This is a genomic window from Streptomyces sp. NPDC048257 (genome assembly GCF_043201855.1).
In the GTDB taxonomy this organism is placed as follows: Bacteria; Actinomycetota; Actinomycetes; order Streptomycetales; family Streptomycetaceae; genus Streptomyces.
On record NZ_JBICZI010000040.1, the window covers coordinates 1 to 41,197 of the forward strand.

General features: G+C 70.0%; 39 protein-coding genes and 5 pseudogenes. 20 read left to right on the forward strand and 24 right to left on the reverse strand.

Annotation, left to right across the window (positions count from 1 at the left end; translation table 11 throughout):
- A pseudogene (locus ACGFZK_RS36425) lies at positions 1 to 348 on the forward strand (hypothetical protein); the annotation flags it as partial.
- A gap of 81 nt (positions 349 to 429) precedes the next feature.
- On the opposite strand, the gene ACGFZK_RS36430 reads toward ACGFZK_RS36425, so the two are convergent.
- Positions 430 to 963, reverse strand: coding sequence for a hypothetical protein (locus ACGFZK_RS36430; RefSeq protein WP_393853124.1), 534 nt, complete (start codon positions 961 to 963; stop codon positions 430 to 432).
- 381 nt (positions 964 to 1,344) lie between these two features.
- On the opposite strand from ACGFZK_RS36430, the gene ACGFZK_RS36435 reads away from it, so the two are divergent.
- The 5 genes and pseudogenes from ACGFZK_RS36435 to ACGFZK_RS36455 all read left to right on the forward strand — a co-directional run bounded on the left by ACGFZK_RS36435 (position 1,345) and on the right by ACGFZK_RS36455 (position 6,257).
- Entirely contained in the window at positions 1,345 to 1,533 is a 189-nt protein-coding gene (locus ACGFZK_RS36435) for an MbtH family protein (RefSeq protein ID WP_393853161.1), read from the forward strand.
- 528 nt (positions 1,534 to 2,061) lie between these two features.
- Complete coding sequence (locus tag ACGFZK_RS36440; RefSeq protein WP_393853125.1) at positions 2,062 to 3,663, forward strand: alpha/beta hydrolase; 1,602 nt, start codon at positions 2,062 to 2,064, stop codon at positions 3,661 to 3,663.
- A gap of 760 nt (positions 3,664 to 4,423) precedes the next feature.
- Positions 4,424 to 4,744, forward strand: a pseudogene (locus ACGFZK_RS36445) (S9 family peptidase); the annotation flags it as partial.
- A 104-nt stretch (positions 4,745 to 4,848) separates the two neighbouring features.
- Positions 4,849 to 5,415 (forward strand): DPP IV N-terminal domain-containing protein, encoded by a 567-nt coding sequence (locus tag ACGFZK_RS36450; protein WP_393853126.1) that lies wholly within the window; start codon positions 4,849 to 4,851, stop codon positions 5,413 to 5,415.
- Between the two features lie 188 nt (positions 5,416 to 5,603).
- The gene (locus ACGFZK_RS36455; RefSeq protein WP_393853127.1) at positions 5,604 to 6,257 is read left to right on the forward strand and encodes a TetR/AcrR family transcriptional regulator; all 654 of its coding nucleotides are present in this window, start codon (positions 5,604 to 5,606) and stop codon (positions 6,255 to 6,257) included.
- Between the two features lie 248 nt (positions 6,258 to 6,505).
- On the opposite strand, the gene ACGFZK_RS36460 is transcribed toward ACGFZK_RS36455, so the two are convergent.
- A complete protein-coding gene (locus ACGFZK_RS36460; protein ID WP_393853128.1) occupies positions 6,506 to 7,621 on the reverse strand; it encodes a hypothetical protein in 1,116 nt (371 codons plus the stop codon).
- A gap of 248 nt (positions 7,622 to 7,869) precedes the next feature.
- Between ACGFZK_RS36460 and ACGFZK_RS36465 the strand changes: the two genes are divergently transcribed.
- The 4 genes from ACGFZK_RS36465 to ACGFZK_RS36480 all read left to right on the forward strand — a co-directional run bounded on the left by ACGFZK_RS36465 (position 7,870) and on the right by ACGFZK_RS36480 (position 12,190).
- Positions 7,870 to 8,523, forward strand: coding sequence for a hypothetical protein (locus ACGFZK_RS36465; RefSeq protein WP_393853129.1), 654 nt, complete (start codon positions 7,870 to 7,872; stop codon positions 8,521 to 8,523).
- 302 nt (positions 8,524 to 8,825) lie between these two features.
- Positions 8,826 to 10,445 carry a serine/threonine-protein kinase gene (locus tag ACGFZK_RS36470; RefSeq protein WP_393853130.1) on the forward strand — a complete coding sequence of 540 codons (1,620 nt, stop codon included), beginning with the start codon at positions 8,826 to 8,828 and terminating at the stop codon, positions 10,443 to 10,445.
- A gap of 99 nt (positions 10,446 to 10,544) precedes the next feature.
- The gene (locus tag ACGFZK_RS36475) at positions 10,545 to 11,117 is read left to right on the forward strand and encodes an NADPH-dependent FMN reductase (RefSeq protein ID WP_393853131.1); all 573 of its coding nucleotides are present in this window, start codon (positions 10,545 to 10,547) and stop codon (positions 11,115 to 11,117) included.
- Positions 11,118 to 11,413: 296 nt separating this feature from the next.
- The gene (locus ACGFZK_RS36480; RefSeq protein ID WP_393853132.1) at positions 11,414 to 12,190 is read left to right on the forward strand and encodes a hypothetical protein; all 777 of its coding nucleotides are present in this window, start codon (positions 11,414 to 11,416) and stop codon (positions 12,188 to 12,190) included.
- A gap of 424 nt (positions 12,191 to 12,614) precedes the next feature.
- Here the strand turns inward: ACGFZK_RS36480 and ACGFZK_RS36485 are convergent, their stop codons facing one another.
- From ACGFZK_RS36485 to ACGFZK_RS36495, 3 genes are all read right to left on the reverse strand, one after another.
- A complete protein-coding gene (locus ACGFZK_RS36485) occupies positions 12,615 to 12,872 on the reverse strand; it encodes a hypothetical protein (RefSeq protein WP_393853133.1) in 258 nt (85 codons plus the stop codon).
- Entirely contained in the window at positions 12,862 to 13,089 is a 228-nt protein-coding gene (locus ACGFZK_RS36490) for a hypothetical protein (protein WP_393853134.1), read from the reverse strand. The genes ACGFZK_RS36485 and ACGFZK_RS36490 overlap by 11 nt, the downstream gene beginning before the upstream one ends.
- Positions 13,090 to 13,205: 116 nt before the next feature.
- On the reverse strand, positions 13,206 to 13,454 hold the full coding sequence (locus tag ACGFZK_RS36495) for a hypothetical protein (protein ID WP_393853135.1): 249 nt from the start codon (positions 13,452 to 13,454) through the stop codon (positions 13,206 to 13,208).
- Between the two features lie 387 nt (positions 13,455 to 13,841).
- Here ACGFZK_RS36495 and ACGFZK_RS36500 point away from each other — a divergent pair, with 387 nt between their 5' ends.
- Positions 13,842 to 14,444 carry a DUF6529 family protein gene (locus ACGFZK_RS36500; protein ID WP_393853136.1) on the forward strand — a complete coding sequence of 201 codons (603 nt, stop codon included), beginning with the start codon at positions 13,842 to 13,844 and terminating at the stop codon, positions 14,442 to 14,444.
- A 398-nt stretch (positions 14,445 to 14,842) separates the two neighbouring features.
- Positions 14,843 to 15,214, forward strand: a complete 372-nt coding sequence (locus tag ACGFZK_RS36505) for a hypothetical protein (protein ID WP_393853137.1) — start codon at positions 14,843 to 14,845, stop codon at positions 15,212 to 15,214.
- A gap of 457 nt (positions 15,215 to 15,671) precedes the next feature.
- On the opposite strand, the gene ACGFZK_RS36510 is transcribed toward ACGFZK_RS36505, so the two are convergent.
- From ACGFZK_RS36510 to ACGFZK_RS36525, 4 genes are all read right to left on the reverse strand, one after another.
- Positions 15,672 to 16,118 (reverse strand): ATP-binding protein, encoded by a 447-nt coding sequence (locus ACGFZK_RS36510; RefSeq protein WP_393853138.1) that lies wholly within the window; start codon positions 16,116 to 16,118, stop codon positions 15,672 to 15,674.
- Between the two features lie 78 nt (positions 16,119 to 16,196).
- Positions 16,197 to 16,526: a putative quinol monooxygenase gene (locus ACGFZK_RS36515; protein WP_393853139.1), complete on the reverse strand. Its 330-nt coding sequence runs from the start codon at positions 16,524 to 16,526 to the stop codon at positions 16,197 to 16,199.
- A 61-nt stretch (positions 16,527 to 16,587) separates the two neighbouring features.
- Positions 16,588 to 17,625 carry a zinc-binding alcohol dehydrogenase family protein gene (locus ACGFZK_RS36520; RefSeq protein WP_393853140.1) on the reverse strand — a complete coding sequence of 346 codons (1,038 nt, stop codon included), beginning with the start codon at positions 17,623 to 17,625 and terminating at the stop codon, positions 16,588 to 16,590.
- 53 nt (positions 17,626 to 17,678) lie between these two features.
- Entirely contained in the window at positions 17,679 to 18,383 is a 705-nt protein-coding gene (locus ACGFZK_RS36525; protein WP_393853141.1) for a type 1 glutamine amidotransferase domain-containing protein, read from the reverse strand.
- Between the two features lie 173 nt (positions 18,384 to 18,556).
- Between ACGFZK_RS36525 and ACGFZK_RS36530 the strand changes: the two genes are divergently transcribed.
- Positions 18,557 to 18,937: a winged helix-turn-helix transcriptional regulator gene (locus ACGFZK_RS36530; RefSeq protein ID WP_393853142.1), complete on the forward strand. Its 381-nt coding sequence runs from the start codon at positions 18,557 to 18,559 to the stop codon at positions 18,935 to 18,937.
- 69 nt (positions 18,938 to 19,006) lie between these two features.
- Here ACGFZK_RS36530 and ACGFZK_RS36535 read toward each other — a convergent pair whose 3' ends face one another.
- From ACGFZK_RS36535 to ACGFZK_RS36545, 3 genes and pseudogenes are all read right to left on the reverse strand, one after another.
- A complete protein-coding gene (locus ACGFZK_RS36535; protein WP_393853143.1) occupies positions 19,007 to 19,459 on the reverse strand; it encodes a DUF5959 family protein in 453 nt (150 codons plus the stop codon).
- Between the two features lie 201 nt (positions 19,460 to 19,660).
- Positions 19,661 to 19,967 (reverse strand): annotated as a pseudogene (locus ACGFZK_RS36540) (transposase); the annotation flags it as partial.
- Between the two features lie 98 nt (positions 19,968 to 20,065).
- On the reverse strand, positions 20,066 to 21,415 hold the full coding sequence (locus tag ACGFZK_RS36545; RefSeq protein ID WP_393853144.1) for a hypothetical protein: 1,350 nt from the start codon (positions 21,413 to 21,415) through the stop codon (positions 20,066 to 20,068).
- A gap of 418 nt (positions 21,416 to 21,833) precedes the next feature.
- Between ACGFZK_RS36545 and ACGFZK_RS36550 the strand changes: the two genes are divergently transcribed.
- Together ACGFZK_RS36550 and ACGFZK_RS36555 are read left to right on the forward strand one after the other, a co-directional pair.
- Positions 21,834 to 22,553, forward strand: coding sequence for a 4'-phosphopantetheinyl transferase family protein (locus tag ACGFZK_RS36550; protein ID WP_393853145.1), 720 nt, complete (start codon positions 21,834 to 21,836; stop codon positions 22,551 to 22,553).
- Positions 22,554 to 22,635: 82 nt separating this feature from the next.
- On the forward strand, positions 22,636 to 23,265 hold the full coding sequence (locus ACGFZK_RS36555; RefSeq protein WP_393853146.1) for an HAD family hydrolase: 630 nt from the start codon (positions 22,636 to 22,638) through the stop codon (positions 23,263 to 23,265).
- A 421-nt stretch (positions 23,266 to 23,686) separates the two neighbouring features.
- On the opposite strand, the gene ACGFZK_RS36560 is transcribed toward ACGFZK_RS36555, so the two are convergent.
- The 3 genes from ACGFZK_RS36560 to ACGFZK_RS36570 form a co-directional block, all read right to left on the reverse strand.
- Complete coding sequence (locus ACGFZK_RS36560; protein ID WP_393853147.1) at positions 23,687 to 25,063, reverse strand: AMP-binding protein; 1,377 nt, start codon at positions 25,061 to 25,063, stop codon at positions 23,687 to 23,689.
- Between the two features lie 783 nt (positions 25,064 to 25,846).
- Positions 25,847 to 26,584 carry a class F sortase gene (locus tag ACGFZK_RS36565; protein WP_393853148.1) on the reverse strand — a complete coding sequence of 246 codons (738 nt, stop codon included), beginning with the start codon at positions 26,582 to 26,584 and terminating at the stop codon, positions 25,847 to 25,849.
- Positions 26,581 to 27,405, reverse strand: coding sequence for a hypothetical protein (locus ACGFZK_RS36570; RefSeq protein WP_393853149.1), 825 nt, complete (start codon positions 27,403 to 27,405; stop codon positions 26,581 to 26,583). The genes ACGFZK_RS36565 and ACGFZK_RS36570 overlap by 4 nt, the downstream gene beginning before the upstream one ends.
- A gap of 1,296 nt (positions 27,406 to 28,701) precedes the next feature.
- Here ACGFZK_RS36570 and ACGFZK_RS36575 point away from each other — a divergent pair.
- The 3 genes from ACGFZK_RS36575 to ACGFZK_RS36585 all read left to right on the forward strand — a co-directional run bounded on the left by ACGFZK_RS36575 (position 28,702) and on the right by ACGFZK_RS36585 (position 31,967).
- On the forward strand, positions 28,702 to 29,862 hold the full coding sequence (locus ACGFZK_RS36575; protein ID WP_393853150.1) for a sensor histidine kinase: 1,161 nt from the start codon (positions 28,702 to 28,704) through the stop codon (positions 29,860 to 29,862).
- On the forward strand, positions 29,859 to 30,533 hold the full coding sequence (locus ACGFZK_RS36580) for a response regulator (RefSeq protein WP_393853151.1): 675 nt from the start codon (positions 29,859 to 29,861) through the stop codon (positions 30,531 to 30,533). The genes ACGFZK_RS36575 and ACGFZK_RS36580 overlap by 4 nt, the downstream gene beginning before the upstream one ends.
- Before the next feature lie 234 nt (positions 30,534 to 30,767).
- The gene (locus ACGFZK_RS36585) at positions 30,768 to 31,967 is read left to right on the forward strand and encodes an alpha/beta hydrolase (protein WP_393853152.1); all 1,200 of its coding nucleotides are present in this window, start codon (positions 30,768 to 30,770) and stop codon (positions 31,965 to 31,967) included.
- Positions 31,968 to 32,041: 74 nt separating this feature from the next.
- Here the strand turns inward: ACGFZK_RS36585 and ACGFZK_RS36590 are convergent, their stop codons facing one another.
- The 3 genes from ACGFZK_RS36590 to ACGFZK_RS36600 all read right to left on the reverse strand — a co-directional run bounded on the left by ACGFZK_RS36590 (position 32,042) and on the right by ACGFZK_RS36600 (position 35,622).
- Complete coding sequence (locus tag ACGFZK_RS36590) at positions 32,042 to 33,553, reverse strand: glutamate synthase subunit beta (protein ID WP_393853153.1); 1,512 nt, start codon at positions 33,551 to 33,553, stop codon at positions 32,042 to 32,044.
- A gap of 251 nt (positions 33,554 to 33,804) precedes the next feature.
- Entirely contained in the window at positions 33,805 to 34,329 is a 525-nt protein-coding gene (locus tag ACGFZK_RS36595; RefSeq protein ID WP_393853154.1) for a hypothetical protein, read from the reverse strand.
- 147 nt (positions 34,330 to 34,476) lie between these two features.
- Complete coding sequence (locus ACGFZK_RS36600) at positions 34,477 to 35,622, reverse strand: glycoside hydrolase family 64 protein (RefSeq protein WP_393853162.1); 1,146 nt, start codon at positions 35,620 to 35,622, stop codon at positions 34,477 to 34,479.
- 291 nt (positions 35,623 to 35,913) lie between these two features.
- Here ACGFZK_RS36600 and ACGFZK_RS36605 point away from each other — a divergent pair, with 291 nt between their 5' ends.
- Complete coding sequence (locus tag ACGFZK_RS36605; RefSeq protein WP_393853155.1) at positions 35,914 to 36,858, forward strand: 5'-nucleotidase; 945 nt, start codon at positions 35,914 to 35,916, stop codon at positions 36,856 to 36,858.
- A gap of 42 nt (positions 36,859 to 36,900) precedes the next feature.
- On the opposite strand, the gene ACGFZK_RS36610 is transcribed toward ACGFZK_RS36605, so the two are convergent.
- Both ACGFZK_RS36610 and ACGFZK_RS36615 read right to left on the reverse strand, forming a co-directional pair.
- Complete coding sequence (locus tag ACGFZK_RS36610; RefSeq protein WP_393853156.1) at positions 36,901 to 37,959, reverse strand: VWA domain-containing protein; 1,059 nt, start codon at positions 37,957 to 37,959, stop codon at positions 36,901 to 36,903.
- 114 nt (positions 37,960 to 38,073) lie between these two features.
- Positions 38,074 to 38,616: a GNAT family N-acetyltransferase gene (locus ACGFZK_RS36615; protein ID WP_393853157.1), complete on the reverse strand. Its 543-nt coding sequence runs from the start codon at positions 38,614 to 38,616 to the stop codon at positions 38,074 to 38,076.
- Between the two features lie 316 nt (positions 38,617 to 38,932).
- On the opposite strand from ACGFZK_RS36615, the pseudogene ACGFZK_RS36620 reads away from it, so the two are divergent.
- Positions 38,933 to 39,197, forward strand: a pseudogene (locus tag ACGFZK_RS36620) (hypothetical protein); the annotation flags it as partial.
- Here ACGFZK_RS36620 and ACGFZK_RS36625 read toward each other — a convergent pair.
- The 4 genes and pseudogenes from ACGFZK_RS36625 to ACGFZK_RS36640 all read right to left on the reverse strand — a co-directional run.
- Positions 39,152 to 39,523, reverse strand: a complete 372-nt coding sequence (locus ACGFZK_RS36625) for a hypothetical protein (protein WP_393853158.1) — start codon at positions 39,521 to 39,523, stop codon at positions 39,152 to 39,154. The pseudogene ACGFZK_RS36620 and the gene ACGFZK_RS36625 overlap by 46 nt on opposite strands.
- A 149-nt stretch (positions 39,524 to 39,672) precedes the next feature.
- Positions 39,673 to 40,011: a MerR family transcriptional regulator gene (locus tag ACGFZK_RS36630; RefSeq protein WP_393853159.1), complete on the reverse strand. Its 339-nt coding sequence runs from the start codon at positions 40,009 to 40,011 to the stop codon at positions 39,673 to 39,675.
- A 449-nt stretch (positions 40,012 to 40,460) separates the two neighbouring features.
- Complete coding sequence (locus ACGFZK_RS36635; protein ID WP_393853160.1) at positions 40,461 to 40,793, reverse strand: SCO5918 family protein; 333 nt, start codon at positions 40,791 to 40,793, stop codon at positions 40,461 to 40,463.
- 38 nt (positions 40,794 to 40,831) lie between these two features.
- Positions 40,832 to 41,197, reverse strand: a pseudogene (locus ACGFZK_RS36640) (ATP-dependent helicase); the annotation flags it as partial.

Below are 41,197 nucleotides of genomic sequence, written 5' to 3' on the forward strand. Positions count from 1 at the left end.
CGGCAGTGGAGACCAACCCGCCACCGACGCCCAGGACCGCGGGAGGCACGCTGGCCCCTCCCCCTGCCGCCGCCTCCCACCGGTCAACCACCACCAGGAGGACCAGTCACCGACCGGATCCCCGCCCAGGCCGACTCGCCGGACCTGCCCGAGCAGCCGGACTACCCCCGCATCGTCGCCGTATTCAACGAGGCCACCGGCCCCCTCCGGGCCCGCGATGTCTGGCGAGCCCTCGACCACGAACTGCGGCCGAAGAACATCGAGGGCACCCACGCCAAGCTGAAACGCCTGGTCAAGCTCGACAGCCTCGCCGAGGTCGACGCCGGCAGCTTCATTGGGAAGCAGTAGCCGACCGAGCACCGCTACCAGCGGCCCTGCCCCAGCCTCACCCGGAAATCGACATGCACGAACCGCCCTGTGAAGTGGTTGTTACGTCTGGACGCGCCGGCGTCGGTAGTAGGAGATTGCGACCGCTGCCACCAACGGGCCCCAGGCCAACAGCGGTGCGTAGCAGACAGCCAGCAACCAGTCCTTCGCTGGCGAACCCATGGAGGGATTGGAGCCGAAGATGGCAACGAGTCCGCCGTAGGTCGTGATTGCGATCAAGGCTGCCGCACCGAGCAGCGCCGGTATGACAGCTGCCAAAGGGGCGATCCGCCGTCCGCCCAGCAGCGGGATCCAGCGGGGCACGGTCTCGCCCCACGGCTGGATGAGACCGAGGGTCAGCAGCGCGATGCCTTCAGAGACGAGGGTCAGCGCGGTGATGTACACCGGTTCCCACCAGAGAAGGGGGCCGTTGCTGTCCACGGGGAGCCCCGCGACCAGAGCGATCCGCCACAGCCCGGAAGGCAGTGTGATGACGGGCACAAGATGGGCCGAAATTCGCGCCCACCGGGGCACACTTGGCAACGTTCTGGTAAGCACTCGTCTCCGCTCCCGGATTTCGGGGCCCTGCTTCAGCATGCGACGTCCTTCGCCTTCCTGGGAATTGCGCTGTCATCCAGGGACAAAGACGCCAGCGAGCCTGCACTGCCGCCAACGGTCGGAGAAGTCCCGTATGTGGACACAAATTCATACTGTCTGAAGCCTCGTAGCGCAGCATCATCAATGAGAACGATGCAGGTCCACCTCAGGGGTGACGTTCCGTGGTCCAAGTCGTCCCGGTTTCAGGGCAGTCGGCGGCGCCGCCAGGGATGGCAGGTTGCTGCAGGGCGCTTGCCGGAGTGCCGGTGAAAAAGGGTGGAAATGGGTTCATGAAACCCGACTCCGGGAGCTACGTTGGCCGACCGACTGCCGTCGGGCCCTAGGTTTCTACGAGAAGAGGAATCCCATACATGGCTATCAATTCCTTTCGGAGGCGAGAGTGCCAGCTACTCCGTCCTGGTAAACGGCGAGAATCAGCACTCTCTTTGGTCCTCGTTCGCAGAGGTGCCGGCCGGGTGGACTGTCGCGTTCGCCAAGGACAGCCGTCAGGTCTGCCTGGAATACGTCAAAGAGGGGGCGGTTCGCGATTTGATGTCCATTTCCGGGTGAGGCTGGCCATGGCCTCCGAGTCGAGGGGGCGGTCCGCGAGCTCCCCCGCGATCTGGGCACCGATGGCCAGCATCACCGTCAGCACCAGGGCTCCGGTGAGGATCAGTGCCGTTCCGGCCGCCGGCCGCCACCAGCCGCGCCGCCCGGTGGCCGGCGTTGCCAGCCGGTGGTATTGCGGCGGGTGGGCTGCACGGGGTGGGCAGGGAACGCCGGTGGCGGGCAGGGGGCCGTCGTCTCGCTCGTCATGGCACCAGGGTTCGTCATGGCACCGGGAATCGCGCAGCCCGCCCCGGGACGGGCGAGGCCGGGGAACGGCTGGGGAAGGGCTGGGGAACGGCTGGGGAACGGCTGGGGAAGGGCTGGGGAAGGGCTGGGGGTGCCTGCGTACCACGCTGGTTGCAGGGGGGCGCTTCCGCTGGTGGTAGGGGGGAATCAACTCCTGGTGGGCCGACAGGGGCCGTGGCAGGCGGCTACGTTGTCGCCCGTTGCGCTCTACCCGTGACGGAGGAACGCCATATGCTGATCCGTTTGACAGATGTCCCGCGCAGGCGAGTGGCGTGGGGGATATCCCTGGTCCTGATCGCGGTCACCGCGCTCCTGGGCGGCGCACCCGCAGCCACCGGGGCCGCCCGGGCCGCAGCCGCCGCGCCGCCCGTGCCGGTGTTGTCCTGGGGGCCGTGCGGTGGGGCGGGGGACGGCTTCGAGTGTGCGACCGCCCGGGTGCCGCTGGACTACCGCCGGCCCACCGGGCCCACGCTCGCGCTCGCGGTCACTCGTCGGCTCGCGGCCGACCGGGCGCACCGCACCGGTGTGCTGGTGCTGCATCCCGGGGGACCCGGCAACTCCGGGGTGAGTTTCGCCCGCAGCAGCTACGAGGCGCTGCCCGCCTCGCTGCGCGATGCCTTCGATGTCGTGGGGTACGACATGCGCGGCGTGGCGGGCAGCGGGCAGGTGGAGTGCTGGAACGACCAGGAGTATGCGGCGGCCGTCGACGGGGCGCGCGGTGCGCCCGGTCCGGGGGCGCTCAGGGAGGCGGTGCGTCAGGGCGCCGACTTCGCGCAGGCGTGTCAGGAACGTTCCGGGGATCTGCTGCCGTTCATCGGTACCGGGTCGAACGCGCGGGACATCGACCTGCTGCGGCAGGCCCTCGGTGAGCAGACGCTGTCCTTCTACGGCCGTTCCTTCGGCAGTTACGTCGGCACGGTGTACGCGGCGCAGTTCCCGCGGCGGGTGCGGGCGATGGTCCTGGACGGGGCCTACGATCCGCGGCGTTACACGCAGGTGCCGTACGCCTACGACGCGGGGCAGTTCGCCGCGCTGGACGCGGCGGTGGGCCGGTTCCTGGACTGGTGCGGGCGCAACTCGACCGCCTGCGGGTTCGGTGAGGGCCGGCCGCGGGAGGCTTTCGAGAAGCTGAAGCGGGATCTGGACGCCGAACCGGTCGTCACCGCGAGCGGGCGTCCGGCGACCGGCTACACCCTCGCATACCGGCTGATGTTCAACATCAACTCGGGCCAGGAGATCTGGCCCTACCTGGGGCAGGCGCTGCGGGCGGCGCAGGCGCGGCAGGCCTCGTTCCTGCTGTCGCCGCCCTCGCCGGCGTCGTTCGACTTCCTCAACGTCAACATGGCCGTCGAGTGCGCCGACCGCGTCTATCCGGGCAGTCGGCTGCTGTTGGGGGCGATGGTGGGCGCCGAGACGGCCGCGGCCCCGCTGCTGGGGCCTGCGATCGGGCTGGGGCCGCCGACGTACGACCACAACCACGCGCCGACCTGTGTGCAGTGGCCGGCGGAGCGGCCGAGCCGGTTCGACGGCTCCTACCGGGCGGCCGGTTCCGCCCCGATCCTGGTCCTGGGAACGACCGGGGATCCGGACACCCCGTACCAGGACGCGGTGGCCCTCGCCGGAACGCTGGAGGGCGGGCGGCTGCTGACGTTCGCCGGTGAGGGGCACACCGCCTACAACCGCAGTGCGTGTGTCAGCGCGCTGGTCAACGACTACCTGGCCACGTTGGCGCTGCCCGCGCGGGGCACCGTCTGCGCGGACGAGACCCCTGCGCGGTCGCTGGGGCGCCGGGCGCCGGGTGTGGAGGTGGACGAGACGCGGGATGTGATTCCGGTCCTGCGCTGAGTGCGGGCATTCCGTGGGCGGGGCCGTAGCCGATTGCCGGCTGCGGCCCCGCCCGCAGGTGCGCACGCGGCCGTCGGGCCTGGCCGCGGCCGGTGCGCCCGGCGCGACCGCCACGCCCCTCCCCGATTGAGGGAGCAAACCACCATGAGCACGAGCACCACCGAGGACTACCAGGCCGCGGAGCGGCTCCTGCGCCGGCCCGCCCGCCCCGGCGAGCTCGTCACCGGCGACAAGGTCAGGCCGCAGTGGACCGACGGCGGCGCCCGCTTCTGGTACGCGGTCTCCAACGGCGCCGGCAGCCGGTTCGTCATGGTCGACCCGGTGGCGGGCACGGCCGGTCCGGCCTTCGACCACGCCCGGCTCGCCGCCGCGCTGGCCGCCGCGTCCGGGGAGCGGACCGGCGCCGGCGCGCTGCCGTTCACGGCCATCCAACCGGTCCCCGGCGCGGTCGAGTTCGCCGCGATCGGCGCGTACTGGAGCTGCCGCCTGGACGACTACACCTGCGAGCCCGCCGAGTTCACCCCGCCCGCCAGCCCGCTGGAAGTGCCCTCGCCCGACGGAAAGAGCGCGGTGTACCGGCAGGGGCACGACCTGTGGGCGCGCTCACGGTCCGACGGCCGCGCCTGGGCGGTGACCGCCGACGGCGCACCCGACCACGCGTACGGCACCGGCCCCGACTCCACGGCCAACGCCACCCTGCCGGGCAAGATCGGTCTGCCGTACCTGCCGCCCGCGCTGGTCCTCCCCCGACTCGGCGAAGATGCTGACGCACCGGACCGACGAGCGCAGTGTGCGCCGTACCCATCTCGTGCAGGCCGCGCCCGCCGGCGGCGGCGCGCCCGTGCTGCACACCCAGCGGTACGCCTACGCCGGGGACGGGCACCTGCCGCAGGCCGAACCGGTCGTCGTGGACCTCGCCACCGGCGCGGTGGTCCGTGCGCAGGCCGAGCCGCTGCTCATGCCGGTGATGTCGCCGGTCACCGGCCGGTGGGCGTGGTGGGCCGAAGACGGTTCGGCCGTGTACTACCTCGCCCGGCCCCGCGACCTGCGCACGCTGAGCCTGTACCGGATGGACCCGGTCACCGGCGAGGTCACCACGGTGCTCAGCGAGAGCGGGCGGACGCGTGTGGAACCCAACCAGTGGATGCTGAAGCCGCCGATCGTCTCGGTGCTGGCCGATGAGGTGTGTGGTACTCCCAGCGCGACGGCTGGGGCCATCTGTACCGCTACGACCTGCACACCGGTGATCTTCTCGGGCAGGTCACCTCCGGGCCGTGGGCCGTGCGGCAGATCCTGCGCGTCGACCAGGCGCAGCGGGTGGTGTACTTCACCGCCTCCGGGCTGGTGGAGGAGGATCCCTGCCGGCGCACCGTGTGCCGGATCGGCCTGGACGGCTCCGGCTTCGCGAAGGTCACCGACGACGGGCTGGACCACGTCGTCACCCTGGCCCCCGGCGCGGACGCTGCGGGCGCCGCGCCGTACTTCCTCGACTCCGCGTCCAGCGTCGACACCCCGACCGGCGGTACCCGGTGGTGGACACCCTCTACCCCGGCCCGCAGGTCAACCGGGTCGCCCCGTGCTTCGACGCCGGCGGGATGGGCATGGACGCCGAGCCCCTGGCGGCGCTGGGCGAGCTGCTCGGCGAGCTGTTCGCCTGACTGCCGGCGTGCGTGGGAGCGCGGGCACGGGCACGGTCGCCTTGATGCCGAGCTCGGCGACCTCCTGGGCGAGGCTGTCGTTCAGGGCCTATAGCGCCCACTTGGAGGCCTGGTGGGCGGCGCCGCATGGCATGGCGATGAGCCCGGCCCTTTTGCTCGTGGTGACACTCCATCAGCAAAGTGACAACGGTGCATCCATTGCACTGTCATGCAAGAACTGCACCTAGGTATACTCGTGCGGTGAGCGACCGTCAAGATCAATCCGAGGAATGACAGGCCACCATGAGCAGTGCCGACCCAGCCCCCCGCGCCGGACGCGAAGCTCAGCGCCGCCGCACCCGTAAAGCGATCGTCGAAGCGGCGATGCGGCTGAGCGTCGGCGGAGCGACGCCGTCCATCGACGAGATCGCGGCCGCCGCGGACGTCTCGCGCCGCACGGTCTACGTGTACTTCCCGACCCTCGACCACCTGCTGATCGATGCCACCGTCGGCGCGCTGAACGAACCACCGGTCGAGGAGGCGCTGAACCACCCCGCGCTCGGCGGCGACGCCGCGGGCCGCATCGATGCCCTGATAAGGACCCTGTTGGAGTACTCGCCGCAGTCACTGCCCCTGGGCCGCCGCCTGATCCGCCTGACCGTCGCCCCCCCCGGGGCCGGGCCTGAGGTCGGGGCCGAGGCCGGGGCCGGGGAGCCGGCCGCCGCACCGCGCCGTACCCAGCGCCGCATCATGTGGCTGGAGCAGGCCCTGGAACCACTGCGCGAGACCCTGAGCGACCATGCGTACCAGCGGCTGGTGTCGGCCCTGACCATCGTGGTCGGCTGGGAGGCGCAGATCGCCCTGCGCGACGTACGCGGCCTGGACCCGCAGGCCGAACAGGAGGCCATCACCTGGGCCGCACGCGCCCTGGTGGAGGCAGCGGTCAGGGAAGCCTGAGCGCGCCCCGCCGGCCGGGCACGCCGCAGGTCACCGGGCGGCAACCGTCGTGGCTGTGGCGGCGGGTGCGGTCAGCAGGAACGCGCCTGCGGCACGTATCCCGAGCACTCGTACAGGCCGCCGCCCCGGGGACACGGTCGAGTACACCGGCGGTCGGAAGGGCGAACGCCTCGTCCGCGAGGACGAGTTCGTGGCCGGCGTCGATGACGACCGCCGCGATAGGACGCCGGCCGGCTGTCGGGCCGGAGTCAGTAACCGTCCGCGGCCAGCCGGCCCGCCTCCTGCCAGGACATCAGCTCCCGTACGCCAGTGAAGTACGGTGCCGCGTCGGCCGGCTCGAGGACCTCCTCGATCACGAGACGGCCCGGCACGCGCGGCAGGAACCGTACGGCCTGGTAGTGGTGGCGGAAGACCGGCGGGTCCAGGACCAGGCGGCGCACACCGTCGACCACGGGAATGCGGTCGGGGGTGGTCGCACTCCATATCCAGCGCCCCGAGGGCTCCGCGAAGTTGAACCACTCGAGTGCGCCGGGCAGTGCGTCCAGGCGGTCCATGTCGATCGGGGCGTCGGTGCTCAGCGCGAGCGCCTCGGCACTCGGGCCGTCCCCGGGCAGGTGCCCGCCGCCGATCAGGACCCCCGCCAGGAGTGTCTGCAGTTGGTAGTTGTCGGCGATCCCGTCCATCCGCAGACGGAAGGCCCGCCCGGACGCCCGGTCCAACGCCAGCAGCGGCTCGTCGTCCAGGAGCAGCAGCGAGCGCTGGACGCACTGCAGGTCCCCGATGTGTGGCTCCAGGCGCCCGGTCAGCTCCACCAGTGCGTCGCGGTCGGCGAGCGGCTCCGGCGCAGCGTGCTGCAGGCCGGCCCGTACGCGGGGATCGGCGAGGACGGCGACGGCCGCCTTCTCCCACTGGTGCACGGTGAGCCAGCCGAAGTAGGGGGCGTGCCACACCTGGTCGTAGTCCGCGCCGAAAGCCTTCTGCTGCTCGGGGCTCGGCATCCCCGACGGGTGGGGCGGCTCCCGGTCCTCGCCGTAGTGCTCCTGCCAGAGCCCGGCGAACTCCAGCGCCTGCTCCAGGCTCTCCCGCAGCCCCGCCAGGACCGGGCGCGCGCACACGACTGCGTCTGCGTCCCACTCCACCAGGGCGCCCACGAACACCGCGTAGACGGCCGCGTGCCACTGCGGCATCTCGCCGAGCTGCACGGCCAGATGCGGGCCCAGCTCGCGGGCGTGCTCGGCCGAAGTGGGCTGGGGAAGGCCGGCCAGACTCCGGTAGGCCTCCTCCAGCAGCGGAACGCTCCGCTGGGCGATCGCGGCGTCGAAGGACTGGGCGGCCGAGCGGACGGCGGCATCGGAAGTGATCACCGCCGCAGTCTAGGAGCCACCCCCTACACCGCCACCGCCGGGCCCGCCCGCACCAGGGACTGTCCGTTGGCTGCGGCGCACACCGTGCACAGGCAGGTCCGGGCGGGGTTGACACCCCCTACGCTGTGACTGCAGGCCCCGAAAGTTTCCCCCGCCCCGGGCCCGGTACATGATCCGGTGTCACGGGTACACGTAGTGCGTAGCATCCGCGTCCCGGTATCCCTCTCACGACAGACATCGAGGAACCCATGACCACAACCACCAACGTCACACGCGTCGAGGACGATTACGCCCAGCAGATCGCCGGTGACCTCGCCGCCAACCAGAGCGCGCAGGAACAGAAGCGAGACGAACTCCAGCAACTGCAACAGGAAATCGGTGAACTCGAGGAGAGCGAGAAGGTCCTGCTGAGGATGCAGGACGCGCTCGGCGTCCAGGCCAAGACCGCCACCCCCCAGCCCGCCAAACGCGGCGCGAAGCGGGCCTCAGTACCCTCCGCACGCAGCGCGTCAGCGACCACCAAGAAGCCCGCCAAGACCGAACCCGCCAAGGCCACAGCCCCGTCCGTGAAGGCCCCGCGCACCCGCAAGACCACCAACAGCAACCCCAGCAGCAGTGATGGTGGTGTGAAGGAGGAGACGGGCAGCCCGTCCTGGCTCGAACTCGTCACGGCCGCCCTGGCCGGAGGAACCGAGCCGAGGTCGGCGGCCGAAGTCACCGAAACCGTCGGCGCCGCCCACCCCGAACGCAAGATCCAGGCAGCGGTCATCCGCAACACCCTCGAACAGGGAGTCGCCCGCGGTCTGCTGGAACGATCCAAGCAGGGCCGCTCCGTCTACTACAGCCCGACCACCCCCGCCTCCGCCTCCGCAGAGCCGGACACCGTCCGACCCCAGCCGTAACCACCCCATCCCCCACCCCGCCACACACGAGCGGTCGGGGCATCTGCCGGGCGATGAGCACACCACTGCCCATCGCCCGGCCGGACGGGCTCAGCGGTGAACGCCATCGCCTCTCGTCCCGCACGACGCCGGCTGCCCGGCCGGCCGAGGAAGCCAACGTGCACATGGCAGGGCTGCGACACCTGAGGCAGAAACCGGCCGTGTTGCGGCCCGGGGCCGTCCTCTAGGGTCCATCACGAACGCCCGCGGGGCGGGCCCGTACGGTGCGGGCCGGCAGACGGCGGTGGGGGCAGGGAGAGTTGATGGAGACTTTGCGGCCCGGTGACCCGCTGGAGATCGGCGGGTACCGCCTGCTGGCACGGCTCGGCTCCGGCGGCATGGGCGAGGTGTTCCTGGCCCGGACCCCATCCGGGCGGGCGCTGGCGCTCAAGACCGTGCACCGCGAGCTGAGCCTGGAGGCGGACTTCGCCCAGCGCTTCGACCGCGAGATACGCACCAGCGACCGCATCCGCAGCCCGTGGACGGTGTCGGTGGTCGACTTCAGCGCACCGGGCGCCGCACCGCAGTGGCTGGCGACCGAATACGTCCCCGCCCCGTCACTGGGCGACTGGGTCCGCAGCTCCGGGCCCCTCCACGAGCCGGCCGTGTGGCAGCTGGGCCGGGAACTGTCAGCCGCACTGGTCAGCGTACGGGCGGCCGGCGTGGTCCACCGTGACATCAAACCCGCGAACATACTCCTGGGCCCCGAGCGGCCCTTCCTCATCGACTTCGGTATCGCCCGCATCGTGCGCGATCCCCGGCACACCCGCACCGGCACCGTCATCGGCACACCCGGCTTCCTCGCACCCGAACAGGCCACCGGCACACCCGCCGGCGCCCCGGCCGACGTGTTCTCCCTCGCGGCGGTCCTCACCTACGCCGCGACCGGCCGCAGTCCGTTCCTCGCTGACGGCGAAGAGGTGGACCTGCCTGCCCTGCTGTACCGGATCGTCCACGACCAGCCACACCTCGACGGCGTCCCCCCGGCCCTCCTCCCCCTGCTGCAGGAATGCCTCGCCAAGGACCCGCACCACCGCCCCACCGCCGACGAGATCGCCGCCCGCCTCGGCAACCGGCACCAGAAGGAGGACTGGAACCACACCGTCCCCCACACCCTGATTGCCGAAACCCAACGCCGGCACGACGAACTCCGCCACCTCCTCACCCCGCCACCGGCCAACACCCCCATACCCAACCTCCCACCCCCACCTGTGGAGATGGCGGTGGGACCGGGGGCGAGGACGGGGGCCGGGGCGGGCAGACCGGGATCCTCGACTGAGACACCCCCTTCCCCCGCCACCCCCAGGACCAGCGGCGGACGGGCGGTCCTGCAGTCCCGGCCGGCCGGCGCCGCCGCGGGCGCGGCAGTCCTCGCCGTCGCCGTCGCACTCGCGGTATGGCTCCCCGGACGCGACCACGACGGCGCCGCTCCCCCGTCCTCGCCCAGGCCCTCCGCATCCACCCCGCCGACGGCCACGGCGGGGACACTGCCCCCCGCATGGACCGGCACATGGTCCGGTACCGGACCCGGAACCCCCGAGGCCGATGGCATCACCCGCGCCCGCACAGGCGAGTTCACCGTGACCGTCACGTTGAACGGCGCAGCAGTCGGCGAACTCGTCGGGCGGCAGGTCAGCAACCTCAAGGAGATGGCGACCGGGCGGAACCTCGGATGTACCGAAGCCCTCCAGCTACGCCAGGTCCGCGCCGACAGCGCCGTCTTCGAAGCGGTCACCAGCCATCCCACCGACCGCACGGCCGTCCTCGACTGCCCCCGCGGGAACCTGTACGTACTGACCATGACCGAGCCTGACCGGCTGACCCTGGAATCCGAGGGAGCACAATCCGCCGGAGCGCCCACCACCCTGACCCGCCGCCCCTGACCCGCCACCCCTGACCCGCCCACCCCTGACACCCGAAACACCCGGTACCCCACACAAGGTTTTGACCTCAAGTGGACTTGATGTTCTAAACCTGTGGTCATGACCTCACCACTGCGTATCGCACTCATCGTCGCCAGCACCCGCGAAGGCCGCTTCGGCCCCACCGTGGCCCGCTGGTTCGAAACCGTCACCGGCGCCCGCACCGACATCGAACTCACCACCGCCGACCTCGCTGACGCCGACCTCCCCGCACACTGGACCCCCGACCTGTCACCCCGTGGGCGTGCCTTCATCGAAGGCCTCGCCGAAGCCGATGCCTACGTGATCCTCACCCCCGAGTACAACCACTCCTTCCCTGCCTCCCTCAAGCAGGCGATCGACATCGCCGGACACATCTGGCGACGCAAGCCCGTCGGCTTCGTCTCCTACGGCGGCCTGTCAGGCGGTCTGCGCGCCGTCGAACAGCTCCGCCCGGTCCTCGCTGAACTCCACGCCGCCACCCTCCGCGAAACCGTCAGCTTCCACCAGTTCCCCTTCGACGAAACCGGCCACCCCCACGACACCCAAGGCGCCGAACGCGCGGCAACCGTCCTCCTCGACGACCTCCTCTGGTGGGGCAACGCCCTACGCACCGCACGCCAGCACGACCAAACCTGGACCGAAGCCGCCTGAAACAAGCACGAAAAGACACCCACCACCCCCGGACAGCGGGGCCCCCTACAGGGGCCCCCTGCCCCCGCCGGGACAGATCCCGAACCCCGTGGAAACCACGCGTCCTGACCCACGGGTGGGGGCGCAGCGCGCCTGGCCGGCTCCTGCGTCGGCCGTACGGGGCGGCCTCGGTCATCCTGCGTCCCGTAGCCGGTGCTGGGGCCGTACCGCACACTCAGTTCGGCCGGGCCGGCATGAGCCCGACTCGTCTCGAAATCGCGGCTCACCATATTTCGATCACACGTACGATATCGGACATGATCGTCGCTTCCATCGACCCCACCTCTCAGGCCTTCGCCATCGGCGAGGTCATCGGAGTCATGTCCGCCGCCGCCACGGCCATCGCGGCACTCTGGTGGCTGACCCGCTCCTGGCGCACGCAGTCAACCCCGCCCGGCGGCGACCCTGTACGGGCTCTGCAGGAGAAGAGGAAGCGGAACGGTTTCATCGCGGGCGTGACCGTGCTGATCGTGGCCGCCGCGAGCGTGGAGGCCGCCGCCTCCTACGATCCCGACCCCCGCGCCTCCAAACCCCGCGCCTCCGAGGCCCTCGCCGCGGACGGCAGCGAAGAGTCCCTCGTCATCGTCCTCCCGATGGCTTTCGGGGACTTCCGGCTGATGACGGGCGCGGCCGCCACGCGCGCCGAGACCGAGGTGCTGGCCGGCCGGGAACTCCCGCACAGCATGAGGACCGGCTACTACGACCAGGACGCGGACGAGTCCTTCGACCTTTTCGTCCTGGTCAACAGCGCCGATTGGGACCCCAAGGTGGCCGAGGACAAGGCGACCAAGTCGATCTCGCAGGAGTTCCACAACTACTTCACCGCCACGAAGGCCCGCGACGTGGCCCGCTTCGACGCCGGCGAGCACGGCGGCGGCCTCGCCTGCGGCTTCGTGGCGGGCCCCGACCGCGACCAGGTGCTCTGCGCGTGGAGCGATGCCACCAACTTCGTCGGGGTACGACTGGTCCGGGAGACCGACCTCGCAGGCGCCGCCCGTACCACCCTCGCGCTCCGCAACGCCGCCACCCGCTGACGTACGTGCTGCCGATCCTCCGACCCCGCCGGGTACCTCGCTGGGATGTCGGTCCGCTGGGTCGTGATCGGCTCCGATCGGACTCGACGGTGGGGTGGTGTGACGTGGGCGATTGGCGGGCCGATCCGACGTTCAGGAGGTGCAGTGTGTTGGTGGACGGGGCGGAACTGTCCTCGTGCGCGGGCGGGCCGTACGACGTGCGGGCCGTGGTGGCCGGCATCCGGCCCGAGGGCAAGGACGGATTCCTGCCCGCGGGTGGCGTGTCAGGGAGTCCGTGCACCTGCTGCACGCCGGCAACTCGCTCGTTCGCGCGCCGGAACGGGCGTGGTGAGCGCCATGTGCGCCAACGACATGCGGGCCGCAGCGGTGCCCGACACAGCAGCGCCCCGGACCCAAGCGGATCCGGGGCGCTACTGCTCGCTGCTCAGGCTTCGACGTACGCCACGATCGTGATCGTCCGCAGGGCGGTCACGTAGTAGATGACGCGTACCCCGTCGACTTCGTCCGCGTAGTCGCGCAGCAGGGTTCCGGGGACTTCGGTGCCGAGTTGCGGGTTGACGCTGATGGCGACGATCGCGCGGTCCAAGCGGTGCGTCTCGTTCGCGGTGAGCTTGCCGAGCTGGGTGAGGGCGGGCTCGACCATGACGACGCGCGAGCGGCGCGCGGAGGGTTCAGGCGACACGAAGCTGCCCGTCGGCGAGGCGGGCATCGCGGGCCGTCTCCCACAGCATGCCGGTCTCCGGTGCCGGGTAGCCGTTCGCGGCGATGTCCTCCAGCACCGAGGCGAGGACGTCGACCTTCGCCCGCTGTTCGGCCGCGTACGCGAGCACGGAGGCAGCGGCGCGCTCGTCGAGGGGCTGACGTTCGGGTACGGGCGCGGTGGCCGGCCGCTGGCTCATCCGGGGCTCCTGGATTGTCATCTGGCGTGGTGTCACCACGGTATCGCCCAGCCCTCGGACCGGGATCCGCTCCGGCCAAACCGAAACCAACAAGGCGGACGCCGTGGTGCGTGCCGTTACCTGTCCTGCACGGTCAGGAGCACGATCTGGGCCTTGGAGCGGGTGGTGCCGAGCGCGATGGCCACCGCTTCGGCGGACAGGCCGGAGTCGCACACCATCCCGGCGGTCTCCCGGCCCACCCCGGCGGCGATCCGCTCCAGCACACCGGCGGCCCGCAGCGCGGCCGGCGGCGCATCCGCGGCCGTGGCGGTCAGCGGCCCGGCCGTCTCGACCAGCAGGGCGGCCAGTGGCGCGGGCAGCGGCACGACCGCTTCGCAGACGACTGACCGGTGCGCGGTCCAGTCGGCCGGCGGTCCCGTGAGGTCGACGTCCGCTTCGTACGGGAACAGCAGGGGCGGCAGGCGTCGTACCGATCTCCATGGATTCCATGGAGCGCCGGCCCTGGTGGCTGAGCGTGGCGTTCTGCCTCGTCCTCGGCGTTGCAGGAGCCGGCGTGCCCGACAGGAGCACCGCACCCAGGCGTGGCCGGCCAACCAGCGTTCGGCGGGATCGACGCCGCCAACGCCGCATGCTTCGGTCGCGCCAACGAGGAGTCGAGGTCGCTACGGCCGCGTCGGCCGCCATCTGCCGCACCGGGCGAGTACAAGGGATGGCAAACCGCCAACCCTCAGCGTTCCAAGACGAGGAGCACCATGTCGCCCGCCCGGCCCGCTCTGCGCCGCCCGGAAGCCAGGCTCGCTCTCGCACTGGCGTTCGCGATTGCCGCCGCGGTCTTCGTCGCCGTCTTCCTGTTCGGCCGTGCGAACACGCCGGACTACACCGCGACACTGTTCGGCCAGGCGGACACCGATGCCGTGCGTCTCAAGGCACAGCTCGCCACCGGCGTCCTGGGACTGGCCGCTCTCCAGCTGCTGCTGGCGCTGTGGATGTACCGCCGGCTGCCCGGGGTGCGCCGGGTGCCGGGCCCGGTGCCACTGACCCACCGGATCGTCGGTGTGGTCCTGTTCGCCCTCACTGTCCCCATCACGGTGCACTGCGTCCGGGCGTATGGCGTACAGCTGACCGGCTCGCGTGTGGCCGTGCACTCGGTCGCGGGCTGCTTCTTCTACGGGGCGTTCGCCGCCAAGGTCCTGCTGGTGCGGAGCCGACGCCTGCCGGGCTGGGCCCTGCCGCTGGCGGGGGGCGCGCTGGTGGTCGTGGTGGTGGTCCTCTGGTACACGAGTGCGCTGTGGCACTTCAACGGAGACAGCCTGCCGGTGCTGTCGCTCGGACACCACTACCTGCCACCGGGGTAGATGTGAAGATCGTGCGGACGGACCGCGTCCTGGGTCGCCGGAGGCTGCCGTCGGCTCCCCCACCGCTACGAACGCGACGCCGAACACGTTCTGCCCTTCAGGACACCTGCGAGGACGACGCAGCACCCACCTCCTCGCACCACCGGCACCACCGCGCACCGGCTCGACCTCGCCGGCCCAGCGCGACCGCCTGGGCCGCCCCGTCGAGCAGGGCCTGAACATTTCCCTCGTGGCAGGGTTGTCCGCGGACAACGGGGTTGTCCGCGGCTCCGGAAGGCCTGACCAGCGAGATCGTGATCGGTGGCTTGCGGCCAATTCCCAGCCCCCGAAAGCTTCTCGGCGGGACAGGGCGCGGAATGAGCGCCCCGTCTACGTCCATCACCAACAGAGGGGCTGTCATGCGCACAATCCAGAAGCTTGCCGTCTTGGGCGCCTCCGTCGGGGCTTTCGCACTTCCCACGAGTTTGTCTCCCGCCGTCGCGGCCACGCTCTCGGGCCCGTCGGTGGCGACATGCGAGGGGGCCTGGACCTTCAGTGAGCGCGAGGGCCGCGGCAGCGGCTGCTTCCACAACAACGGCACCTACGTCTCCGGCACGGTCTACGACACCAAGTCGGACGGCCGCTGCCCCTTCATCCGGGCCGTCTTCGACAGCGGCACCTGGCGTGACAGCAACTGGGCGACCGGCAACGGCACGCACGCCAACGTGTCGATCAATACTCCGGACGGGTCCCGGGTCAACCACGTGGAGTGGCACTACATCTACTGCTGAGGCGAACCAGACACGGTAACGAACCCCGCGGACACGGCCGTTGCCTGGTTCTCCGAGTTCCGCTGGACGGTCCCGGCCGGTCGGGAATGGCCGGGACCTTGTCGGTCTCCCGCGACCACCAGCCACCGGCGCCTCGGTCGCTTCGGCCGCCGCCGCAGGCATTGACGACCGGCGGTCAGCCGACCGCGTACGCGGTGAGCCTGGGCAGCGAACGGCGCCAGCGACAGCTTCAGGTCCCGGAGCAGCCGTGCCTGGTAAGGGGAGGGTGTCGGGCGCGGCGGCGCTCGGGTCATGCCGTGCGCGCTCCGCGCCCCATCCCCCCGGCCCCGCAGCGGCATCCCTTCCAGTGCGTCGTGGCGGGCGTAGAACAGGGCGAGGGACCGTCTTCGCGGTAGCGGATTCCTCAGGCCGCCTGAGGGCCGGCGCGGAGCTCGCCCACGCCGGGAATTGCGGACACTCAGGCCGACAACTCTGCCCAGACCAGCTGGCCGGTGACCGTCGGCCGGGCACCCCAGGCGCTGCTCAGTGTGTCCACCAGCAACAGGCCGCGGCCCGTGCAGCTCTCGACGCGGACCGGGTGGGTACGGGAGCGGGGGTCGAAGCCCGGTCCGGAGTCCTCGACTTCCAGCCGTACCACCCGCGGGCCGGTACCGGGATTCCGCAGGGCCAGGGTGATCCGGGCCGGGGTGCCGCCGTGGCGCACGGCGTTGGTGGCCAGTTCGGTCGCGATCAGGGTGAGGTCGTCACTCAGTCCGTGCAGGTGCCATCCCGCGAGCCGGGCCGTGATCCAGGTACGCAGCAGGCGCGGGGCCCTGATGTCGGCGGCGAGCTCGTAGAGGTGGGAGCACGCGGTCACCCCGCAGGCGCGGAGGGCGGCTGGGGTGGTGGGGACGATGCGAGGCATGAGATCTCCTCGGCTTAAGGGGTTGAGGGAGCACGCCTGCGAGAGGCGGGCAGCAAGGGGCTGGGGCCGGGTCGGCCGTCAGGCCGGATCCGCCGTGGTGGTGACGGGGACCTCGCGCAGCGGGATCAGCTTGATCGGTTCCGCCAGGAGGTCGGCGAAGCGGGCCGCGAAGGCCTCGAAGTGGGGCGTGGCCATATGGAAGTCGAGGGCTTCCTGGTCGGCCCAGGTCTCACGTACGTAGAAGGTGCCGGGCTCCTCCAGCAGTTCGAACAGCGTGTAGTCGAAGCACCCCGTCTCGGCGCGGGACGGTTCGACCAATGCGGTCAGGGCGTCCTGCAGTGCTTCGCGCCGCGTCGGCTTCGCGCGCACGCGTGCGAGGGCGACGAGCGGGTGGGAACGGGGGGACATGGCCTTCTCCTTGGGTCGGACGGCGCCGGGCGGCGCGGTGGGTGGCATCTGCTCCGCCGGCTCAGAAGCCGGTGAGGGTGATCTTGCCGATGGCGCTGCCGGATTCCAGGATCCTGTGGGCCTCGCGCAGGTGGGCCGCGTTGACCGTGCCGAGGTGCGTGGTGGCGGTCGTCGCGAGGGCTCCGCGGTCCACGAGCCCGGCGACGCGGGTGAGGATGTGGTGCTGCCGTGCCCTGTCCGGGGTCTGGTACAGCGACCGGGTGAACATCAGTTCCCAGTGGAAGGAGATGCTCTTGGACTTCAGCAGCCCGATCTCCACGGGCCCGAAGTCGTCGATGGCAACGATCTCGCCGAAGGGCTTGAGCATGTCCGCGTAGGCGGCGAGGTTGCGGTCCGTGCCGGCCGTGCTGAAGACGTGGTCCAGGCCTCCTGGTGCGACCTCGGCCACCTGCGGCGGCAGTGGTCGGTGGTGGTCGACGGTGTGCGTGACGCCCATCCGGCGCGCGAACTCGACGCTCTCCGGTCGCGAGGCGGTTCCGATCACCGTCAGGTCGGTGAGGGCGCGTGCCAGCTGCACCACCATGGCCCCGACGCCGCCGGCGGCCGCGGTCACCAGCAGCGTGCCGGTCTCCCGCCCTGCTTCTCCCTCGCTGAGGCCGAGCCGTTCGAACAGGCCCTCCCAGGCGGTGAGGGAGGTCAGTGGCAGGGCCGCGGCGTCGGTGAAGGAAAGGGTGGCCGGCTTGGGCCCGACGATGCTCTCGTCGACGACGTGGTACTGGGCGTTGGTGCCGGGGCGGTCGATCGCGCCGGCGTAGTAGACCTCGTCGCCGACCGCGAACAGCTCGACCCGGTCGCCGACCGCGACGACGGTGCCGGCCGCGTCCCAGCCCAGCACCTTGAACCGGCCGCCCGGGTCGCTGGTGCGGCGCACCTTGTAGTCGACCGGGTTGACCGCAACGGCCTCCACCCGGACGAGAAGGTCGTGCGGGCCCGGCCGCGGCACGGACAGCTCGACGTCCACCAGGCTCTCTTCGTCCTCGACCGGCAGGTTCGTGCGGTAGGCGACCGCGCGCATCGTGTCGTTCGGCATCTCGTTCATCCTTCTTCTCCTCATGGTGGTCTTCTCCTCCGGGTCGGCCGCCCGGCGTCGGGTCAGTGCCGTCCGGCGACGGTGGCGACGGCCTGCTCGGCGACGTTGGCGGCGCTGGCCGGGTTCTGCCCGGTGATCAGCCGGCCGTCGGTGACGACCTGGTACTCCCAGGGGTCGGCGGTGACGACCTCGGCCCCGAGCCGCTCCAGCCGGGACTGCAGCAGGAAGGGAACGACGGAGTCCAGGCCCATGGCGCGCTCCTCGCTGTCCGTGAACGCCGCGATCTGCCGGTTCGCGATGAGCAGCGATCCGTCGGACAACTGCAGCGAGGTCAGCGCGGACGCCGCGTGGCAGACCGACGCCACCACGCCGCCCCGCTCGTACACGTGGGCGGCCGGCCTGGACAGCTGCGCGCTGCCGGGGAAGTAGTCCCACATCGTGCCGTGGCCACCGACGAAGTAGACGACGTCGTAGCCGGCAGGGTCGGTGTCGTGGACGGCGGGCGCGGAGTCCAGCTTCGCCTGGACGACCGGGTCGGCCGCCCACGCCGCGTGTCCGGGCCGGGAGGGGTCGCCGAACTCGTCCTCCGGGGGACGACCGCCACGCACGGTCGTGATGTCCGTCTGCCATCCCGCGACGGCGAAGACGCGCCATGCGTCGGCGGCCTCGGAGACCGTGTAGCCGGTGGCTCGGCCCGAGTCACCCAGCCGCGCATGGCTGGTGATCACCAGCAGGGCCCGGTGCCGGGGGGTGTTCGTGCTGCTCATCATGTCCTTCTTCCGATGGTCCCAGCTCCTGACCGGGGTCCGGGAGGGGTACCGACGGGGAGCCGGCGACCCGTTCAGGACGCTACCCCTGGAGGTGTAGTAACCTGCAAGGGAGACTACTTCCCAATGGGAAGTATCCAGGTGGAAGACGTATCGGAGAAGGAGTGAGGGCCATGGCCATGGGCTGCACGTCGGAGCGGCACGACCAGCACGACGTCTACGCGGCGCAGTGCCCGTGCCGCGAGGTGCTCGACCTCCTGGCCAACAAGTGGTCCGCGCTGGCCATCGGGGCCATGGGGGACGGGCCTCAGCGCTTCGGCGCCCTGGCGCGCCGACTCGAGGGCGTGAGCCCGAAGGTACTGACCAACACGCTGCGCCGCCTGGAGGAGAAGGGGTTCGTCGACCGCACCGTGTACCCGGCAGTGCCACTGCATGTCGAGTACGCACTCACGACCCTCGGCCACAGCGTGGCGGAACCCTTGGCGCAGCTGCGGAACTGGGTCGAGAACCACCTCGACGACATCCAGGGCCTCGAGACCGCCTCATCCAAGTGAGCATTTTGGCCCCGGCGGGGGTGTTTGAGAAACGGTCGGGGTAACTGGCGTGGGGGTATGCGCCGTGGCTCAGGCCCTGCGGTTGGAGTTCCACTCGTAGGTCGTGGGCCCCGTTCCCACGACTTCGCTCGGCCAGGTCTCTCGAACCTGGTCAAGTCGCTGGTGGTGATCCTGGATCCAGGTCTCCTGTGGTGCGATCCCCAGTGCGAGGCTCATGCGGTCGGGGTCCTGGACCATCAACGCCAACGTGCGGTTCTCGTGCATGAAGAAGTCGAGACTGAGCCCGCGGTCGCCACCGATGGTTGCGCCTTTGCCCGGTGCGAGCCGAGTCAGGTCGTGCTGCCAGGTGTCGAGGTCCTGTCGAAGTATGTAGAGCTCAAGTCTGGCATCGACAAAACTCGCGGAGACCAGGACATCGGCGTGCAGAATGTCGTGGCCCGCCGGCACTCCGGGCTGATAGCGGCCGGTCACGCGGACGACGCAGCGGTTGCCGTCCGCGTCTCCCAAATCGATCAGGTTCACGGGGGCTGGTTCAGTCACTGCTGGTCTCGCTCTCTTGTGAGTCATGGGCATGTCGTTCCACTGCCTCCAGAATGGTCACACCTACGACGAAGCCATCGCCTTCCCCGCAGCCCTCAACCGAACCTGTCACAGCGCCGGCTTGACGCCTATGCGCGTGGGACATCTTGTCGACCAGGACCGCAACCGGTGTCTTTCCACGAACTCGCCTCGGGCGCCGAGCTCGTCCAAGACCGGGCGGTGGCACCTGCCTGCCCCACACCCGGGCACGGCTCCACGGCGTGAACCGCCGGTTGCGCGGTCGGCTCGGACGGGCCAAAGAGGCCGTCGGCCGTTGGCGTCACGTACAGCCTGTTGTGGCCACGAATACGATGGACGCCAGTACCTGCCGGTCTCCGTACCGGCGTCGGCCACCACCCTGCGGCCGTACCGGAGCAGCCAGAACCACCCGCTGGAACAACTCCCCCAACCCGTCCGGCACCGGACGTTCCGTCATCGCCACCACGGCCATCACGGCCATCACGGCCATCAGCCCAGCGTTCAAGCCAGTTGAGACGATCGCTTCAGCGGGAGGCCGCGCCGAACACAGGAACACCGCCCGAGGCTCGGCTACGCACCGGCCGGGACACCCGGCACCCCACCCAGCACCTCCAGCCGCACCCGCGTCAACTCCAAAAAACGGGGGTCCAGACCCGGCAACACCCCCAGCACACCCACCAGCGCAGGCCCCACCTCGACCGCCGCAGCCCGGTCCTGAAGCTGCGTCCAGCAGTACAGGGCACCTGCCGCCGCGGCGTGCACCCCTGGAGCGGCCGCACCCTCACAAGTCAGCCGCGCCCGGCAAGCCCCGATCCACAACCCCGTGGCCAACCCGAAATCGCCCGCCATCCGCGCCAGATCAGCCCGGATCTCCACCCACTCCACCACCTGGAGGGAAGAAACTCCGAACACCCCCCGGACATGCTCCTCCCACGCCCGGGCAAGAGCCGCCGCCTCCCCATGACGACCCCCCGACGCCAACGCATGAATATGCGGCCGCGGATCCCCACCCGACACCCCACCCGCAAGCAAACCCACACCCGCCACCGCCACCGGCACCGGCACCGGCACCGGCACCGGCACCGGAGCGGACGTACCATCCGGCCCGTGCTCCCCCTCCCGGCGGCCCGCCCCCCACCCCAACGGCTCCCCCCGCTGCTCCCCCGGCAGCGACAGCCCGTGTAGATCCTCCTGCAGCAATTGCGGTGGTTGCTGCTGCGGTGCCGGTGACGGGGTGTGACGCATGCCCAGCTCGCGGGCCGTCGGCACCACCAACGCCCCCGGCGGCAACCCCGCAGCCCCCGCGGCCCACGCATGCAGCTGAACATCAGCCGGCCTCACCGGAGTCCGCCGCAACTGCTCGATCCACCCCCGCGTATAACCGCTCACGCCACCGCCACCCGCACCAGAACCCGGCGGACACACCACACCGAACACCCCAGCACCCGGCACAGGGGGCAAACTCCCGTACTCCTGCAGCAGCGGCCACGCCAGCCGGTCCGCAACAAGATCAACCACCACCGTCGTCAACCCCGCCGGCCGCCCCCGCAACTCACCACCCAGCCACTCCCACGGCAACGCCGTATACCTGACAGCCGACCCAGACGTCCCCGCCAATGCCACGTACAGACCACGACCCCGGCGATCCGCAGTCAACCGCCCCGACACATACACCACCAACGGACCCGGAGCCGCAGCAGCCACCCGCAAACGCGCCATCACCGTATTCGGATCCCCCACCCCGTCCAGACACACCATGTCCGCCGGAACCTCACTGCCCAACAACACCGAAACCGGCACCATCGACAACGCGGCAACATTCACACTCGGCGCCAAATGCACCACCCCACGGCGCACAGCAACACCCCCACCAACCAGCAGAACATGCCCCCGCTGCCGCCCCACCCCATCAACACCCATGAACAGACCGTACCCACCCCCCACCCCACCACCAACACCCCGCACCCGGCAGCCAGCACCGGTAACCCGGCGACCAGCAACAGCGGGCAGCCGCTACCCGACGGCACCCGACCGGCAACCGGCGTGACGTTGACGGGGACGCCCCAAATCGACTGCGGCGCACACTTCGCCACAGTGAAGGACGATCCGCGCGATCAAATCCTCACGAACATGAGCCCGTCACGAGGGCACGGGTGACGGCCCTCGGCGACCTGCAGAACAAGGCAACCGGCATCACCACCGGATCCCCGCACACGGCACCACACCGCAGCAACCCGGAACCCGGAACCCACACAGGAGACATGCCTCGAACCGGCGAACCACCGCAGACGCAGACAGGGCAGGCCGTTCACCGACCGCCTGGTCTACCCTCGGTCGGATGATCGAGCACGTAAACCAACTCGGCGCCGACGCCCCTCACACCGGCCCCGCCCCCACCGGCACAACCGCCGCCGTCTGGTCCATCAACACCGCCGCCCACACCATCGGCGGCCACCACGTCAACGACGCCCACACCATCCTCGACACCAACGAACGCGACAAGGCCGCACGCCTGCTCCGCCCCGGCGACCGCCACCGCTACGTCGCCTCACACCTCGCCCTCCACATCCTCATTGGCGCCTACCTCAACCTCCCCCCACACACCATCCCCTTCACCCGCGAAACCTGCCCCTGCTGCGGAGGCCCCCACGGCCGCCCCGCCCTCACCGGACACAACCTCCACTTCTCCCTCTCGCACAGCGGCGACCTCGCCTACCTCGCCCTCGCCGCCCACCCCGTCGGCATCGACATCGAACAAACACCCACCCCCACCGCCGTCAACGACATCCTCCACTCCCTCCACCCCACGGAAACCCAGGAACTCACCAACCTCCCACCCACACAACAACCCGAAGCCCTCGCCCGCATCTGGACCCGCAAAGAAGCCATCCTCAAAGCCACCGGCACCGGACTCGCCCAAGGCCTCACCCACCCCTACGTCGGCACCCACCCCACCCCACCCACCATCCCCGGCTGGATCCTCACCGACCTCCCGACCCCCCGCCACTACACCGCCGCCCTCGCCACCACCAGCCCCGACAACCGCCACGAGAAATAGCTGGGCTCCCACCACATGTGGCGCCCGAACCCGGGCTGTTCCAGAGCCGCAACCGCCCATACGGCCTGACAGAATGGGGACCATGAGCGATTCGCCCTTCGACGCCGTGCTCTGCGACTTCGACGGCGTCCTGCGCCTATGGGGTCCGGACGCAATGACCGCCCTTGACCGCAAGGCCGGAGTGGCCGACGGCACTCTCGCGGCCGCCGCATTTCGTCCCGGGCTCTTGGACGCAGCCGTCACCGGCCGAATCAGCGACGCACAGTGGCGCCAACGTGTCGCGGAAGACCTCGCCGAGGTCTGCGGATCGCCGGCCAGCGCCCAGGATCTCGTCAGCGGCTGGACAGCCTTGACGGGCCGCGTCGACACCGCCGTCCTGAAACTCCTGACCTCACTCCGCAGTCGGGTGCCGGTAGTTCTGGTATCCAACGCCACCACCCGACTCGAGGCCGACCTCACCACGCTCGGCCTGGCAGACGCGTTCGACGCGGTCGTCAACACCGCCCGCATCGGCGTCGCCAAACCCGATCACCGGGTCTTTCGCGCCGCCGCAGAAGCAGTGGGAACCGAACTCCACCGGTGTCTGTTCATCGACGACACCCCGGGCCACGTCACCGCCGCACAGACAGCCGGCCTGACCGGAATCCACTACCAGCACATCGATCAGATACGGACCGCCACTGCACCGCTCTGGGCAGGACCGGATCGGTGATGCCCCGGCAACTACGCTTCATCATCAGGAACTTCGCTTCCTGACCGCTCGCCGGGACCGAGGACGACGGACCCCCTGTTGAACGCCGCGTCGATCCGTCGGTCCCCGGCCCCCTGCTCCCCTCGTCGCCGGGCCGAAACCGGACCCGTCGCTGACATCCGTGACAAGAGTCCTGAAGGGCTCCGGGAGGCAGACCCCGTTCTCGGTCTCCCACGCTACGAGGGCTTCACCGCTGAGCGCAGGTTCGCCAGCACCTCAGCGCGCATACGGAACGCAGAAGGGCCACGACGGCCTCGGAAGCGCGCGGCCAACGCAGTTCCGGCAGGGCGCATGCCGGCCCACCTACGGCCCGCACAGCCCCACGGCCCCACGCTCACGCCAGCCCACACACCTAACCCCAACCGCCCCGCGCCCGCACGCGTCAGACCGGTCCTGCGCCCTCCCCCTCCAGCAGGAGCCGCTTCTGCGGCTTGCCCATCGCGTTGCGCGGGACCGCGGCGATGAAACGGACCTCCCGCGGACGCTTGTGCACCGACAGGTACGTGGCAACGAAATCGGTGAGCTCAGTGCCCGTGACCCCCTCGGCGACCACGAAGGCGACGATCCGCTGCCCCAGGTCGGCATCCGGGACACCGACCACCGCCGCCTCCCTCACCTGAGGATGGTCCAGGAGCGCGTTCTCGATCTCCCCCGCCCCGATCCGGTACCCGCCCGACTTGATCATGTCGGTCGAGGCCCGTCCCACGATCCGGTGCACACCGTCCCCGTCGACGGCCGCGATATCACCCGTACGGAACCAACCGTCCTCCGTATAGGCAGCCGCCGTCGCCTCCGGCCGGCCCAGATAGCCGGAGAACAGAGTCGGCCCGGTGAGCTGGAGTTCACCGATCTCTGCGCCCGGCTCCGCGGCGATGCGCGTGGTGATGCCCGCGAGCGGGGTACCGACCGTACCGGGGCGGACCTCACCGCCCGCCCGGCCGCTGACGGTGATCAGGCTCTCCGTCATCCCGTACCGCTCCACCGGCCGGTGCCCCGTCAACCGCTCCAGATCACGGAAGACCGGGGCGGGCAAGGCCGCACTCCCCGACACCAGCAGCCGGGCCCCCGCCAGAGCGGCCGCCGACTCCGGAGCCGCCGCGATACGCGACCACACCGTCGGCACGCCGAAGTACAGACTCCCCCCTGCCGCCGCGGCCTCGGCGTACGCCTCCGGCGTCGGCCGGCCCGTGTGCACCAGACGGCTTCCGGTACGCAAGGCCCCCAACACGCCCAGGACCAGCCCGTGGACGTGGAACAACGGCAGCCCGTGAACCAGCGTGTCCTGCGCACTCCACTCCCAGGCGTCGGCGAGCGCGTCGAGATCGGCGGTGATGGCAGCACCGCTGAGGACCACGCCCTTGGGAGCGCCCGTGGTCCCCGACGTGTAGAGAATCAACGCCGGATCACCCAACGCGGACCCCACCGCCGACACCGCGCGGCGGGCGGCGGGCACGCGACGGGTGAAGTCCACCTCGATGAGGCGGGCGCCGGAGTCACGCAGAATGTGTTCACGTTCCGCCGGGCCCGCGTCAGGAGGCAGCGGCACACACGGCACACCCGCAAGAAGCCCGCCGACCACCGCGGCAACCGTCTCCAGGGAAGCCGTCGCGGTCACCGCGAAGGCCGGCACCGATGCCTCGGCAAGATCGGCGGCCACGGCCTGGGCAGCGCCCAGAAGTTCCTCGTAGGAGGCACAACGGCCCGCGACCGTAACAGCATCCGCGCGGTCCCCGAAAACACCGGTCAGGGCGGTCAACATGACAGCGACTCCGTTCAACAGCGGGCACAAACGACCTGGCCAGCCTATGCCGCCGAGGCCATGGCGGCGTTCGCGCCGGCCTCACGTCCTACCCGCCGGAGTACGGCTCGGCGCCTGGACGAGTTCGTACCGGAAATCGGGCCGAGCCGGATCGCGACACGGGGAGTGGTCGACCGTAGCGGGGTGTCGCCATGCACGAACAAGAGCGCCGTACCTCGGGCGGGTATCCGGCCTGGACAAGGCCTCGATGCGCTGGTTCGGCGCCGTGGCCGCGAGACCTGGCTGCGTCCCGGACCGTTGGGCGGCAGACCGGTACCACGCCGTTGCGCGGCTTCTGCGGATCACCGGGTTTTCCGGTGCCGGGCTCCGGGCACCCGCCGGTTGGGAGGGGATTCCACGCACAGGAAGGACCTGCCATGGAAGACCAAGGAGGCGCCGGCGGCGCCCCGCTTCACGACCACGACGACGAGCAACGACGGCGCAGGACACCCCACGTCACACGGCGCCCCGCGACCTCTCCGAAGGACGAACCGACGGTACGAGCGGCGGACACGGACGAGGCCAGCCGCTTGGACCGGCCGGGCGAGGGCGACCAGCCCCCACACGAAAAGAGCTGATCAAGACCCCCGCGGAGAGCGTGACCGAAAAGGCCGGCGCCGGCATGCCGCAGACAGGCTGCCGGCTGAGGGGAGCGAGTGCGCCCCCGCCCCGCGGCGGCGTGGCCCGTCGGTCGCAGTGGGGGCTCTGCGGCCGACGGGCGTGCTCCCGGCCCCGGCGTCCCGGCTACGCGGCGCCCGTCATGCGGGCGAACACCACGACGTTGCTGTCGTAGTAGTGCTTCTTGGGGTCGAAGCTGCCGCCACAGGTGACCAGGCGAAGGCCGGCGTGGTCGAGGTTCTTGTAGACCTCCAGCGTGGGGAACTCGGCCTTCGGGTACTCGGTCACCCGCTCCACCGTGAACGTGACCGTCTTGCCGTCCCGCCGGGTCACCTTGATGGTGTCACCGCCCTTCATCGTCTTCAGCTTCTCGAACACGGCGGATGCTCCGTTCCACGTGACGTGCCCCGCGATCACGGCCGGTCCCTGGGAGCCGGGGGTCGGCCCCGGCTCGTACCAGCCTGCGAGCGCGGGGTCCTTCGGGGTCTGCATGGTGCCGTCCGGGTTCTGCCGCAGCGTCTCCAGGGAGCTGGACACGTTGAGGGAGGGGATGGTGATCTTCTGCGGCTCGGACCGGGCCAGGGCGGGCCCGCCCGCGCCCGTGCCCGTACCGCTCTGCGATCCGTCTGCGGGTGACGCGGGGTCCCCGGCGGCGGGCGCCTTTCCTGTCGGGGCGGGGGCGCCCGCGGCGGCCGGTGCCCCGCCCTGGAGCTGCTCTGAGGCGGGGGGCTTCGCCGCGTTCTGGCCGCCGCACCCGGCGAGGAGGAGCGCGGCAAGGGCTGCGGCCGCCAGAGGGCCTGCGGTGCGACGGTGGCGCCGCGGTGTCGAGGGGGCGGTTGTGTGGAGCGCGGGGGCGGGCTTCACGCGCCGCCTCCGGTGCTCTCCCTGCGGACGGGGACGGCAACAGCCCGCTTGCGCCCGATGGCCACCGCACCGGCCACCACCGCGAGCACGGTGATCGCCACACCGTCGCGCACCGTCACCGGAACGGCCGTACCCTGCGGCTCGCCGCCTCCGGTCTCGATGCCGCCGACGGGAATGGACCCCACGGCCGCGCCCTTGACCTCTCCGCAGTTGGTCGGGGCCGTGGCCTCCTGGGGCAGCTTCGGGTCGAGCTCGCTCTTGCCGGCCCCCTCGAAGTCGTACTTCTTGTTCTTGTTGCGGTCGATGCCGTGCTGGACGACGTGCAGGTCCTTGATGTGGTCGACCACGTCCTGGCCGACGGTGATCGTCCGCTTGTAGGCGATCTTCCCCTCCTTGTCGGCGACGGGCATGCGGTCCACGGCGAGACCGCTGGTGGCCTTGGTGTCGCCGGCCGTGGTGAGCGAGATGTTGATGTCGCCGTAGTCGTGCGTGGCCTCGGTGTTGCTGAGGACCCCGTCGCCGTCGGTGTCGTCGGTGGCATCCGGGCAGTGGAAGTCGTGCCCCTTCGTCGAGCCGTGCAGATGCTGGGCCGACGGCTGTCCGGGCACCATGCCCTCGGACTGGATTTGTACGGTGAGTTGGTTGCCCTTGAGGCCGAGCATGACCGTGCCGCGGGAGCCCGATTGGTTCAGCTGCGCCAGGTCGATCTGGTATGCCTTTCCACCCTCCGCGAGAGCTGGTCCGGAAAGGCCGAGGGTCAGGAACACGGCGGCGGGTGTGGCGGCGAGAACCACGAGGCGACCGGCTCGCTTGACTATCACATTCGCTCCTGTTCCTTGGATCCCCAGGACGGGAATCGCAGATCGTACGGGATGAAAAGGAGGCCCCTGGAGAGGCTCTCGCTCCTCCTTCGGCGCCCCAACGCCTGCGGATTGGTGTCTATGTGAAAAATTTCAGGCGACTGTCGAGAGGGCTGCGACCGACGGCCGTCCGCCGCGACAGTCATCCGGATGTGTGACGGCGCGTGGGTAATCCCATCAAAATGGGCAACCTCGCAGAGCCCTTCGGCGACGGCTGCATTCCCAAACGCGGCGCACTTCGGACCGCGGTCACGCGGCAACGAGATCATCGCGTGGTGCGGGATGCGACCTCACGGGAGATCGAAGAATGCCGCACCACAGCGACTTTGCCCAGATCGGGGCGGCTCCGCCGAACGGGAGGTCTCCCGTTCGGCGGATTCGCCGTCGTGCGACCGAGTCCCGCATGTGGCGGACGTACGTTCGGGTGTTGCCCACCCGGAATCCGACCACGCGAAGGTCGGCAGGCCGCCGGCGGAGCTCTATATGGACTTCACACGGAATTCGATGGAGAGTTCGACGCGGAGTTCGACGAACAGACCTCGCCGCCGAATACACAGGCGGAGGTCAGGGAATGCCGGCTCCTCTCCGTATCCGGACCCTGCAGAGAAGGCGTCGCGGTGCTTCCGCCCTCGACCGGATGGCCGACGTCACGACCCGACAGCCGCCCATCGATACGTACACCGGGATAAACATCACAGACCCCGGCTTGGCCGCCGACATCAGGTGAAGGAGTCGGGGCTCGGACTCTTCGGAAGTAATCTGAGCGCAACCACAACGAGTCTGCCGCATCCACGCACGCACACCACCGCCTTCGGGATCAATGTGATCGCCGACGGGGGCATCACCCCCGTCGCCGGTTCCGGTTCGGTCCCGACCTTTGTAGTCGTCCTGGAGGCGAGCGGGCGAATAGTTGGCCTCTGATGCTAAGAAATGCGGCTGCGAGCGCAGCGTGCGTCCGGAACAGCGCCGTTGAGGGTGAGTGCGTCGAGTGCACGGAGTTCGGTTTCGGACCCGGTGCCGGGTCGTGTTGGAGAACCGGTGCATGGCCTCGGCCGCGCCGATGACCTGCTGGTGCGGCTCCCGGCCCTGCTCCCGGCGGGCTGTCCCGCAGCCTTCCGCGGATGATCCCGCCGCCGGGCCACTCGCCCACTGGACAATACTGACTGTATGTACAGTGCTCAGAAAGGGGCGGGGCGCCGGGCGTTGAACACCATCCGGAAGGATCTGTTCACGTGGGCCCCGCAGCCGGTGCCGCCCATGCGCGGACCACGACTGCTGCGATGGCTGCCTCAGCTTGCCGTAACGGCGCTGGCGGTCTTTGCTGCGAGCTCGGGCACCGAGGACAGCGCGGTGCGGCCCGTCGGGATGGCGCACGCGGCGCTGCTCGTGGTGGCGCTGCGATGGCCGCTGCCGGCGTTCTGGGTCTCACTGGTGACCTTGCCGGCGCTCTCCCTCCACCCGCCCTTCGGCCCGTACCAGGGATGGGCCTGGGCGGTGCACGCGGGGCTGCTGTTCCTGATTGCGCTGTACAACCGGCCGCGGGTGATGGTCGAGACCGTGTTGCTGAGCACCGTGCTGCTGCTGGGGCTGCAACTGTTCGACAGCGAGAACATGCCCCGGCGGTTCATCGTGATCATGCTCGGGCTGTTCGCTCTCGTCATGGCCGCCGCAACCGCCGTACGCAGGACCAGGGAGGTCCGCGCCCGGTTCGCGGAGCAGGAATCGGCCCTCGCGCGGGAGCAGGCGCATCGCACCCTCCTGGAGGAACGCGCCCGGATAGCACGCGAGTTGCACGACGTGGTCGCCCACCACATGTCCGTCATCTCCATCCAGGCCGATGCCGCTCCGTACCGCGTCGCCGACCCGCCCCAGGAGTTGGTCACGGCGCTGGCCGCCATCCGCGCAGGCGCCCTGGAGGGGCTGACCGAGCTGCGCCACCTTCTCGGCGTGCTGCGTTCCGAGAGCGACCCGGCCGGCGATGCGCCCCGAGCGCCGCAGCCCACTCTGGAACGGCTCGACCACCTGCTCGCCACGGTGCGTACGGCCGGGCTCGAGGTGACGGCGGTGACTTCGGGGGATCGCCGCCGGCTGCCCGAAGGCGTGGAACTGTCGGCCTACCGGATCGTGCAGGAGGCACTCAGCAACACCCTGCGCCACTCCCCCCGGGCCACGGCCCGTGTCGAACTCACCTACACTCCCATGGCCCTTCAGCTGCGGATCCTCAACGGCCCCGGGCACCGAGCCGCCCCGAACTCGCCCGGAGCCGGTCACGGCGTCCTGGGCATGCACGAACGCGCCGTGATGCTCGGTGGAGAACTCTGCGCGGGCCCCACACCCGACGGCGGCTACGAGGTCAGTGCCCTGCTGCCGGTGCCCGCCGCCGCAACGCCCCGGACAGACAAGGAACGCCCCGCATGACGATCCGAGTGATGATCGCCGATGACCAGGCGATGGTCCGAGACGCGTTCTCGGTGCTCCTCGACGCCCATCCCGACATCGAAGTGATCACGACGGCCGCCGATGGGCTGGAGGCCGTCTCCAAGGCCGGCGAGCTACGCCCCGACGTGATCGTCATGGACATCCGGATGCCCGGACTGAACGGGATCGACGCCACCCGCCGGATCACCGAGCAGACCGGTCTGCCCACCAAGATCCTGGTCCTCACCACCTTCAACCTCGACGAATACGTTTACGCAGCTCTGCGTGCCGGTGCCAGCGGGTTCCTCCTCAAGGACGCCTCCGGAGTCCAGCTGGCCGAAGCGGTACGTGTCGTGTCCGCGGGAGATGCTCTGCTGTCTCCCGAGATCACCAAACGGCTCATCACGGAGTTCTCCCGTCTGAGCCCCTCGGCGAAGCCACCCGCCCAGGCGCGGGTGGAGGGACTCACCCGTCGCGAGACCGAGGTGCTGACGCTCGTCGCCCAGGGGCTGTCGAATGCGGAGATCGCCCGGGAGCTCGTCGTCGCCGAACAGACGATCAAGACACACATGGGCAGCATTCTGCAGAAGCTCGAGCTGCGCGATCGTACCCAGGCAGCCGTCTTCGCCTACGAGACGGGCCTGGTCAGCCCCGGCCGCACACACCTGTGACGTGCGGCCGGCGCTCAAGCTGGTGTGGTGGTGGTCCAGGGCGGCCGGTGTCTCGTGACCCCCTACCTGAGAGCTACTTCGAGAAATGGCTCCGCAGCGGGAGGCCGGACCACGGGACTGGTTCTTACCTTGGTGAGGTGAGTTCGCTCTCGGAGTTCCCGAGGTTGTCGCGGCTCCCAACCCGTCCCGCAGTCGGCCGAGTTCGGTCCACGCACTACCGCAGGAGCGCACGCCATGACCACTCTCAGAAGTCGCACCGGATCGGCTGGCGGGCCCTTGCGGATCCTGCGAGTCGTCGCCGCTGTCCTGGCCTCGTCCCTGGCGTTCCTCACCGGCGCCATCGTGCTCGGTGCGTACTTTCCGGCCCTCCCCAAGGCGGGGGTGATCGGGCCGGTTCTGGGAGGTCAGTACCCCTTCCACATAGCCCTGCTCGCGCTCGTGGCGACTGCCCTGGCCGTGGCGGCCTGGCGTGCCGGAATGGTCCGTTGGGGCCGCACCGTCACCGCCATCACGTCGGTGTGCACCGTGGCGGCCCTGACCATCGGTGCGGTCCAGTTCCGGTCCGCGCGCCATGCCGGCGCGGAGGCCTCGCTCGGGCAGGCATTCACCGAGCTGGCGTATCCCGCGGCGGAGCCGGACAGGACCGAGACGTATGCGAGCCCCGAGGGCGAGCCGCTCCAGACGGACGTGTATCTCCCCGAGAAGACCTCGGGCGAGCTGACGCCCGCGGTCGTGCTCGCCCACGCCGGTGGCTTCCACACCTTCGACAAGAGCGATCTGCGCGGCACCGGGCGCTGGCTGGCCGACCACGGTGTCGCCGTCTTCGCCGTCGACTACCGCCTGGCCGGTCCCGCGAGGGCCACCTGGGACAAGGCCCCGCAGGACCTGGTCGCAGCGCTGCGCTGGGTGCAGGGTCACGCCGACGAGTACCGCGTCGACCCGTCCCGGATCGCCATGGGCGGCATGTCGGCCGGCGGGACCCTGGCGATGAACACCGCCTACCGCCTGCAGAACGGCACCATCACGGCCGCCGACGGGGCCGCCCCCGTACCCCCGGCCGCCGTCGTCGGCTTCTATCCCGGCACCGATGTCACGCAGATGTGGCAGGAGAACACAGCCGGAACCCGCGAGGCGGCGGAAATGTTCATCGGGGGAACGCCGCAGCAGTACCCGGACCGCTACCGCGAGGTCTCCCCGGCGCACGACGTGCGCGAGGGCCTGCAGCGCACGCTGCTGGTGGTCGGGGACCGCGACCGCAGCGCCCGCCCTGAGAGCATCGCCTCCTTCGGTGACGCACTCGAGAAGCACGGTGTCGACACCGAGGTCAGGCAACTGCCCTTCGCAGAGCATGCCTTCGACGATGCGTACGGCAGTCTCACCTCACAGACCAGCCGCCAGATCCTGCTCGACTTCCTCACCGCGGACCGGCGATGACCGGGAACTCGCTCTCCGGCCCCGGACTCGCCAGAGCTCGCGGGGGTCTCGGACGAGCCTGGTGGGGGCCGCCCTCAGGCCCCGTAGCGCATGCGCCCCAAGGCCGTCATCGGCCGGTCGTGCGCGGCGATCGGAGCGGGCAGGCACGTGGAGCCGGTCAGGTAGCGGTCCACGGCGGCGGCCGCCGCCCGGCCCTCGGCGATGGCCCACACCACCAGCGACTGGCCCCGGCCCGCGTCGCCCGCGACGAACACTCCCGGCGCCCGGCCGCCGCCCGCCGCGAAGCCGGCGTCGCGCGCGAAATTGCCCCGCTCGTCGAGCTCCAGCCCCAGCTGGTCCCCCAGGCCGCCGGCCCGCTCGGGGCCCGAGAAGCCGAGGGCCAGCAGGACCAGGCCCACCGGTATGACGTGCTCGGTACCGGGCACGGGGCTGCGGGCCACCGGTTCGACGGAGGTCAGGCGCAGCGCCCGCACCCGGCCCGAGGCGTCCCCCTCGAAGCGCAGGGTGGCGCGACCGAACAGCCGGGGGTCGCGGCCCTCACGCCCACGGGCCTCCTCGTGGGCGTGGGAGATCCGGTACGTCCTCGGGTACACCGGCCAGGGCTCGCCGTCGGTCCGGGCCGCACCGGGCTCGGGATTGATGTCGAGCTGGAGCACGGAGATCGCGCCCTGCCGAAGGGCCGTGCCGAGGCAGTCGGATCCGGTGTCCCCGCCGCCCACGATGACCACGTGTCTGCCTTCGGCGGTGACGGGCGATACGGCGTAGTCGCCCTCCCGCACCCGGTTGGCGCAGGTCAGGTAGTCCATGGCTTGGTGGATGCCGTGCAGCGAACGGCCCGGGACCGGCAGTTCCCGGCGCTCTCCGGCCCCGATCGCGACGACAAGTGCGTCGCACCCGCTCCGCAGCTCATCCGCTCCGGCGCCGGTCGCGCCGCCGATGTCCGCACCCGTGACGAACACCGTGCCCTCGGCCTGCATCTGCTCGATGCGGCGGGCCAGGTGCACCTTCTCCATTTTGAACTCGGGGATGCCGTAGCGCAGCAGTCCGCCGAGCCGGTCGGCCCGCTCGTGGACCGTGACGCGATGCCCGGCCCGGGTCAGCTGCTGCGCTGCGGCCAGCCCGGCCGGACCGGAGCCTATGACGGCCACCGTCCGTCCGCTGCGTCTCTCCGGCGGCCTGGGTGTCAGGTAGCCGAGCCGCAGACCCTCGTCCGCGATCACCTGCTCGACGTTCTTGATGGTGACCGGGTCCGCATTGATCGCGAGGACACAGGCGTCCTCACAGGGGGCCGGGCAGAGCCTGCCCGTGACCTCGGGGAAGTTGTTGGTCGCGTGGAGCCGCTCGTACGCCGCACGCCAGTCACCGTGGGCGGCGAACGCGTTCCACTCGGGTATGAGATTTCCCAGGGGGCAGCCGGTATGGCAGAACGGAATGCCGCAGTCCATGCAGCGATCGGCCTGCCGGGAGACGAGCGGCAGCAGCACCTGGCCCTCGTGGACCTCGTGCCAGTCGCCGAGCCTCTCCTCGACGGGACGGGCCGGAAGGGCCTCGCGGGGGATCCTGAGGAAGCCGAACGGATCGGTCACGCGCCGCCTCCCTGGATCGTCGCGGCCGGGTAGGTACGCGTCGCGCGCACCCTGTCTCCGGTACGCGCGTTCTGTGGCGGTTCGGCCAGATTACGCCGCCTCTGCGGCAGCGCACAGGGCAACTCGGTTCGGTAACCGGAGGAGTACGGAAGGTGACCCCTATGTGAGCGGGCCGTTCGCCCGGGCTCCGGCCCCGGCCGACCGGGTCCGGGACCCGGAACGGCCGTGCTGCGGCTCGGTCACCCGCACGCTCAGGCGCGCTCGTACTCGTATGGCAGGCGGCAGACGTACATCTCGTCGGTGCCCACCGACACCGTCCGGTACAACCGCTCACCTCGCAGCGCGACGATGTCGGTGATCTTGGTATCGCCGTCGTCCAGCCGCAGCAGGACGTCGTCATCCTCGGAGTACGGCTCCGCCGGGGATGCGTGGAGCAGGAGGTGGTTCCCGGCCGGGGTGGTGACGATCCGGCCGTCGAACGGTGCGGCCTTGGATTCGAGGACCCCCTCCTCGCAGAACCACTCCACCGCCGCGGCGCCGGCCTCGGTGAAGGTGAGATCGGCACCGATCTCCAGTGTCAGCCCTGCCACGCGTTCGAAGGCCGGTTCCCTGTCGAGCGTCTCACCCGCCAGCCACTTGCTCAGCAAGAGCTCAAAGTCCATACGGGCGCCGCCGATGACTGCGTCCGTGCCGGACCCGTCCGTGCACTCGTACGCCACGCCGGGGTGGTGCGAGACCGCTGCGAGCAGCTTCCACCGTCCTGCAAATGCCGTCATGCCGTTTGTCCCTCCGTCTCTGCCGTTCACCGGGAGACCCAAGATGGGCGCAGGCTCCGACAGGAACGGGCGGGCGCCCGGAGGGAGTGGGCGCCCTGACCTCGTCCTCGTCGTGGTGGTCGTGGTGGTCGTGGTGGGGGGCGTGGTCTAGTTGAACGGTTCCAGCGTCATGAAGGCCTCTTGCGGGTTGCCGTCGTGCACCAGCGACTCGTGGGCTCCCACGTCGTCGAAGGCGAAGCCGTACGCCTTACCGTCGGCCATCTGTCCGTGGACGATGCGGGAGTAGTGGTTGGTGACGGCGTCACGGTAGAAGTCGATACCGTTCGCGTCCGGTTGGCTGGGGTTGGTCAGGAGCGTCGACCGGTTGAAGCCCGCACACAGGGTGCGGGAGATCGGGCCGCGGACCAGGTCGTTGGGTGCGTCCAGGAGCTTGTAGCAGCCGAAGATGCTGTCGGAATCCGGCTTCTGGAAGCTGGTGACCGCCGCTCCTGAGCCGTTGGTGAAGGTCATGACGTTGCCCGAGACCCGGCCGTAGTACTTGGTGTTCGGCTGGTTCACGAACGGCGTCACGGTGAGCGTGGAGGAGCTGTACTTGTTCCAGACCCGGTTGACGTAGTCGTTCATGACGCCGGCCGGGATTCCACCCGCCTCGATGCCGTGGCCGGGCGAGAGCGCGCGCAGCGGCGTACCGTCGGGCCGGTTCTGGATCAATCCGCCCCAGCCGGCCGAACGCAGCTGGCTGAAGACGGCGTTGTAGCCGCCCGGCTTGAGCCGACCCGTGGTTCTGACCGTGCCGTCGGCCGCCTTCACGCCCACCGCGTACGGGGCCGAGAACATGTCGACCTGGGTGCTGTTGATCCACAGACCGGCATCGTTGAGCGTGTACTCGGACCAGTTGAACAGGATGTTGCGGTTGGGGTCGGAGGGGTTCTGCACGGCAGGCTGCACCAGGCCGCCGGTCGTGAGCTTGAAGACGATCTTCTGGCCGATGGAGAAGTAGACGCGTCCGGAGAACTTGGGCATCCGGATCGTCTTGGTCTGCCCGCTGGCCGGGCCCGTGATCGATGCGTCGGGCGCGGGGGTGGGGGGATTTCCGCCCACTGGCCAGGGGTGGAACGAGCCGTTGGCGTCGGCCCAGCCCTGCTGGCCGGTCGCCAGCAGGGTGCCCAGGTTGTAGACGTACACCGGCTCACTGCGTCCGGAGCTGTTCTTGATCGTGAGCGGGATGGTGGCGGGTACGGCCTCCGCGGACGTCGACGGGCCGAAAACCATCAGGCCGGCGGCGACGACCATCGCCGTGACCCCGGACGCAAGGACTTTCGCTAAGCGGAGCACATTCTTCCTCCTTGTGGGGGATGCACCTGACCGTGGGGGGAGGTGCGGCGCCCTCATGCCATTCATTGATGACTGAGAGCGCTCTCAGCCTCGGGCTGTGTTCAACTTCTGTCAATGGAACGGACGCAGCCCGGACTTCGACGAAGACCGGGCTGCGGGCAGGGCCAGAAGGTGGGCCGGCGGGCGTTTCGGCACATACCGCAGGGTGATAAGCCTTCCTAGGGTGCGCTTGTGTCAACGGGGGGCGTCATGCGGTACGACCTGTCCCATCGCCTGGTCGTAGGGATCGCCTCGAGCGCCCTGTTCGACCTGACCGACTGCGACGCGGTGTACCGCGAGCAAGGAGAGGATGCCTACCGGTCCCATCAGGAGGCTCATCTGGACGATGTTCTGACCAAAGGGGTGGCCTTCCCCTTCATCAGACGCCTGTTGTCGTTGAACGATCTCTCGGACCGTTCCGATCCCCTGGTCGAGGTCATCATCCTCTCGCGCAACGACCCGGACACCGGCCTGCGCGTCATGCGTTCCATCAAGGCTCACGACCTGCCGATCAGTCGGGCGGTCTTCCGGCAGGGCCTTCCCTCCTACCGGTTCATGCCTGCACTGAACATGTCGCTGTTTCTGTCGGCCAACGGACGGGACGTCCGTGATGCAGTGGCAGCCGGCCTGCCGGCGGGGCACGTACTCAGAACGGCACGAATCGACGACGAGACCGACCCGGAACTCCGCATGGCCTTCGACTTCGACGGAGTGGTGGCGAGCGACACCGCCGAGCGGATCTATCAGAGCGGCGGTATCGACGAGTTCCGTGCGTACGAAGTCCGCAATGCCACCGCTCCCCACGATCCAGGGCCCCTACGCGACTTCCTCGGCGGCATCAACCGCGTCCAGCGCCTTGAGGACGAGCAGCGCCACCGGGATCCCGCGTACCGGCACCGCCTTCGCGTATCCCTGGTCACCGCGCGGGATGCCCCCTCACATGAGCGCGCCCTGGTGAGTCTCAAGGCGTGGGGGCTCCGGGTCAACGACGCTTTCTTCCTCGGCGGTATCGACAAGGCCGCGGTCATGAAGGCCCTCGACCCGCACATCTTCTTCGACGACCAAGTGGCCCATCTGAACGGCACCGCACAGGGCACGCCCAGCGTTCACATACCCTTCGGAGTGGTCAACACATCCCCTCCCGCGACTGCCTGACTCCGCCTTGCCAGGACATCTCATGCTCGACGCCCATGAGTTTCAGAGCATGATGAGCAGCCGCGTCTTCGCCTTGAGCTTTCGGTTCACCGAACGACTCTGCACGTACACCTCCAACTTGGGGTTGTGCCCCGCCTTCACGGAGACGGTCCCCTGGACGCCCGTGCCGAACAGGAGACTGCGCGCCGCGTCGCCCTGGTACGCGCGGTCCGTGTCCTTCTCGACCACGATGACCTCCTTGTAGGGCTGCACCTGCACCCGCGTGCCCAGCTGGTAGTAGCACGAACCGCGTTCGTACGTCACGCCGGGATGCGAATCGACGAAGGATCGGATCTCCACCTCCGCGTCGACCTTCAGGAGCCGGTACTTGTCGGCCGGGACCGGTTCGAGGTTCGCCCGCACGTCGTCGACCGAGATGTCCTGGCCGACCGCGAACAGGTTCTTCGTGCCGCGCACGCCCTTCTCGCGGCCTCGGAGGAAGCTGGTGGCCGCAGCGCGCACGGTACCGATGGCCTCCTCGACGCCCTCCTGGGAATCCGCATCCCATATGGCGATGTTTCCCGCCGGGAACCCGTAGTTCTGGGCGGTTCGCTTCGCCAGGGAGTTGGGGACGAGGATCGCAGAGGTCCAGTGGCCCGGAAGCGCACCCATCTTCGCCGCGATCTTGTCGAGCCAGGGGCCGAGGATGGTCATGTCCCCGTCGTGCCGCCGGTCGCCGCCGGAGGCGTTCTCCTCGCCGTCCGTCACCACGATCTGGAGGAAACTGTGTTCGCCGTACGCCTCCCAGATGTGGCCCAGGTCGTCCAGTGACTTCAGAGAGGCTTCGATGAGGGCGGTAGCGCCATTGTTGACCCTGTACAGACCGCGCATGGACGGCAGATGCTTCACGTCCATGTCCCAGACCAGATTCTCCACCTTGTGGTCGAAGGAGTAGAGGCTGATCCGGGTCTCATGACCGAGACTGTCCGACTCGGCCTTCAAGCCGGCGACGAACTCGTCGACGACGCGGATGAGTTGGCTCTGGTGCTGATGCATGGAACCTGAACAGTCCACGACCAGCGCGACGTGATTCACCTTGTGCTGGATCCTGTTGGCGGTCATGCTTCTGCTCCTTCTCCGAGGCTCCCCGAGTGATGTATTCACACTATGGGGAGCCACTGACAACGGAGCACGGAGCTTGACGGGCCATCACATCGCCGCGAGGGCGCACCACGGTCAGGGGCGGTCGAGGCCCCAGGTCTGGAGCACGTAGGGCCGGCCCTTCTCCTCGCCCTTGATCAACGGCACGTCGAGGAGCCGGAATCCGGCGCGGGTGGCCACACCGACACTGGAGGCGTTCTCGGCCTCCAGCTCCAGGATCACCTGGTCCACGCCGAGCTGCTCGAAGGCGTACGCGGCCATCACGCGCACCGCTCGGGCGGCCAGCCCCTGGCCCCGGTGCGCCGGGCCGATCGCATAGCCGAGTTCCGTACCCTCGGGAGCGCGCTTGAGCATGACCTCGCCGAGCGGGGCGCCGCCGTCGACCGTGATGGCGAGCAGGAGCGCCGTACCCTCCGTGCGCAGCTGCCGGGCCCGGTCCAGGCGGGTGCGGGCGGCCTCGTCGTCGAAGGGGGAGACGATCGGCGTCCAGTACGCGATGTCGGGGTGGTCGAACAGCCCGGGCATCGCGGCGAGGTCCGCCTCCGTCCAGTGGCGCAGGACCAGGCCCTCCCCCGTCAGCTCGGTCCGGTCGGGAAAGGACGGCGTGGTGCTGCTCATGCGGGGGGACCTCCGTGGCGGGTACGGGACGAGGCAGGATATCCGGGCGCGACCATCGGCTCATCGGATTATCCGGGCGGTCGTCCCGCAGTCCGGCGACCGTCCGCGAACCGCAAACGGCTTCGGCAGTCTCGAGCAGTGGCGCGGCCTGGCCACCGGGCGCGAGGAGCCCGCGAGCATCCACATCCGGACCGGACCGCGACCCGAATCATCCGTGATGGCGGACCGTTGCCCTCTCGAAGGCTTCGCGCATCCCGGGTGGGATGCGCCCGCCGTCGTCCGGGAAGCTCCAGCCGCTGCCGGTGGCCCATGCCCGGCGGCCGGGGGGAGACCACCGGCGTTCGACCGCGAGACCCCCCAAACAGCGGAACACCGTCGAGCGGTGCATCGACCGCCTGAAGCAGTGGCGCGGCATTGCTACCCGTTGAGAGAAGACCGCGACCGTCTACCCGGCCGGACTCCGCACCGCAGCCATCTTCCTCTGGTCCGCGCACTGCCCCCGGGGAAGCTGCCCGGTGTCAGCTGCGGTCTCGGGTCAGAGGATCTCGCCGGTGCAGGACCCGTGGGCTCCGCAGGCGTAGCAGGTGTACTCCATGCATCCGGTGCACAGGCCTATGTTCTCCAGGCGGTACAGATCCCCGCAGCTGCCGCACGCCGCCCGCTCCCGCAGCATCGCGTCCCAGCTGTCGCGGCCCCCGATGGCGTCGAAGGAGGCCGCGACGAACTCCGCCCATGCGATGTCGTGGTCCGTCCAGTACTTGAGGTGCCAGGAGTACACCGCGTAGAACGCCTTGCCGGTCAGGAGGTGGTCGGTCCCGCGCCCGTCCCGGGTCCACAACCGGACGAGTTCACTGATCCGCTCCTCGATCGGCAGTCCGCAGTCGAGGGCCACGTGGTTGCTGTTCACTGCGGCATTATGGGCCCGGCACGCGTTCGATCCGCCCGGCGCAGGCGGGATCCGGCCGAGCTCGGCCGAGTCCTGGGGCGGCGGCCCGCTTGCCCGCGCGCACTCGATCGACCGGATCCCTGCCGTCTGTGCGCAGTGCGCCGGCGCCCTCAGCGGGAGACGTCGGGCGGGGTGGTCGCGGCGCGGCGGAATGCGGCGTTGATCCGCTGGGCCTCTTCGAGCTGGTCCTCGAGGATGACGATGCGGCAGGCGGCTTCGACCGGCGTGCCCTGATCGACGAGTTCCCTGGCGCGGGCTGCGATCCGCAGCTGGTAGCGGGAGTACCGGCGGTGTCCGCCCGCAGAGCGCAAGGGTGTGATCAGACGGGCCTCGCCGATGGCGCGCAGGAAGCCGGGGGTCGTGCCGAGGAGTTCGGCAGCCCGGCCCATCGTGTAGGCGGGGTAGTCATCGTCGTCCAGCCGGCCGCCGAGCGAGTCATCCGCTGTCATCTGCACCTCTTCTTGGGAACGCGTCGAAGGGCCTTGGTGCCGTACGGCACCAAGGCCCTGAAGGGAATTCAACACCATCTGTCGGCCTCAGTGCTGCGCCGACCTTCTGTTTCCGCAGTCGCGCCCTGGAGACGGACGGGAGTGCGGGGATCGCGAATGCCTGACCGGGGACCACCTGCCGTTCGGGGGTCGTGCGGTACCCGGGCCGTGTGCCGCCTGCCCGGGCGATCCTGATGGCGTCTGCTTCCTCCCTTCCTTCGATCTTGGCTACGAGAGAAATCGTAGGCACGTCAGAGCCAGATGTCTATGACGACCGGCATAGATTTTCTTTGTTCGATGGGGTGAGGCTTTTTTTCGAACGACAGGGTGACGCGACACAGCAGTGAGGGCCCGACCGGCATGTGCCGGTCGGGCCCTCACTGTCTGTGCTGGTGGTCAGCGGTATGCGGTCAGACGGAAACCGATACGGGCGCGGGCTCGGGCGCGCCGAGCATCGCCGAGGCCCGCTGGAAAGGCGTGAGGCCGGCCGTGGGCGCGGCGGGAGCCTGCGGGAGGCTGCGGCAGGTGAAGCCGAGCTGGGTCATGGCCCGTACGACCTCCCCGGCGCTGAAGTCGCGGCGGTCCTGGCGGGTGATGACCTGGCCGACCTGCTTGACCGGATAGTGCCGGCGTCCGATGATCACGGACTCACCGTCGACGGGCTCGGGCTTGACGCCCTTCATCGACTCCAGCACTCCGCTCTTGGTCAGGTCGAAGGGGAATCGGGCGATGACGCAGCGCATGATGCCTCACAAGGACAAGAGGAAGAGGAAGGGGTTCTTCACGCCGCGGCGTCGGCGCTGGACTGCCGTACGGGCCGGCGGCGGGCCGCCCCCGCCGCCGGGCGGCGCCGGTTACGCGACGCGGAGCCGCTGCGCTCGCGCCGCTCGGCCGCCGGGGCGGTGATGACGACCGGGATCCCGGAGGGGGCCTGGGCGCCCGTGATGCGGCTCAGGGCCTCTTCGCCCGAGCGGACCTGGGTGGTCTGCGGCACGATCCCGGCAGCCTGCATGAGACGGGTCATGTCGCGGCGCTGGTTGGGCGTGACCAGCGTGACGACGCTGCCGGACTCACCGGCGCGGGCGGTGCGGCCGCCGCGGTGGAGGTAGTCCTTGTGGTCGGTGGGCGGGTCCACGTTGACGACGAG

Coding starts and splice junctions, on each gene's coding strand:
- ACGFZK_RS36575 (WP_393853150.1), top strand. CDS start 28,702: ATGCGCGGACCACGACTGCTGCGATGGCTGCCTCAGCTTGCCGTAACG.
- ACGFZK_RS36515 (WP_393853139.1), bottom strand. CDS start 16,526: ATGTCCCCCCGTTCCCACCCGCTCGTCGCCCTCGCACGCGTGCGCGCG.
- ACGFZK_RS36490 (WP_393853134.1), bottom strand. CDS start 13,089: ATGAGCCAGCGGCCGGCCACCGCGCCCGTACCCGAACGTCAGCCCCTC.
- ACGFZK_RS36510 (WP_393853138.1), bottom strand. CDS start 16,118: ATGCCTCGCATCGTCCCCACCACCCCAGCCGCCCTCCGCGCCTGCGGG.
- ACGFZK_RS36610 (WP_393853156.1), bottom strand. CDS start 37,959: ATGACCGCCAACAGGATCCAGCACAAGGTGAATCACGTCGCGCTGGTC.
- ACGFZK_RS36605 (WP_393853155.1), top strand. CDS start 35,914: ATGCGGTACGACCTGTCCCATCGCCTGGTCGTAGGGATCGCCTCGAGC.
- ACGFZK_RS36475 (WP_393853131.1), top strand. CDS start 10,545: ATGACCTCACCACTGCGTATCGCACTCATCGTCGCCAGCACCCGCGAA.
- ACGFZK_RS36530 (WP_393853142.1), top strand. CDS start 18,557: ATGGCCATGGGCTGCACGTCGGAGCGGCACGACCAGCACGACGTCTAC.
- ACGFZK_RS36465 (WP_393853129.1), top strand. CDS start 7,870: ATGACCACAACCACCAACGTCACACGCGTCGAGGACGATTACGCCCAG.
- ACGFZK_RS36560 (WP_393853147.1), bottom strand. CDS start 25,063: ATGTTGACCGCCCTGACCGGTGTTTTCGGGGACCGCGCGGATGCTGTT.
- ACGFZK_RS36520 (WP_393853140.1), bottom strand. CDS start 17,625: ATGAACGAGATGCCGAACGACACGATGCGCGCGGTCGCCTACCGCACG.
- ACGFZK_RS36580 (WP_393853151.1), top strand. CDS start 29,859: ATGACGATCCGAGTGATGATCGCCGATGACCAGGCGATGGTCCGAGAC.
- ACGFZK_RS36615 (WP_393853157.1), bottom strand. CDS start 38,616: ATGAGCAGCACCACGCCGTCCTTTCCCGACCGGACCGAGCTGACGGGG.
- ACGFZK_RS36480 (WP_393853132.1), top strand. CDS start 11,414: ATGATCGTCGCTTCCATCGACCCCACCTCTCAGGCCTTCGCCATCGGC.
- ACGFZK_RS36500 (WP_393853136.1), top strand. CDS start 13,842: ATGTCGCCCGCCCGGCCCGCTCTGCGCCGCCCGGAAGCCAGGCTCGCT.
- ACGFZK_RS36630 (WP_393853159.1), bottom strand. CDS start 40,011: ATGACAGCGGATGACTCGCTCGGCGGCCGGCTGGACGACGATGACTAC.
- ACGFZK_RS36635 (WP_393853160.1), bottom strand. CDS start 40,793: ATGCGCTGCGTCATCGCCCGATTCCCCTTCGACCTGACCAAGAGCGGA.
- ACGFZK_RS36600 (WP_393853162.1), bottom strand. CDS start 35,622: ATGGTCGTCGCCGCCGGCCTGATGGTTTTCGGCCCGTCGACGTCCGCG.
- ACGFZK_RS36505 (WP_393853137.1), top strand. CDS start 14,843: ATGCGCACAATCCAGAAGCTTGCCGTCTTGGGCGCCTCCGTCGGGGCT.
- ACGFZK_RS36470 (WP_393853130.1), top strand. CDS start 8,826: ATGGAGACTTTGCGGCCCGGTGACCCGCTGGAGATCGGCGGGTACCGC.
- ACGFZK_RS36595 (WP_393853154.1), bottom strand. CDS start 34,329: ATGACGGCATTTGCAGGACGGTGGAAGCTGCTCGCAGCGGTCTCGCAC.
- ACGFZK_RS36550 (WP_393853145.1), top strand. CDS start 21,834: ATGATCGAGCACGTAAACCAACTCGGCGCCGACGCCCCTCACACCGGC.
- ACGFZK_RS36555 (WP_393853146.1), top strand. CDS start 22,636: ATGAGCGATTCGCCCTTCGACGCCGTGCTCTGCGACTTCGACGGCGTC.
- ACGFZK_RS36545 (WP_393853144.1), bottom strand. CDS start 21,415: ATGGGTGTTGATGGGGTGGGGCGGCAGCGGGGGCATGTTCTGCTGGTT.
- ACGFZK_RS36525 (WP_393853141.1), bottom strand. CDS start 18,383: ATGAGCAGCACGAACACCCCCCGGCACCGGGCCCTGCTGGTGATCACC.
- ACGFZK_RS36430 (WP_393853124.1), bottom strand. CDS start 963: ATGCTGAAGCAGGGCCCCGAAATCCGGGAGCGGAGACGAGTGCTTACC.
- ACGFZK_RS36585 (WP_393853152.1), top strand. CDS start 30,768: ATGACCACTCTCAGAAGTCGCACCGGATCGGCTGGCGGGCCCTTGCGG.
- ACGFZK_RS36455 (WP_393853127.1), top strand. CDS start 5,604: ATGAGCAGTGCCGACCCAGCCCCCCGCGCCGGACGCGAAGCTCAGCGC.